Here is a 57,671-nt window from a genome sequence, read left to right on the forward strand (position 1 = left end):
GTCGACCTCGACGGGTATCAGCTCGCTGTCGACCGGCCTCAGCTCGACCGATAGCTCGGTCGCCTCGCTGTCGACGTCCACGTCGACCGGCCTCTCGTCGGCAACCAGCTCGATCAGCTCGCTGTCCACGTCGACCTCGACGGGTATCAGCTCGCTGTCGACCGGCCTCAGCTCGACCGATAGCTCGGTCGCCTCGCTGTCGACCTCCACGTCGACCGGCCTCTCGTCGGCAACCAGCTCGATCAGCTCGCTCTCGACCTCGACTTCGACGGGCATCAACTCGTTGTCCACGGGCCTGAGTTCGACCGATAGCACCGTGGCATCGCTGTCGACTTCGACATCGACCGGCCTCTCCTCGGCAACCAGCTCGATCAGCTCGCTGTCGACTTCGACCTCGACGGGCCTGTCGTCCGCGACCAGCTCGATCGGCTCGCTGTCCACCAGCCTCAGCTCGACCAACAGCTCGCTGACGTCGTTGTCCACGTCGACCGCAAGCAGCGTCACGTCGCTGTCGACGGGCCTGAGCTCGACCGACAGCTCGGTCGCCTCGCTGTCGACTTCGACGTCGACCGGCCTCTCGTCGGCGACCAGCTCGATCAGCTCGCTGTCGACCTCGACCTCGACCGGCCTGTCGTCGGCAACCAGCTCGATCAACTCGTTGTCCACGTCGACCTCGACCGGTCTCTCGACGGCCACCAGCACGATCCTGTCGCTGTCCACGTCGACCTCGACGGGTCTCTCGACGGCAACCAGCTCGATCACGTCGCTGTCCACCTCGACCTCGACCGCGATCGAAGCCGCGAAGACGCACTACTACAGCGTCAACGACAACGGCACGCAGCAAGGCAACTACGCCAACGACGGCGCGACGGGCGTCAACTCGCTGGCAGCCGGCGTGAACGCCAGCGCGGCAGGCGCCAGCAGCGTGGCAGTCGGCGACGGTTCGAACGCGCAGACGGCAGGCGCGGTCGCCATCGGCCAGAACGCTTCGGCCACCGGCGGCAAGGCGGTGTCGATCGGCTCCGGCAACACGGCGAGCGGCGACGGCGCGGTCGCGATCGGCGACCCGAGCATCGCGACGGGCACCGGCGCAGTCGCTCTGGGCGCGAACGACACGGCGACCGGCACCGGCGCAGTGGCACTCGGCAACGCGAACACGGCAACCGGCAACAGCGCGCTCGCCCTCGGCAGCGCAAACCAGGCCACCGCGGACAACACGATCGCGCTCGGCAATCAGGCGACGGCCAGCGCGATCGGCGCCCAGGCCTACGGCTCGAACGCGAAGGCCACGGCAACCGACGCCCTCGCCTTCGGCACGAACGCGCAGGCCAATGTCGCCAACTCGATCGCGATGGGCGCGAACTCGACCACGGGCAACGCTGTCGGCGTGTCGAGCGTCACGGTCGGCGGCATCACGTACCCGGTCTACGGCACCTCGCCAGTGGGCGTCTTCAGCGTCGGCGCACCCGGTGCGGAACGCCAGATCACGAACGTCGCGGCAGGCCAGGTATCGGCCACCAGCACGGACGCGATCAACGGCAGCCAGCTCAACGCGACGAATCAGGCGGTCAACAGCCTGTCCACGTCGACCGCGTCGAACATCGCGTCGCTGTCGACCGGCATCGGTTCGCTGTCGACGGGCCTCAGCTCGACGAACAGCAATCTCACGTCGCTGTCCACGTCGACCTCGACGGCGATCAACTCGCTGTCGACGGGCCTCAGCTCGACGAACAGCAACCTCACGTCGTTGTCGACGTCGACCTCGACCGGCATCGGCTCGCTGTCGACCGGCCTGAGCACGACGAACAGCACGGTGGCTTCGCTTTCGACCGGCGTGACGAACCTCGGCGATCAGGTGAACCAGTTGTCGACCACGATCAACAACAACACGACGCGTGCGACGAACAACACCGCCATCGCGGCCGACATGAACGGCACCGGCTCCGACCGGCCGACCGTCACCGCCGGCTCGAACTCGGTGGCGATCGGCGCGAATTCGAGCGACGGCGGTCGCTCGAACGTGGTGTCGGTCGGCAGCGACACGCAACAGCGCCAGATCACGAACGTCGCGCCGGGTACGCAAGGCACCGACGCGGTGAACGTGAACCAGCTGACGCAGGTGCAGACGACGCTGTCGACCGCGCTGTCCGGCCAGCAAGGGCAGATCAACGCGCTGGGTTCGCAACTGCAGCAGACCGACCAGATGGCGAAGCAGGGTATCGCGGCCGTCGGCGCGATGGCGTCGATCCCGCAGCTCGATCGCGACGCCAACTTCGGGATGGGTATCGGCACGTCGACCTTCCTCGGCCAGAAGGCGATGGCGGTCAACATGCAGGCGCGCATCACGGAGAACCTGAAGGCGTCGATCAACGGCGGCTTCAGCGGCGGTCAGAAGGTGATCGGCGCCGGCATGCTGTACCAGTGGAAGTAACCCGTCGCGCCGCCACGCCGCCGGCTCGCGAGCCGGCGGCGCCAGGGGGCCCCGACGGCAGGACGAGCCCGCCGCGCAACGCGCGGCGGGCTTCAGTCAACCCAAGTATTGAGGACGTAACCGTGAACAAACTCGCTCTTGCGCTCGCGCTTTCCGCGCTGGCCCTCGCCGCGTGCTCGACCGCATCCGGCCCGACCTTCAGCGCCTCCGAACTGCAGCCGCGCGACGGCGTGCGCACCTTCCAGGTGGACTGCCACGGCCTGCTGTCGGGTCCGCAGACCTGCATGAAGGCCGCCCGCAAGATCTGCGGCGACCAGCCGGTGCGCGTCGTCGATTCCGCCCGCGCGCTGCGCGACAAATCCGATCCCGCGACGCTGGTGTTCCAGTGCGGCGCCGCGCCGGCCCAAGCTGCGTCGGCGGCCGAGCCGGCCCCCGCGCCCGCCGCGGTCGAACACGTCAACCTCGCGGGCGACGCGCTGTTCGCGACGGGCCTGGCCACGCTCACGCCGGCCGCGCGCGCGTCGCTCGACAAGCTGCTGAACGAACGCGAAGACCGCACGTACACGCAGGTGACGGTCACCGGCCATACGGATTCGGTCGGCAACGACGCCGCCAATCTCGCGCTGTCGAAGCGCCGCGCGGAAACCGTCGCAAGCTACCTGAAGGCACACGGACTGAAAGCGCAGGCCGTGTCGGTCACGGGCCGCGGCAGTGCCGATCCGGTCGCGTCCAACGCGACGGCCGAAGGCCGCGCGAGCAACCGCCGCGTCGAGATCTCGCTGCAGCGCTGAGCAGCCGGCCGTCGCGGCCCCGGCGCACCCCGCGCCCGCACGCGACGGCCTTGACCGGCAACGCGCAGCCGCCCCGCCGGCCACCCCGCCCGACCGCACCGACCCCGCTTCGCCGGGGCCCCGGCTCCCGCGCGGGCGGCTATGTCAAAGTTCGTCAGGCCCCCTCCACAAAACGGCGCCTTCCGTGCCACAATCGCCGCAGACAGCTGCCGAGGCGTTCCGCCCGCGTCGCGCGCCGTGACCCGCCCGACGACACACCGGAATCCGGCGGCCGCCCCGCGATTCGCGCCGCTCGACTCATATTCCGGCGCGCGCCGGCGCGAACACAACCACGACAATCCACGGCGCGCCGTTTCGCGGCCACGGCCGAACGCACGACGCCGCAGAGGAAACCAACCGGTGACGGACATCAATCAAGCCGCCTCGGGCGGCACCCGCAAGCAACGGCCGGCCGTCGGCATCTCGCTGTTTGCGCGGGACGGCCAGGCGATCTGGGAAAACGGCATTCACCAGAACATCGCGTTCCTCGCGATGATGCTCAAGCGCTCCGATCGCGTCGGCCCCGTCTATTTCCTGAACGGCGGCGACGCCAACGCATTTCCGGCCGGGCTCGATCTCGACGGCCTCGACGTGCCGCTCGTGAAGCCTTCCGACGTCACGCACGACCTCGACGTCGTGATCGAGATGGGCGCGCAATTGCCGCTCGAATGGCGCAGGCACATGAAGGCGCTCGGCAAGAAACTCGTCGCCTTCTTCTGCGGACACGTCTACGCCGGCCTGGGTGAAACACCGATCTTCGGCAAGCCGTCGGGACACATCTTCAACGACACGCCGTTCGACGAAGTATGGCTGCTGCCGCAGTACGAGAAGACCGGCGCACCGATGCTGCAAACCCTGTTGCGCGCGCCGGTGCACCTGATGCCGCATATCTGGTCGCCGTACTTCCTCGATCGCCGCATCGCCGCGCTGGCGAGCGAAGGCCTGACGTTCGGCTATCGGCCCGGCCGTCGCCCGTGGAATCTCGCCACGCTCGAGCCGAACATCTCGGTCGTGAAGTCCTGCCACTACCCGATGCTCGCGTGCGACGAACTCTACCGCGCGCATCCGGACGCCGTGCAGCATCTGTTCGTCGTCAACTCGATGCACATGAAGGCCCATCCGACCTTCTTGCACTTCGCGAACAGCCTCGACCTCGTACGCCAGCACAAGGCGACGTTCGAGCCGCGCATCGACCTGCCGGGCTTCATGGCGCGCCATGCGGACGCCGTCGTGTCCCACCACTGGGAAAACGCGCAGAACTATCTGTACTACGACGTGCTGTACGGCGGCTATCCGCTGATCCACAACTCGACGCTGATCGGCGACGCAGGCTACTACTACCCGGACTTCGATTCCGCCGCGGGCGGCCGCGTGCTGCTCGATGCCTGGCTGCATCACGACGAGCAGCTCGACGACTACCGCGCGAAAGCCGACCGGCTGCTGCGGTCGGTCTCGATCGACAACCCCGCGAACCTCGACGCGTTCGTCTCGCGTCTGGTCGCCTGAACCGGAGAATACGCATGTCGGACTCCAATGCCCGTCAAGCGCCCGGCGAGGGCAAGCGTCTCGTCGTCGGCGTGTCGCTGTTCGTGCGCGGCGCCGGCCAGTCGCTGTGGGAAAACGGCATCTTCCAGAACTGCCTGCTGCTGATCCTGTTGCTGCGCCAGTCGCCGCTCGTCGCTGAAGCCGTGATGGTGAACGGCGGCGAACAGCTCGCGGATCCGCAGATGATGCTCGGCGAATGGGACGTGCCGCTGCTGTCGATGGACGAAGCGCTCGAGCGCTGCGACGTGCTGATCGAAATGAGCGCGCAGTTCGGCGCCGACTACCTGCGCGCGTTCCGCGACCGCGGCGGCAAGGTCGTCACGATGCGGGTCGGCAACGACTACGTGATCGACATCGAACGCGCGATGTTCGACAAGCCGTCGGGCTTCCTGTTCTCGGGCGCGCCGTACGACGCGGTCTGGACGATTCCGGAATTCGAGCGCTCGTGCCTGCACTATTACCAGACGGGCCTGCGTGCGCCGGTGACGATCGTCCCGCACATCTGGCATCCGATGCTGTTCGACAAGGCACGCGCGACGCTCGGCGCCGGTTTGTCGTTCGGCTATCAGCCCGGCAAGCCGCGCTGGCGCGTGACGATGTTCGAGCCGAACATCTGCATGGTGAAGACGAGCATCATCCCGATGCTGGTGACCGAGGAAGCGTATCGCGCGAAGCCCGATTTCGTCGAATTCGTGCGCGTGTGCAATACGCTGCACCTGAAGGAACATACGACGTTCGTTCATTTCGCGAAGAGTCTCGACATCGTGAACCACGGGATCACGACGTTCGAAAGCCGCTACGCGGTGTACGAGTTCATGGCCGCCTACGGCGACGCGGTGGTGTCGCACACGTGGGAAAACGCGCAGAACTACCTGTACTACGAACTGCTGTACGGCGACTATCCGCTGATCCACAACTCGCCGTTCCTCGGCAAGGCCGGGTATTTCTATCCGGACTTCGACTGCCAGGCCGGCGGCCGCGCGCTGCTGCGGGCATTTGCCGAACACGACGCGAATCTCGATGCATACCGCGAGCAATCGAAGCACGTGCTCGACTCGGTCAGCATCTACAACCCCGACAACGTCGCCGCGTATTCCGACGCGATCGCGTCGCTCTATCGCGACGCTTGACGCGCCACCTTCTCCGGACTCCGACATGAACGCACACCCGCCTCTCTCCCGCACGAAATGGCTGATCGGCTGCGCCGTCGCCTCGATCGCGATCGGCGCACACGCGCAATCCGGCGACGAATCGGCGGACGCGCTGCTGCGCGATGCAGATGCAGTCTTCAAACAGCTCGACGCCGGTCAGTACGGCGCGGTGTGGACCGGCTCCGCCGGGTTCGTGAAGGCGCGCATCAAGCAGGACCAGTTCGCGGCGGACATGCAGCGCGCGCGCCAGTCGGTCGGCATGGTCAGCCATCGCGGCTGGGCGCAGATCACGCGGATTCGCTACACGAATTCATCGTCGATGCCCGACGGCCTTTATGCGAATGTCGACTATGCGACGACGCTCACGACCGGGACGACCGTATACGAAAAGCTGAGCTTTCGCCTCGACGACGACGGCCTCTGGCACCTGACCGGCTACGTGCCGCGCCAGTCGCAGAACTACACGCCTTGAACCGCGCACCGTCCGCCCGGAGCCGCCGATGAAAATCAATGTCGCGATTACGATGAACGTGCAGCGCGACGCGACGCAGTCGATCTGGTACAACGGCGCGAACCAGCATTGCGTGTACCTGTACATGCTGCTGAAGCGCTCGCCGCTGATCGGCGAAGTGTGGCTCGCGCACGACGACGGCATCACCGACTACCCGCAGGCGCTGATGATGGACGCGTTCGGCGACGCGCTGCGGCCGTTGTCGGCGATCGTCCACCAGACCGACCTGCTGATCGAGATGAACGCGTTCGTCGACCCGTCGCACACGGACGCGGTGCGCCGGCGCGGCGGCAAGTGCGTGTCGTACCGTTTCGGCAACGACTACGTGATCGCGGTCGAGACGATCAACTTCGAGAAGAACAACTGGCGGCCGAACCCGAACCGCGTGCAGTTCGACGAGATCTGGACCAACCCGCAGCACATGCACACGTGCGCGGCCTACTTCCAGGCCGTATATCGCGCGCCGGTGATCGAGCTGCCGCACATCTGGTCGCCGTACTTCATCGAACGCAGCCTCGACGCCGACCCCGAGCTGAAGGCGCGCTTCGGCTACCGCAACCACGGTCCGGCCAAGCGCATCGCGTTCTTCGAGCCGAACCTGAACGTCGTGAAGAGTTCGATCGTGCCGATGCTGGCCGCGAACGCGTGCTATGTCGAGCATCCGGAGCTCGTCGAACACGTGTACATGACCAACACGTTCGACAAGAAGGAAAACGTCGCCTTCAAGCATCTCGCGCTCGGGCTCGAGATGGTGCGCGACGGCAAGGCGACGGCCGACGTGCGCGCGCCGTTCGTCGCGTGGGCCGCGCATCACACCGACATCGTCGTGTCGCACCATTGGGAAAACGGCCTGAACTACCTGCTGTACGACGCGCTGTACGGCAACTATCCGCTCGTGCACAACTCGCCGTTCCTGCGCGACGTCGGCTATTACTACCCGGACTTCGAGATCTTCGACGCCGCACGCGCGATCGCGACCGCCGCGCAGACGCACGACGCGCGGCTCGACGACTACGCGGCAGCGGCCCGCCGCTGCCTGCAGCAGGTCGACACGCTCGCCGACCACAACGTCCGCGCGTATTCCGGGCAGATCCAGCGCCTGTTCGCCGGGCGCGCGCTCGGCTGACCGCGCCCGTTCGCCCTCCGTTCATGAAGCACACCGTCCGCCACTTCGTCGTGATCGATTCGATCCACGGCCCGTTCGTCATCGACCGGCACAGCACGCGGCAGGCCGACGCGCTGCTCGAGACCGGCCGGCCGCACAACCAGGGCGAGCTCGACACGATCATGCAGGTGATCGACCAGTTGCCCGACGGCGCGCTCGCGGTGGACGGCGGGGCGAATGCGGGACTCGTCTGCGTGCCGATCGCGCAGCGCTTGCGCGATCGCGGCGGCCATGTCCATGCGTTCGAGCCGCGGCGCACGCTGTTCCATGCGCTCGGCGGCACCGTCGCGCTCAACCAGCTCGACAACCTTCATCTGCTGAACATGGGGCTCGCGAGCCGCAACGGCACGATGACGGTGCCCGACGCAGACGGCGGGCACCCCGCCGGCGCCGAACCGGCCGCACGCGTCGACGCGCACGCGGCCGACGGCACGCCCGCCCCGACCGTCAGGCTCGATTCGCTCGGCCTGCCGCGCCTCGATTTCCTGAAGCTCGACATCGACGGGATGGAGATCGACGCGCTGCACGGCGCGCGCCTGCTGATCGAAACGCATCTGCCGTGGTGCTGGATCGCCTGCCGGAACGCGGATGACGCACGCGTCATCGATACGTTCGCCGGCCTCGATTACACGTTCTACCGGTTCGACGGGCCGAATCTGTTGTGCGTGCCGAACCCGCGCTGGGACCGGCAACGCCTGTTCATCTCGGGCGAGCCCGTCGGCCGCGTATCCGCCCGGGCAGACGATGACGCGAATGCCGCCGTGTCAGCCGAGACCGACGACGCGCCCGAAACGCACTGGAACCGCGCGCTCGACCACGAATCCCGCTGCGAATGGGGCCACGCGATCGCCCGCTGGCTGTGCGCGCGCGGCCGGGGCCTCGACGACGATGCGATCGCGTTCCAGCTCGCGTCGTGCTACGGCTTCGCCGGCGCGCCCGATGCCGGGCTCGCGGCACTCGAACGCATCGGCGAACCGGCCGCGCTGCCCGACGCGCTGCGCGGGCGCGTCGAACTCGCGCGCTCGGCGCTGCTGCTGCGTGCCGGCCGACGCGACGAAGCCGCACGCGCGACCATCGCCAGCGAGAACGTGCTCACGGCCGCACGGTTCGGGCTGCCGACGGAACGGCTCTACGACGGCCAGCCGCTGCACGGCAAGCGGCTGCTCGTGATCAGCTACGGCGGGGTCGGCGACCAGCTCCAGTACGCGCGCTACCTGCATGCGCTCGACGCGCTCGACGGCGTGGCGGTGACGGTCATCGTCCCCGCCGCGCTGGCCGACCTGATGCGCCATACGTTCCCGCGCATCGAAGTCGTCGCCGCACACGGCGCGTGGGTCGACACGTCGCAGATCGCTCACGACTACTGGTGTTCGTTCCTGGTGCTGGCCGCGCAGTTCGGCTACGCGCCGGCACCGGCCGGTGCGCCGGCCGCCTACCTGTCGTGCCCGCCCGAACGGGCGGCGGCATGGCGCGAACGCGTCGCGCGCGATGGCAGCGCACCGGGCACGCGCCGCATCGGCCTCAACTGGCGCGGCCGCGACGAAAGCGATGCGCGCTTCCTGCGCGCGGCCAGCCTGCGCGACCTCGCGCCGCTCGCGCGGCTGCGCGGCCATGCCGCGTACTGCATCAACCGCGATATCGCCGCGCAGTCCGAGCCGTCGGATCTGCCAGTCACGTTCCCGCATCACGCGATCGGCGATTTCAGCGATCTGGCCGCACTGATGCTCGCGATGGACGCCGTGGTCACCACCTGCACCGCGCACATCCACCTGGCCGGCGCGCTGGGCGTGCCGGCCGTCCTGCTGCTGAGCCCGAAAGCCGATGCGCGCTGGGAAACCGGCTCGCGTACCGCGCTGTACCCGGGCATCCGGATCGTGCGCGCCGCGCATCCGGGCCGCTGGGACGATGCGGTCGACCGCGCGCTGGCGCTCGTGCTGGGTGGCTTCGGGAAGGATTGACGAGTGACCTTGCCGCGCGACGCAAGCGGTAGTACTCCTGAGGAGCGTGACGAGAACCTGACGAGGACGTGATGCACGAACCGGCGTCAAGCCGGCACGCGCTGCCCGCGTCGCTCGGCGAACGCACGGCCATGCCGCCGGCCGATGCGCGCAAGCCTCGCGAAACAACGTGCCGCCGCGGGGCCGACATCGCCGGCCTGTTGCGCCAGACTGCCCGATACGCCGCACGCGATCGCCGAATCGTCGCCGCAAGCACCCGCGAACACACCGGCGAAATAGTGTCGCGCCGCGCGCTCGCGACCGTCGGCATCGAGCGGTTTCATCCGGTGAATGTGTTGCGAGACGTCCTTCAGGCCGTCGAGAAACGGCATGACGTCGACCGGTGCAACGGTCGCGTCAATCGCGTCGGCGCCGAGTTGCTCCAGCATCTCGGCCAGTTCGGCGATCGCGACGAGCTCGCGCGCATCGGCCGCCTGCGTGCCCGTTCCGTGCCCGGCCTTCTTCGTCGCCGCCATGCCCACGCCCCTATTCAATTCTTCGTTGTATGATGCCGGCGCGCCGCGCCCGCGCCGCAGCGTCATGCGGCGGCCGGTGACCGCCATGTAAAGCGGATGCCCTGCGCCCATGAGACGCCGGAATCCAGGATGATCTGCCGGTCGATCTCGTTCTCCACGCCTTCGACGACGACGTGCCGCGCGCTTTCGTGCGCGAACGCGATCAGCCGGCGAAACTGGTAGCGCCCGATCGCGTTGCGCTTGATCAGCGACAGGACCGACCTGTCGAGCTTCACGATGTCGGGATTGCCGACCACCAGGTTGTTCAGCGCGCTGAAGCCGACGCCGAAATCGTCGATCGCGACGCGGCACCCGGCCTGGCGAAACCGGTTCACGAACGACCGGCCCGCGACGGGGTTCAGCGGCCCCGTCTCGGTGATTTCGACGACCAGCCGCGCCGCGACCGACGGCTCGCGCTCGAGCCGCCTGAACAGGGCGAGCCACGCGTCGTCCACGACCGCGCTCGTCGCCGTGACGTTGCAGCCGTACACGGCCTTCGGATCGGCGCGCAGCGCGTCGATCGTCCGGCCCACCACGAGCCGGTCGAACCAGCGCATCAGCCCGAGCGATTCGAGGCGCGGCAGGAACGCGAGCGGCGGCAAGACATCGCGCGCGCCCCAGCGCAGCCGCGCGAGGCATTCGTGATACAGCACGCCGCCCGACAAATCGGCGCGGCAAACCGGCTCTCGCGCGAATCCGAGCCGGCTTTCGACGAAACTGCGTACCGACGCAAGGTCGGGGTGATCGTCAGGCGCGCCGAATACGAGATCGATCTCGTCCCGATTCGCTACGCTGTTCGCCTCCAGGCGAGGTTCGACCGCATTCATCCGGCGCTCCGGCAATTGTCGGACCGCCGATGACGGCCCGCGCTCTCGATACATGTGGCGCGAGCCGACCACGACGCGCACCACCGCCTACCCGGCCCAACCTCTTTTTCGATCTTTTTCGGGAGCGTACTTTTTATTCCGGCGTGCCGTCAAATCAGATATTGTCAATGATATTCAAACACCGAAAATACACCACACGCGCACATCGACAAGAGTGCGACAGGTTACACAAAAACGTCGACGATACTCCGATCGATACTGGTTATTTGCCCCACCCGAACATCTTCGGGTGAATCAATTTATCGCAAGGCCCGTTTCAAAAATCGGATGTTTGAAATATCATATGACAAATGCGCGCCAGCGAAACGCTACCCGGACCCGACGGCCGGATTCCTCGCAACCGCTGGCAAACCGTGCAGCCATTGCGTTGCGACGACGCATTCGGTCTCCACAGAATTCAATTTTGCCGTTTCAAACGATATTGAAAATATTTGAATGATAATCCGGCTGACTTGAACGACAATAATTAAGTCGAATTATACGGCAGCCATCGATCGAAAGATATTTAACAATCTTTCCGACTAGTTAACCTATAAAATTATTTTTGACGGACTTCCCTCGGAGCCGTCAAATTCGTGCCTTCAAAAACCGTCGAATCTCCCCGGTTCGGCGGTTTCTTTTTTAACGGCTCATTTCTTCAGACATTAACCCGGGACAATCCGGTTGACGGCATGCGGCGGGATCAAGCCGACCGCATTCGATCGCGCAAATCGCGATCGAATGCGGCCGCGGGCCGCAGGCGGCGGCGCGTGCCGCGTCGTGCAGCCTTATGCCGCCGTCGCGCCGATCAGGTTCGCGAGCAGCGCGTCGTAGTCGGCGACGAGCGCGGGGTTCGCCGACGTATAGCGGCGCAGGATCTCGCGCTGCCGCCGCGCATACCCTTGCCAGTCGTCGTCGTGCGTATGCAGCACGTGCAGCAGCGCCTCGGTGCCCTTCTGCACGTCGTTGCCGGGATAGTAGTAGCCGAGGTCCGGCACGAGGCTCGCGTTGTGCACGAGCGGATAACCCTGCCAGCACACGTCGAAATAGAAATAGTTGAGCGGGTTCGCCCATTGATGCGACACGACGATGTCGGTCATGTCGGCCAGGAACAACGGCGTGTCGAAACGCCCGACGAAGCTCGCCTTGCCCGCGCGCACGATGTCCAGGTAGTTCATCAGCGTCACGAACTCGGGGCTGTTGTGCGCGAGGCGATCGGCGTTCGTCACGTGCGTGAAGCAGATCGCGTCGGGGTCGCGGCGATACGCCTCGTCGATGATCAGCATCGGATACATGCAGAACTTCACGACGTTGTGGTTCGGCTCCATCACCGTCAGCCGCTTGCCCGGTTCGCTGCGCGGCCGGTATTCGCCACGCTCCGGCAGCGATTGCGCACGCGCCTCCAGACACATCGGGTCCCACACGAACGGCACGACGCGCCCCGGGCAACGGCGCAGCGACTGCAGGAACGGCAGCGACGACTCCGCGATCTGCGGAATGGCCCACAACTCGTCGTAGCCGCGGTTGATGAACAGCGAATCCCACATGCGGCGGCCGAACAGTATCGATTCCATCGAGGTGATGTACTCGAAGCCGCAGCAGTAGCTGACGATCTTCGCGCCGCGCGCCTTCAGGTAGGCCGTCTGCTCGCCGTCGATCTGACCGCCCAGCTCGATCACCACGTCGAGCGCATCCTTCATGTCGGCGAACGCGCGCGTGTCGTATACGCGGCGATCCCAAGGCAGCGCGTCGGTAAGCGCCACGTCGGTCGTGTTGACCAGCGTCACGCGATACCCATGCGGCGACGCCATCAACAACTTCGCGAGAAACAACGCGTTCTGCTTGATGCCGTTGATCCACAGGCTTTCGTCGGGGGCGCGCAGGCCGATCGTGATACCGATGCGCAGGCCGTTCAGGGCAGGAGACTTCATCTCGTCGGCGGGGGGCGTGATTGAATGGATGCAGTGTAGCTCACGGCAATGGCCACGTGAGTAATCCGCCAGTCTAGCGGAGCGCCGGCCGCCAGACTGTCAGGCATGGTCATACGCGATGCGGCCGAGAGCCGTCGTCCGCACCGTGCGGGCCTGGCCATGCACGCCATCGCCGACGGCCGGATGCGAAATGCGACGAGGCCGGCGCCGCGCCGCGAGGCGCCACGCCGGCCCGTGCGCGGCACACGCCGCGATCAGCCTTCCGCCATCATCAGCAACTGCGCGCCATCCGCGACCTGGTCGCCGACGCCGTACAGCACTTCCGCGACGACGCCCGCGCCCGGCGCGCCGATCGTGTGCTCCATCTTCATCGCTTCCATCACGATCAGCGGCGTGCCGGCCTCGACCTTCTGGCCCGGCTCGACCAGCACCGCGATCACCTTGCCGGGCATCGGCGCAGTGAGGCGGCCGCCGCCATGCTCGGTATCGCCCGCGTGCGCGAGCACGTTGCGCCATTCGAAGGTCTCGGCGACACCCTGCGTGAACACGTGGAAACTGTCGCCGTCCGCATACACGCGGCCGCTGCTGCGCACGCCGTCGAGCGTCACGTCGAAGTCGAGCGGCGTCGCGCCGCGCGTCCATGCGAACGGTTGCGCGGCCGCGTCTCCGGTGGCGAGGCGCGTGCTGCCGCGGTCGTCCTCGTAGGTGACCGTCACGTCCGCGTCGCGATCGGGCGCATGCCATTCGAGCGTGCGGCGATAGCCGCCGTTCAGCCGCCAGTCCGGCAGTGCACCCCACGGCGACGCGCCTTCCCGTGCGGCCGCGCCGCGTTCGCGCGCGAGCAGTGCCGCGCAGGCCAGCGCGAGCGTCGCGCGCGGCGGCTGTTGCGGCGCGAACAGCGCATCGTGGTTGCGCTCGATCAGGCCCGTGTCGAGATCGGCGCTCGCAAACGGCCCGCAGTTGACGATCCGCTGCAGGAACGCGGCATTCGTGTGCAGGCCCACCACCTCGCAGGCCCGCAGCGCGCGCAGCATCCGGCCGAGCGCTTCCGCGCGGTCCGCGCCGTGCACGATCAGCTTCGCGATCATCGGATCGTAGAACGGCGTGATCGCGTCGCCCTCGCGCACGCCGCTGTCGACGCGCACCGGCGCGCCGATCGCGAACTCGACGCCTTCCGGCAGCCGCAGGTGCTTCAGCGTGCCGGTGGACGGCAGGAAGCCGCGCGCCGGATTCTCCGCGTAAAGACGCGCCTCGATCGCATGACCCTGCACGCGCAGTTCGTCCTGCTTCAGCGGCAGCGGCTCGCCCGCTGCGACGCGCAGCTGCCATTCGACGAGATCGAGCCCCGTGACCATCTCGGTGACCGGATGCTCGACCTGCAGGCGCGTGTTCATTTCCATGAAGTAGAACGCTTCGCCCGTCATGATGAACTCGACGGTGCCCGCACCGACGTAATTCACCGCGCGCGCGGCCGCGACGGCCGCCTCGCCCATCGCCTGGCGCACGTCTTCATGCAGCCCCGGCGCCGGCGCTTCCTCGAGCACCTTCTGGTGACGACGCTGCACCGAACAGTCGCGATCGAACAGGTAGACGGTGTTGCCGTGCGTGTCGCCGAACACCTGCACTTCGACGTGACGCGGGCGCGTCAGGTATTTCTCGATCAGCACGCGGTCGTTGCCGAAGCTGCTCGCGGCCTCGCGTTGGCACGACGCGAGCGCCGCCGGGAAGTCCTCGGAGCGCTCGACCACGCGCATGCCCTTGCCGCCGCCGCCCGCGCTCGCCTTCAGCAGCACCGGGTAGCCGATCTCGTCGGCTTCGAGATGCAGGTTCGCCGCGTCCTGGTCGTCGCCGTGATAGCCGGGCACGAGCGGTACCGCGGCCGCGTGCATCAGCGCCTTGGCGGCAGCCTTCGAGCCCATCGCCGCGATCGCGCCGACCGGCGGCCCGATGAACGCGATGCCGGCCGCCTCGCAGGCATGCGCGAAATCCTCGTTCTCCGACAGGAAGCCGTAGCCCGGGTGGATGGCCTGCGCACCGGTCGCGCGCGCGGCCTCGATGATGCGCTCGATGCGCAGGTAGCTGTCCGCGGCCGCCGCGCCGCCGATGTGCACGGCTTCGTCGCAGGCGGCGACGTGCTTCGCGTTCGCGTCCGCGTCGGAATAGACGGCGACGCTCGCGATCCCGAGACGTTTGCACGTCGCGGCGACGCGGCAGGCGATTTCACCGCGGTTGGCGATCAGAATCTTGTCGAACATGGCTTCGATGTCGTCCGGAAAGTTAGGGGCACGCCGTCATTCACGCCACGAAGGCGTGCGTTTCTCGAGGAAGGACGCGATCCCTTCGCGCGCTTCCGCGCCGGCGCGGGTGCGCGCGATCCAGTCGGCCGTCTGCTCGATCAGCGTCGCGTCGAGCGGCCGGCCGGCCACGTCGGCGACGAGCCGCTTGCACGCCTGCACGGCGTCGGGGCCGTTCGCGACGAGCGTCGCGGCCAGCTTCGCGACCGTTTCGTCGAGCGCATCGGCCGGCACCGCGTCGTGAATGAAGCCGAGCGACGCGGCGCGCGCACTGTCGAACACCTCGGCCGTCGTGAAGTAGCGGCGTGCCGCGCGCTCGCCCATCGCCCGCACGACGTACGGCGCGATCGTCGCGGGAATCAGCCCGAGCCGCGCTTCGGACAGGCAGAACTTCACGCCGTCGGCGGCGATCGCGATGTCGGCCGCCGCGACGAGACCCACGCCGCCCGCATACGCGTCGCCATGCACGCGCGCGATCACCGGCTTGCCGCAGCGGTGGATCGCCTCGAGCATGCGCGCGAGCTTGCGCGCGTCGGCGCGGTTCTCGTCGTCCGAGTAACCGGCCATCTTCTTCATCCAGTTCAGGTCCGCGCCCGCGCAGAACGCCGCGCCTTCCGCGGCGAGCACGATCGCACGCACGCCGGCGTGCGCGTCGAGCCACTCGAACGCGGTGGTCAGCTCGGCGATCGTCGTCTCGTTGAACGCGTTGCGCACGTCGGGCCGCGCGAGCGTGACGGTCGCCACACGGCCGGCTTCGCTTACCTTGATCGTTTCGTATCGCATCGGTCAGCCCTCCCGGCCGTTACATGCGGAACACGCCGAAGCGCGTGTCGTCGATCGGCGCGTTCATCGACGCGGCGAGGCCGAGGCCCAGCACGTCGCGCGTCTGCGCGGGGTCGATCACGCCGTCGTCCCACAAGCGCGCACTCGCGTAGTACGGATGCCCCTGGCGCTCGTACTGGTCGCGGATCGGCTGCTTGAATGCCTCTTCGTCCTCGGCCGACCACGCGCCGCCCTTTGCCTCGATGCCGTCGCGGCGCACGGTCGCGAGCACCGACGCCGCCTGCTCGCCGCCCATCACAGAGATCCGCGCGTTCGGCCACATCCACAGGAAACGCGGGCCGAACGCACGGCCGCACATCCCGTAGTTGCCGGCGCCGAACGAGCCGCCGATGATCACCGTAAACTTCGGCACCTTCGCATTCGACACGGCCGTCACCATCTTCGCGCCATGGCGCGCGATGCCTTCGTTCTCGTACTTGCGGCCGACCATGAAGCCCGTGATGTTCTGCAGGAACACGAGCGGAATCTTGCGCTGGCAGCACAGCTCGATGAAATGCGCGCCCTTCACGGCCGATTCGGAGAACAGGATGCCGTTGTTCGCGACGATCCCGACCGGATGGCCCCAGATGTGCGCGAAGCCCGTGACGAGCGTCGTGCCGAAGCGCGCCTTGAATTCATCGAACTCCGAATCATCGACGATGCGCGCGATCACCTCGCGCACGTCGAACGGCTTGCGCGTGTCGACCGGAATCACGCCGTACAGGCTCTTCGCGTCGTAGCGCGGCGGCTTCGGTTCGCGCAGCGCCACCGGCGACGCGATCTTCGGCGCGAGGTGACCGACGATGTTGCGCGCGATCGACAGCGCATGCGCGTCGTTCTGCGCGAGGTGGTCGGCCACGCCCGACAGGCGCGTGTGCACGTCGCCGCCGCCGAGATCCTCGGCGCTCACTTCCTCGCCGGTCGCGGCCTTCACGAGCGGCGGGCCGCCGAGGAAAATCGTGCCCTGGTTCTTCACGATGATCGACTCGTCGCTCATCGCCGGCACATACGCGCCGCCCGCCGTGCACGAGCCCATCACGACCGCGATCTGCGCGATCCCCGCGGCGGACATCGTCGCCTGGTTGAAGAAGATGCGGCCGAAGTGGTCGCGATCGGGAAACACGTCGTCCTGGTTCGGCAGGTTCGCGCCGCCCGAATCGACGAGATACACGCACGGCAGCCGGTTTTCCGCGGCGATTTCCTGCGCGCGCACGTGCTTCTTCACGGTCATCGGGTAGTAGGTGCCGCCCTTGACCGTCGCGTCGTTGCACACGATCACGCACTCGCGGCCCGCGATCCGGCCGATCCCGGTGATCACGCCCGCGCCCGGCGCGTCGTCGTTGTACATGCCGTTCGCGGCGAGCTGCGACAGCTCGAGGAACGGCGCACCCGGATCGAGCAGTTGCGCGATGCGGTCGCGCGGCAGCAGCTTGCCGCGCGACAGGTGCTTGTCGCGCGCGGCCGGGCCGCCGCCTTGCGCGAGCTGTTCGATCTTCGCGCGCAGGTCGGCGACGACCGCCTCCAGCGCCGCGGCGTTCGCGCGGAATTCTTCCGAACGCGGGTTCAGTTTCGATTCGATGATCGGCATCGACGGGGCTCCGTTCGCGTGACGTGGGGCGTTACATCGTTTCCGCGAACAGCTCGCGGCCGATCAGCATCCGGCGGATCTCGCTCGTGCCGGCGCCGATCTCGTAGAGCTTCGCGTCGCGCCACAGACGGCCGACCGGGTATTCGTTGATGTAGCCGTTGCCGCCGAGGATCTGGATCGCCTCGCCGGCCATCCACGTCGCCTTCTCTGCCGTGTAGAGGATCACGCCCGCGCAGTCCTTGCGCACCTGGCGGATGTGGTCGCTGCCCGCCGAGTCGAGATGGCGGCCGACCGCGTACAGGTACGCGCGGCACGCCTGGAACGTGGTGTACATGTCGGCGACCTTGCCCTGGATCAGCTGGAATTCGCCGATCGACTGGCCGAACTGCTTGCGGTCGTGGATATACGGCACCACCGCGTCGAGACACGCGGCCATGATGCCCGTCGGGCCGCCCGACAGCACCGCGCGTTCGTAGTCGAGGCCGCTCATCAGCACCTTCACGCCGCCGTTGAGCTGGCCGAGGATGTTCTCCTCCGGCACCTCGACGTCCTGGAACACGAGTTCGCCCGTGTGCGACCCGCGCATGCCGAGCTTGTCGAGCTTCTGTGCGACCGAGAAGCCCTTCATCCCCTTCTCGACGATGAATGCGGTGATGCCGCGCGGGCCGGCGTCGAGGTCCGTCTTCGCGTAGACGACGAGCGTGTCGCAGTCGGGGCCGTTGGTGATCCACATCTTCGTGCCGTTGAGCACGTAACGGTCGCCGCGCTTGTCCGCGCGCAGCTTCATGCTGACGACGTCGGAGCCCGCGTTCGGCTCGCTCATCGCGAGCGCGCCGATGTGTTCGCCCGACACGAGCTTCGGCAGGTACTTCTGCTTCTGCGCGTCGGTGCCGTTGCGGTGGATCTGGTTCACGCACAGGTTCGAGTGCGCGCCGTACGACAGGCCGATCGACGCCGATGCGCGCGAGATCTCCTCCATCGCGACCATGTGCGCGGTGTAGCCCATGTTCGCGCCGCCGTATTCCTCGGCGACCGTCATCCCGAGCACGCCGAGATCGCCGAACTTCTTCCACAGATCCATCGGAAACTGGTCGGTGCGGTCGACCTCCGCCGCGCGCGGCGTGATTTCCTTCGCCGCGAACGTCGCGACGGCGTCGCGCAGCATCTCGATGTCTTCACCGAGCATGAATTGCACACCGGGCAGGTTGATCATGTCTCCTCCGTCTCCAGAAAGTGGGTCGCACGCGCCGATTTCTGAGTTTCGCTCAAATCGGATCAATGCGTCGATTCATTAAGCCAATACAGTGGAAATTTTGCACAGTTTCGCGCCTCGTCCGGCTTGTCGTCAATAGTTTTTTGAGTGACACTCAGATATCATTGCGAGATGACAGCCGCTACCGCCGACACCATGACCGCCACCGCCAAAGCCGATCGCGCCGAGCCGTCGCGCGCCCCCGCCGGGCGCAAGTCCCAGCAGCGCGTGCAGGACATCCTGCGCGCCGGCCGCGAAGTGTTCGCCGAAAAGGGCTACGAGCATGCGACGGCCGCCGAGATCGCGCAGCGCGTCGGCGTGTCGGAGGCGACGGTGTTCAGCTACTTCCGCGGCAAGCGCGAGCTGTGCGCGCGTGTGATCGCCGACTGGTATGACGAAATCATTGCCGCGTTCGAACTCGGGATGCCGCAGGACGCGCCGGTGCAACAGCAGTTCGCGTTCATCGTGCGCACGCACCTGCGGCTGATGCTGGTGAACGGCACGGGGCTGTGCGCGCTGGTGCTGTCGGAGGGGCGTGCGAAGCAGCATGCGCTGAGCGACGAGCTCACCGCACTGCAGCGCCGCTACACGGCGCCGCTGATGGACGTGCTCGCGCGCGGCCAGGCGGCCGGGCAGGTGCGCCGCGACATGCCGCTGAGCCTGCTGCGCTCGATGGTGTTCGGGCCGATCGAGCACGTGCTGTGGGATGCAATCCTCGGGCACCGCAAGCTCGATACGGAAACGACGGCCACGCAGCTGATCGACATGCTGTGGGCGGCCGTGCAGCCGCCCGCGCCGGAGCAGGCGGCGCTGGTGCGCTTCAGGAACGAAGTCGCGGAAGCGGTGCGGCGGCTCGAAGGCGAAGCGTCACGCGCGTGACGCCGGCAGGCGGTGCGGCGCGCCTGGCGCCTTGCCGCATCACCTGCTCCATCGAGCCGAGTCCAACCGCTACGATTCCTCGCTCACCCGCAGCGGCGCGCGGCTCTGCTCGTTATTCAGATGGACGAACTTGCGCAACAAGCGCATCAGTTCCTGCGAATCGTCCTCGCCCATGCCGTCGAACAGGCCAGCGCGCAATTCCTTCACCGACGGAATCAGGTGCGTGAGCAGCTCGACGCCCGCCGGCGTCAGCAGCAGGCGCCGCTGACGCCGCGGCAGCACTTCGCGGACGATCAATCCTTTCGCCTCGAGCCGGACCGCGAGATCGGCAGTGGTCGACGTGTCGAGCGCCACCCGCTGCGCGAGCGTCACCTGATCGAGCCCCGGGCACTCGTAGAGCATCCGCAGGACCGCGTACTGCACCGGCGTCACGTCCCGGCCCAGCTTCTCGTAGAACATCGCGACTGCGATCTGGTGCGCGCGCCGGATCAGGTGCCCGGGCTCGTCGTACAGGTCGAGCGGGAAAACCGGCGCGTCGGCGGGATTCGTTTTTTCCATGAATGAGTCGATGACATAGGCGGCGCACGCCGTTGCGTGCGCCGACGGCATGGCGCTGCCTCACGCCATTTCCCGGGAAAACCAGTATACCGCTCGCCTTGCTCCAGCCAATCTCAATGAGTACACTGAATCACATTCAGTACACGGAATGACGAGTTGCCGCGTACCGGCGGCACCGCCCTGAAGGAGACGAACAACGTGTTTCTCAAGAACGCTTGGTATGTGGCCTGCACGCCCGACGAGATCAACGGCAAGCCGCTGGGACGCAAGATTTGCAACGAATCGATGGTGTTCTACCGCGCGGCGGACGGCCAGGTCGCCGCGCTCGAGGATTTCTGCCCGCACCGCGGTGCGCCGCTGTCGCTGGGTTTCGTGCGTGACGGCGTGCTCGTGTGCGGCTATCACGGGCTCGAAATGGGCTGCAACGGCAAGACGGCCGGCATGCCGGGCCAGCGCGTCGGCGGCTTCCCGCCGATCCGCAGCTTTCCGGTGGTCGAACGGTACGGATTCGTGTGGGTCTGGCCGGGCGACGCGTCCGAAGCCGATCCCGCGAGGCTGCCCGCGCTGCAATGGGCCGAAGATCCGGCCTGGGCGCACGGCGGCGGCCTGTATCACATCCGTTGCGACTACCGGCTGATGATCGACAACCTGATGGACCTCACGCACGAGACCTACGTGCATGCAACGAGCATCGGCCAGAAGGAAATCGACGAAGCCGCGCCGAAGACCACCAGCAATGGCGACGAAGTCGTCACCAGCCGCTTCATGGAGAACGTGATGCCGCCGCCGTTCTGGCGGATGGCGCTGCGCGGCAACGGGCTGGCCGACGACGTGCCGGTCGACCGCTGGCAGATCTGCCGCTTCACGCCGCCGAGCCACGTGATGATCGAAGTGGGCGTCGCGCATGCGGGCCACGGCGGCTACGACGCGCCGGCGGAGCTGAAGGCGTCGTCGATCGTGGTCGACTTCATCACACCGGAGACGGACACCTCGATCTGGTACTTCTGGGGGATGGCGCGCAACTTCCGGCCCGACGATCACGCGCTGACCGCCGAGATCCGCGAAGGCCAGGGCAAGATCTTCGCCGAGGATCTCGAGATGCTCGAGCGCCAGCAGCTCAACCTCGAGCAGTGGCCGGAGCGCAAGCTGCTCAAGCTCAACATCGACGCCGGCGGCGTGCTGTCGCGCAAGGTGATCGAGCGGCTGCTCGCCGAAGAAAGTGCGGCGAGCCCGCAGCGGCCCGTGATTCCGGTCGCGCAGATCAAGGAGGCGTCATGAGCGCCGCGACGCTGACGGTTCGCGTGGCCCGCAAGTGGCAGGAAGCGCGCGACATCTGCGGCTTCGAATTCGTCAGCGACGACGGTTCGCCCCTGCCGCGCTTCGACGCCGGCGCCCATATCGACGTGCATCTGCCGGGCGGGCTCGTGCGCCAGTACTCGCTGTGCAACCACCCGGAGCACGGCGATCGCTACCAGATCGCGGTGCTGCGCGATGCCGAGGGCCGCGGCGGGTCGCGCGCGATTCACGACGAAGTCCGGCAAGGCGATACCGTGCGGATCGGCATGCCGCGCAATCAATTCCCGCTCGCGCCCGACGCCCCACACCACCTGTTGCTCGCCGGCGGAATCGGCGTGACGCCGATCCTCAGCATGGCCGAACGGCTGTTCTCGTCCGGCCTGCCGTTCGACATGCACTACTGCGCGCGTTCGACCGATCGCATGGCCTTCGTCGAGCGGATCAACGCTGCCGGGTTCCATGATCGCGTCCGCTTCCACGTCGACGACGGCGACCCCGCGCAACGCTTCGACCTCGCCGCGGTGCTCGCCGCCGCGCCGGACGGCACGCACCTGTATGTATGCGGCCCGCGCGGCTTCATGGATGCAGTGCTGAACGCCGCGCGCGAGCGCAACTGGGCCGAAGCGCGGCTGCACTACGAGTTCTTCGGCGGTGCGGTTGCGTCGTCCGGCGCGGATCGCGCGTTTAAGGTCCGGATCGCGAGCAGCGGCAAGGTGATCGACGTGCCGGCCGAATGCACGGTCATCGCGGCGCTGGCGGCCAACGGCATCGACGTGCTGACGTCGTGCGAACAAGGCGTATGCGGCACCTGCATGACGCGCGTGCTCGAAGGCGAGCCCGATCATCGCGATTCGTATCTGACGGAAGCGGAACAAGCGGCCGGCGACCAGTTCATGCCGTGCTGCTCCCGATCGCGAAGCGACCTGCTGGTCCTCGATCTGTAGACGGACCGCCCGATACGCGGCGGCCAACCACAATACTGGAGACGATCAATGGAACGACCTGCCCAGGCACCCATCAGTACTGCTCAATTCCCGGTCGACCGATGGTGGGTCGCCGCGCTGTCATCCGAACTGACGGACCGCCCCGTCGCCCGCACGCTGCTCGGCCGCCCGGTCGTGCTGTTCCGGTTGCCGTCCGGGGAAGTCGGCGCGCTGGAGGATCGCTGCTGCCACAAGTCGCTGCCGCTGTCGTGCGGCTCGCTCGAAGCGCGCGGCCTGCGCTGCGGCTATCACGGGCTGCTGTTCGACCGCGGCGGCACCTGCGTGGAGATTCCCGGGCAGGAACGCATTCCGGCGAAGGCGTGCGTGGCGTCGTATCCGGTGCAGGAGCAGGACGCGATCGTATGGATCTGGATCGGCGCCGACGCGCACGCCCAACCGAGCTGCGCGCCGCCGCGCTATGCGTTCCACACGGATCCGCAATACCGGTTCGGCGGCGGCCACTACCATTACGACGCGCCGTATCAGCTGATTCACGACAACCTGATGGACCTGAGCCACCTCGGCTACGTTCATCTGAAAACGATCGGCGGTAACGCGCCGCTGCATATGGGCGCGGAAACCCGCGTCAGCAGCGACGGCGACACGGTGACACTGGTCCGCCGGATGCCGGCGTCCGACCCGCCGCCGACCTACACGGCCGCGTGGCCGTTCACGGGCCGCGTCGACCGCTGGCAGGAAATCGAATTCCACGTGTCGCATATCCGGATCTGGACCGGCGCGATGGACGCAGGCACCGGCGACCTTCACGACCCGGCGCGCGGCGGTTTTCACATGCGCGGCTTCCACGGCATCACGCCCGAGACGGAAACGACGACGCACTACTTCTGGACCGTCGCGACCAATCCGCAACACGACGTCGAACGCATCGCGCGAACGGTCATCGAGCAATCCGCGGCGACGTTCGATGAAGACAAGACCGTGATCGAAGCGCAATACCGCAATCAGTTGCGGTTTCCGGACGGCCGCCAGATCGACATTCACGTCGACGCGGGCCCCAATCGCGCGCGGCGCGTGATCGAGCGGCTGCTGCTGCAGCCCGACCCCGCGTAACCCTCGCGCCGGCGCGCGAACGACGCGAGCCGGCCGCGATGGGCGTTCCCCGGGTTGCCCGTCAACCCACGCATTCGCTTTCGTCCCATTCGCCGCTGTCGGCTTCGATTTCATCCCATTCGATTAGTCATACTATTTTTATCAAGGATCTTTGACGTGAGCGAAAATATCCGCAATACGATCGACGCGTCCCCGATGAGCGCGTTCCAGACGATGGCGGTCACGGCCTGCGTCGTGCTGAACATGCTCGACGGCTTCGACGTGCTGGCCATCGCGTTTGCCGCGCCGCACCTGGCGGCCGAGTGGAAACTGAGCGGCAAGGAAATCGGCCTGCTGCTGAGCGCCGGGCTGGCCGGCATGGGGATCGGCTCGGTGCTGATCGCCCCGCTGGCCGACCGCGTCGGCCGCCGCCGCATCATCCTGCTCTGCCTCGCGGTGATCTCGACCGGCATGCTGGCCTGTGCGGCCACGCACAGCACGTTGCAACTCGCCGTCGCGCGCGCCTATACCGGGCTCGGCATCGGCGGGATGCTCGCAAGCCTGACCGTCATCAGCGGCGAGTACGCATCGAACAAATGGCGCAGCGCCGCGATCGGCATGCAGTCGACCGGCTATGCGATCGGCGCTACCGCCGGCGGCGTTCTCGCCGGTTACCTGCTGTCGGTATGGGGATGGCGCAGCGTGTTCGCGTTCGGCGGCATCCTGACCTTGATGGCGATCCCGATGGTGCTCGCGCTGTTGCCGGAATCGCTCGACTTCCTGCTGGCGCGGCGTCCGGACGACGCGCTGCAGAAAATCAACCGCATCCTCGCCAGAATGAAGCGCGCGCCGATCGATGCGCTGCCGGCCGCGAGCGCATCCATCGACACGGCGAGCCCCGCCTCAAGTTGGACAGCCGTGCTGCGCGCGCCGCTCACGCGTCGCACGATCGCGCTTTGGATCGCATTCTTCCTCGTGATGGGCAGCTTCTATTTCGTCGTCAGCTGGACGCCGAAGCTGCTGGTCCAGGCCGGCCTGTCGGCCTCGCAGGGTGTGACCGGCGGCGTGCTGCTCAACCTCGGCGGCATCGCGGGCGCGTCGCTGTTCAGCCTGCTGTCGACCCGGTTCGGCCTGCGCAGCCTGCTGGGCGCGACGCTGTTGCTGGGCGGCGCACTGATGGTCGCGTTCGGCGCGAACACCGGCTCGCTCGGCACCGGGATGATCGTCGCGGTGTTCCTCGGCGCCGTGATCAACGCGTGCGTGGCCGGCATGTACGCGCTGTCGCCAACGCCGTATCCCGCCGAGATCCGCACGACCGGCATCGGTCTCGCGGTCGGCATCGGACGCCTCGGCGCGATCCTGTCGCCAATGACGGTCGGTGCGCTGCTGGACGACGGCTGGTCCGTGCCCCACCTCTATTTCGCGTTCCTCGTGCCGATGGCCGGCGCGGCGATCGCCGTCGCCGTGGCGGGCGCGCGTGTCGCGGCGCCGCACCGGCAACGCGATCCGGCGATCTCGTAACACGCGACACCCGCAGTCCTGCCGATACCCGTCGGCATCTCGGTCATGTCCGGGGCAATAAAAAAATCGATAAGTACATCTACATACTGTTTGGAGACAGCCATGAAAACGAAACTGGGCGTCGCACTCGCGACGGCGATGGCGCTGGCCGGACCGGCCTGTGCGCAAAGCAGCGTCACGCTGTACGGGATCATCGATACCGGCGTGTCCTATTACAACAACGCCGCGCGCGGCGGATCGTTCACCGGGATGCCGACGCTGACCGGCGAAGTGCCGTCACGCTGGGGCCTGAGAGGCACGGAGGATCTCGGCGGCGGCTACCAGGCCTTCTTCGTGCTCGAAAACGGCTTCCAGCCCGGCACCGGCGCGCTGAACTACGGCGGGCGCCTGTTCGGGCGGCAGGCGAACGTCGGCGTGAACAGCCCGTTCGGCGCGCTGACCCTCGGCCGCCAGATGAACATGTCGATGATCGTGCTGACCAATGCCGACGTGATCGGCCCGTCGATTCATTCGATGGCGGATTTCGACTCGTATCTGCCGAACGCGCGCAGCGACAATGCGATCGGCTACAAGGGCACGTTCCACGGCGTGACGCTCGGCGCGACCTACAGCTTCGGCCGCGACGCGGCCGGACCGGCGGGACCGTCGGCGACGGGCTGCGCCGGACAGGTGCCCGGTGACATCGTCGCGTGCCGCCAATACACGGCGATGCTCGCGTATGACGCGAGCAATTTCGGGCTGGCCGCGTCGCACGACGTGATGCGCGGCGGCGGCGGCGCGCTCGCGCCGCTGAACAATCCGGCCTACACCGACACGCGCGACATCGTCGCGGGCTACGTGAAGATCGGCCCCGCGAAACTCGGCGCCGGGTGGATCCGCCGCAACCTCGCGGCGGCCGAGCACCTGCAGGCCGACATCGTGTTCGCGGGCGGCACGTACTACGCGACGCCCTACCTCGCGCTCGACCTGCAGGGCGTGCGCTACCTGCAACGCCGCGAAAACAAGGAAGGCACGAACGCGACGCTGGTCGTCGGGCGCGCGAACTATTTCCTGTCGAAGCGGACGACCGTCTATACGTCGGTGGGCTACATGTTCAACAGCGCGCTGGCTGCGAACGCGGTCGCGGCCGGCGGGACGGTCGGCACCGGGATGAATCAGCTCGGCGTGATGGCCGGCATCCAGCAGAAGTTCTGAACGCCGGACACCGCACCTCGATCAATCGGCGAGCCGGCAATGCGACAGCTTCAGCCCGGGCAGCACCGGCGCGTCGATATAACCTTCGTTCACGCAGCTGAAGCGGAAATTCGCGGACGCCGTGAACGGCTTGATCTCGCCGCCCGGGAATTTCGGTTTCAACGCGGCCTGGTCGGCCGCGTCGAAATGCGTGTCGAACTGCTCGCCGTCGGCCGTCAACGCACCGAAGTACGTACCGCCCGGGTCGCTGCCCATGCGCATCACCGCGCCGACGAACGCGAGGCGCCTGCCGTCGTATTTCGTCTTCGCGGCGGCCATGTCCTGCGTGTAGGCCTCGATCACGGTGGCGTAGTGCGCATCGATCGCGGGCTCGGCGGCCGGCGCGGCGTAGCCGCTCTGGTGAACGCCCGCCAGCATCGCGCAGGCAGCCAGCGCGGCCGTCATGAACGGCGCGGAACTCTTTTTCATTGGGTGGTCTCCCGTCAAGCGTGGTGGTTGAAGTAATCGTTCGCGGCGCTTCGCGGCTGCCCGGCGAAACACCCGAGAATGATCGTGCGGCCGTTGCGTCAATCGTTCGAATCGCGGAACACGGCTGCGATCACTTCAGCACCCGCATGGTCGGCTGCGGTGCGCGACGTCGCGCGGCACGCGACGTGACAGGAAGATGACATGGTGCGGCCCCCGGCTCTCATTGAATTTCACTGCGTTTGATTTTGGGCGCTACGGTAGCAGACGGCCGGCGGCCCGGCAATCGCGATGCCCGGTCCGCATCGGCCTCTTTACAATTGCAAACGATTCTCATTACGTATATCATGCGCATCCTCCGCGCGACGCAGTAAAGGCGCCGCGGTCCGCATCATCGTCCTTAGCACTCCGTCCATTCATCGATTCATGCCATCCCGCCGAACGCCCCACCGCGCCCGGACGCTTCGTCCGTGGCGCGCGAGCCTGCCTGCCCTGATCACGCTTTGCGTCGCAAGCGGCGCGCATGCGGATGCCGAACCTGCCGCCACGGCTTCGGCGGCCACGTCCTCGCCCTCGTCGACACCCGCGCGCCCCGAACGCGAACTGCCGACGATCAGCGTCAGCGCATCGTCAGCCGTCGATCCGACCGTCGGCTACCAGCCGCGCACGAGCAGCGTCGCCGGCGGCGACGATCGCCCGCTCAAGGAGATTCCGCAATCGGTCGCCGTGGTCAGCAGCAGCGTGATGCAGGACCAGCAGGCGCGCTCGCTCGACGACGTGCTCGGCAACATCAGCGGCGTCACGCAGACCAACACGCTCGGCGGCACGCGCGACGCGTTCATCAAGCGCGGCTTCGGCTCGAACAACGACGGCTCCGTGCTCGTCGACGGCGTGCGCACGCCGGTGCTGCACAGCTACCTCGCGACGATCGACCGCGTCGAAGTGCTGAAGGGCCCGGCTTCGCTGCTGTACGGGATGCAGGACCCGGGCGGCGTGATCAACCTCGTCACGCGCAAGCCGGAGGACACGTTCGGCGGCTCGATTTCGGCCTCGCGCACGAGCCACGGCGGCAGCAGCGCGCAGTTCGATCTGACCGGCCCGCTCGGCAAGCCGGGCCAGGTCGCGGGCGGCACGCTCGCGTTCCGGCTCACCGGCGAATACGACACGAGCCGCTACTGGCGCAGCTTCGGCCGCGAGCGCAATGCGCTGATCGCGCCCGCGCTGTCGTGGCACGACGCGAACACGTCGATCGACGTCAACTACCAGTACGTCGACTACACGATGCCGTTCGATCGCGGAACGGTGCTCGTGAACGGCCGCCCCGACGATGCGCTGCGCTATCGCCGCTACGAGGAAGCGTGGGCACAAAGCGGCGGCATCCAGGAAACGCTGCGCGCGCGCGTCGAACACCGCTTCTCCGACGCATGGCGCGTGCGCGCGACCTACGGCTGGGGCCGCGACCGCTACGATCAATACATCGCCCGCGCGACCGCTTTCAACAGCACGACCGGCGCGCTGTCGCGCTCGTCCGACGCGAACCTCGGACGCAACGACTCCGACCAGATCGCGACGCTCGGCCTGCTCGGCAACCTGACGCTCGCGGGGATGAGCCACGCGCTCTATGTCGGCGGCGAATACGAGCGGCAGCGCAGCTTCCGCGGCGACACGATCCGCGGCACCGCGACGAAGGGCTTCGATCTCTACGATCCCGTCTACGGCCTGCTCGCGCCCGGCGGCACGGTGAGCACGAAGCAGAGCGATTCGCTCTCGAAGGTCCACACGTACTCGATGATCGTGCAGGACTCGGTGAAGATCACCGACCGGCTCACCGCGGTCGGCGGGCTGCGCTGGGAGGACTGGCAGCAGGAATCGGGAATGGGGCGGCCGTTCGTGTTCGCCGACCGCTCGCACGGCAACGTGTGGCTGCCGCAGTTCGGGCTCGCGTATGCGCTCACGCCGTCGCTGACCGCGTATGCGAACGTGAGCCGTTCGTTCAAGCCGAACGTCGCGTCGAACGTGGCCGCGCCGCTCGCGCCGGAATTCGGCCGCGTGCTGGAAGCCGGCCTGAAGTTCAGCCTGAAGCCGGGCATCACCGGCACGCTCGCGGCCTATCAGATCGACAAGCGCAACGTCGCGGTCACGGTCAACGACATCACGTCGACGATCGGCACCGCGCGCTCGCGCGGGATCGAACTCGACGTCGCGGGGCAGCTCACGCGGCACCTGAGCCTGATCGGCAGCTATGCGTACACGAACGCGAACGACCGCGACAGCAACACACCGCTCGTCAACGTCGCGCGCCACACCGGCAGCCTGTTCGCGGTGTACGACACGGCGATCGCGAACCTCCCGGGGCGCTGGCGCTTCGGCGGCGGCGCGCGGCTCGTCGGCGCACGGCCCGGCGACACCGCGAACAGCTTCACGCTGCCCGGCTACGTGACCGTCGATGCGTTCGCGGCCTACGAAACGACGATCGGCAAGTTCCCGACGCGCATCCAGCTCAACGTGAAGAACCTGCTCGACAAGACCTACTATCCGTCGAGCAACAGCAACCTGATCGTCGCGGTCGGCGAGCCGCGGCTCGTCACGCTGACGACGACGGTGTCGTTCTGACGCATCTTCGCGCCGGGTGGCCGGGGCCGGGGCCGGGGCCGTGCCACGCGCCCCGGCCGGCGACACGAGCCGATCTCAGCCGCCCGCGAAATCAAGCAGGATCTTGCAGCTTTTCTCGGGATTGCGCTCGGCCATCTCGAACGCCTGCGCGACGTCGCGAAAGCCCACCTTGTGCGTAACGATGTGCTCCGGCTGGATCAGCCCGCGAGCAATCCAGTCGATCACCTGCGGGAACATCGCGCAGTTCAGCCGCGATGCCGCGAGCGTCAACTCCTTCTTCGTCAGCTCCGCCTGCACGATCGCCGACGGTTCCGACGAAAACCCGAGCACGCCGATCCGGCCGGCCGGCGCGGCGATCCGCACGGCCTCCTCGAGAATCGACGGATGGCAGACCGCATCGAAGATCAGCGTCGGGCCGCCGTCGACGCCGCGCTTTTCCAGCGCGTCGGGCAACGACTCGACGCTCGTGTCGATGATTTCGTCCTCGGCCGCGCCGCACTTGCGCGCGAGCTGAAGCCGTGCATCGAGCCGGTCGGTAATGAATGCGCGAATGCCGTACACGCGCTTGAGCACCTGCAGGATCGTCAGCCCGACCGTGCCGGCGCCATAGATCAACGCGACGTCGCCCGGCAGCACGCCGGTGCGCGACGTCGCGTTCGCGGCCACCGCGAACGGTTCGACGATCGCCGCGCAGGGTTCGGCGATCGCGTCCGGAATCCGGTACGCATTGCCGGCCGGCACACACGTGTACTGGCTGAAGCCGCCGTCGCGATGCACGCCGAGCACGGTCAGGTGCCGGCAGACGTTGCGCCGGCCGATCGTGCACGCGTGGCAATGCCCGCAGCTGATCACCGGATCGACCGCGACGGTCTCGCCGAGCCGCGCGGCGTCGACGCCCGCGCCGACCGACTCGATCGTGCCGACGAACTCGTGGCCGATGATGCGCGGATACGACACGAACGGATTCTTGCCGTGAAAGATGTGCAGGTCCGACCCGCAGATGCCCGCATAGCGCACCTTCACGCGCACTTCTCCGGCGGCGGGCACGGGCAGCGGCACTTCGCGCACGCCCATGCTGTTCGGACGATCGACAACGACGCTCAACATTTCGGTTCTCTCCTTCTGGTCTTCGGCGCTCACCAGTTCCACATCGATCCGTCGCGCAGCCGGGCGACCGGCAGGTACGCGCGCTCGTACGGATATTTCGCGGCCAGCGTCTCGTCGATGTCGACGCCGAGCCCCGGCACGTCGTCCATCACGAGATAGCCGTCCTCGAAGCGGTAGCTGTGCGGAAACACTTCGTCGGTCAGCGCGCTGTGCGGCATCAGTTCCTGGATGCCGAAGTTCGGTGCCCACAGCCCGAAGTTCACGGCCGCCGCCATGCAGACGGGCGACAGGTCGGTCGCGCCGTGGAAACCGGTGCGCACCTGGTACATCGCCGCGTAGTCGGCGATGCGCCGTACGTGCGTGATGCCGCCCGCGTGCACGATGGTCGCGCGGATGTAGTCGATCAGCTGGTCGCGGATCAGGTCCTTGCAATCCCAGATCGAGTTGAATACCTCGCCGACCGCGAGCGGCGTCGTCGTGTGCTGGCGGATCAGGCGGAACGCGTCCTGGTTCTCCGCGGGTGTCGCGTCCTCGAGCCAGAACAGGCGATACGGCTCGAGATCGCGGCCGAGCCGCGCGGCTTCGATCGGCGTGAGCCGGTGATGTGCGTCGTGGAGCAGGTGCGGCGCATCGCCGACCGCGTCGCGCACCTTGCGGAACAGTTCCGGCGTGTGGCGCAGGTAGAGCGCGGTGTCCCACGGCTCCTCGGGCGGCAGCCCCTTCTCGGCGGGCTCGTACGCGCCGGCCGTCTTGCCGACACCGTACACCTTGTCGAGCCCCGGCACGCCCGACTGTACGCGGATCGCGCGATAGCCGGCCTCGATGTGCGCGCGCACCGCGTCGACCGCTTCCTCGTGATCGCGCCCGTTCGCGTGGCCGTATACCATCAGGCCGTCGCGGCTCTTGCCGCCGAGCAGCTGATAGACGGGCATGCCCGCGAGCTTGCCCAGGATGTCCCACAGCGCCATGTCGATCGCGGCGATCGCCGTCATCGTCACGGGCCCGCGCCGCCAGTACGCGCCGCGATACAGGTATTGCCAGATGTCCTCGATGTTGCGCGGGTCGCGTCCGACGAGGCACGGAAACACGTGGTCTTCCAGGTACGCGCGCACCGCGAGCTCACGCCCGTTGAGCGTCGCGTCGCCGAGGCCGTAGACGCCTTCGTCGGTCACGATCTTCACCGTCACGAAATTCCGGCCCGGACACGTGACGATGGTCTGCAAGCGTTCGATTTTCACTGCGCTCCTCCAGCGGGCGTTTCAGTCGACAAAGTAATGGGGCGCGCGGCTGCGCACTTCCGGCAGATGCGAGCCGATCCGGTCGACGTGCGCCGCGACCGATGCGCCGAGCAGCGCCATGTTGCGCGACGCGATGTGCGCGAGAATCTGTTCGTGTTCCTGCAGCGCGCGGCGCGCGTGATCCTCGACGCGGTCGAGCAGCAGCCAGCGCACACGATCGAACTGGCGCTTCATCGGCTGCAGCATTTCCCACACGTGCGGCCGGCCCGCGAACGCGAACATCCGGCCGTGCATTGCCTCGTCGAGATCGAAGAACGCTTCGACGTCGCCCGCGGCCACCGCCTCGCGCTGTGCGTCGATGATCCGCGACAGCTCCGCGAGCTGCGCCGGCGTGATCTTCTGCGCGAGCTCGACATGGTTCGCGCATTCGAGCGTGCTGCGCGCGAAGCGCCCTTCCTCGAGGATCGACACCGGAATCGGCGCGACCAGCGTGCCGACCTTCCGGATGATCTGCACGAGCCGCTCGTCGGCGAGCTGCGCGAACGCCTCGCGCACCGGGGTGCGGCTGACCTTGATCGTCGTGGAGATCACCGCCTCCGACAGCGCAGTGCGCGGCGGCAGCGCGCCGCGCACGATCGCGTGGCGCAGCAGCGCATGCACCTGCTCCGTATACGACCGGCTCTCGTCCAGCGAGAACCCCTGCAATGCCGTGACCACGACGTCCGCTTCTTCCAGTGCTGCCGTTTCGCTCATGGTTGCGATGGATCCGACTTGATATCGATGTCTACCATGGTACATAAGCAGTCGATTTCAGGCGATATAGCGTTTACACCGATAACTTCGCGGTAAAACTCGAAATAACCTGCAGGCACTGCTGCATCTACCATGGTACAAACCGTTACCGACCGTCATGTTATCTACCCCCGATTTTCTGCGCACCGCGCCGCCCGGCACGGGCCGTCCCGGTTATGACCGGCAAGCGGTTCGCACGGGTATCGTCCATCTCGGCCTCGGCGCGTTCCATCGCGCGCACCAGGCACTGCATACGGAAACGGTGCTCGAACAGGGCGACCTGCGCTGGGGCATCGTCGGAGTCGAACTGCGGCGGCGCCATACCGTCGACCTGCTCGCCGCGCAGGATCACCTGTACACGGTGATCGAACGCGATGGCCAAGGCGCGCGCGCACGCATCGTCGGTGCGGTGCACGACGCGCTGTTCGCGCCCGAATCGCTGCCCGCGCTACTGGCGCTGATCGCCGATCCGGCCGTGTCGATCGTCAGCCTGACCGTCACCGAGAAAGGCTATTGCCGCCGCCCCGGCGGCGGTCTCGATGCCGACGATCCCGCGATCCGGCAGGATCTCGCGACGCCCGACACGCCGCGCACCGCGCTCGGCGTGATCGCGGCCGGCCTGCGCCTGCGGCCGGCCCATGCGCCGCTGACCGTCGTCTGCTGCGACAACATGACGTCGAACGGCGACACGCTGCGCGCGCTGCTGATCGACTACGCGGAACGCATCGACGGCGCGCTCGCGCGGCGCATCCGCGACGACGTCGCGTTCCCGAACAGCATGGTCGACCGGATCGTGCCGGCCGCGACGCCCGAATCGCTCGATTGGGCGCACGCCCATCTCGGCGCGCGCGATGCGGCCGCGATCGTCTGCGAGCCGTTCTCGCAATGGGTGATCGAGGATCGCTTCGCCGGCCCGCGCCCGCGCTGGGAAGACGCCGGCGCGCGCCTCGTCGGCGACGTACGGCCCTACGAAACGATGAAGCTGCGGCTGCTGAACGGCTCGCATTCGGCGATCGCGTATGCGGGGCAGTTGCGCGGCCGCGCGACTGTGTCCGACGCGATGGCCGATCCGGCGATCGCGGCGCTCGTCGACGGCGTGATGACGCGCGACCTGCTCGCGACCGTCGACGTGCCGTCCGGCTATGACGCGCACGGCTATTGCGCGACGCTCGTGCAGCGCTTCCGCAATCCGACGCTCGCGCATCGCACCGAACAGATCGCGATGGACGGCACACAGAAGGTGCCGCTGCGCTGGCTGCCGGCGCTCGGCGAAAGCGCGGCGACCGGTATCGAGCGGCCGTATCTGGAACGCGCGCTCGCGCTCTGGCTGCACTACCTCGCCACCGCGCGCGACGAAGCGGGCCGCGCGCTCACGGTCAGCGATCCGGGCGGGGCCGCACTCGGCGCGACGCTGTCGGCAGCCGGCGATGCCACCCGCGCGGTTCGGGCCGCCCTCGGCAGCCGCGCGCTCGCCGGTTCGGCGGCATGGCCCGATGCAGTGATCACGCGCATCGGTGCCCATCTCGCGACGCTTCGCGCGAGCGGCACCGATGGGCTGCTCGCACCGTTGTACGCGCGCTGAACGACCACTTACCCCGGTTCGCAGGATTCCTGAGCGAACCGCGCAGTGCCCCTGCCCGCTGACGCACATGCCGACGCGGCAAACGATCGACAAGACAACCATGACGGCCGGCCCACCGGCACGAAGGAGACGGACATGAAGCAGAAGTCGCAGGCGTGGTTCACGGTATTCCTGCTGTTCCTGGTGTATGGCATCAACTATCTCGACCGCGTCGCGCTGTCGATCGTCGCGCCGATCGTGCAGACCGATCTCGGCATCGACGCAGCGCAGATGGGCCTCGTCTTCAGCACGTTCTTCATCGGCTACGCGCTGTTCAATTTCATCGGCGGGCTCGCGTCGGACCGGCTCGGGCCGAAGCTCGTATACGTGCTGTCGGTCGGGCTGTGGTCGGTGTTCTGCGGAATGACCGCGCTCACCGTCGGCTTCGTGAGCCTGCTGATCGTGCGGCTGCTGTTCGGCATGGCCGAAGGGCCGCTGTGCTCGGCCGCGAACAAGATGGTCAACAACTGGCTGCCGCGCGACGCCGCCGCGACCGCGATGGGCCTGCTCAGCGCCGGGTCGCCGCTCGGCGGCGCGATCGCCGGGCCGATCGTCGGCCTGCTGGCCGCGCACTTCGGCTGGCGACCGGCGTTCTGGATCGTATGTGCGATCGGGCTCGTGTGGGTCGTCGTGTGGATGATGTCGACCTCGGACCGTCCGGCCACGCCGGTCGGCGACGCAGCGGGTGCGCCCGCAGCGACACCCGCCGCTGCGCCCGCCCACGCAGGTGCCGCCGCCGGCCCCGCAACGCCCGCACACACGCTGTCGCACTACGTGCGCCAGCCGCGCATCCTCGCGACGGCCGCCGCGTTCTTCAGCTACAACTACGTGCTGTTCTTCTTCCTGAGCTGGTTCCCGAGCTACCTCGTGCGTGCGCACCATCTGAACATCAAGGAGATGAGCGTCGCCACCGTCGTGCCCTGGCTCGTCGGCACGGTCGGCCTCGCGTGCGGCGGCGCGATCTCGGATGCGCTGTACCGGCTCACCGGCAACCTGCTGCTGTCGCGCCGGATCGTGCTCGTCACCTGCCTGCTCGGCGCCGGCGCGTGCGTGGCCGTCGCGGGCGCCGTGCAGTCGACGCAAGGCGCGGTCGCGCTGATGTCGGTGTCGCTGTTCTTCCTGTACGTGACGGGTGCGATCTATTGGGCGATCGTGCAGGACGTCGTGCATCCGGCGCGCGTCGGCGGCGTCAGCGGCTTCCTGCATTGCATGGGCAGCCTGTCGGGCGTGATCGGGCCGGCGGTGACCGGCTTCATCGTCGAGCGCAGCGGCTCGTTCGCGTCCGCGTTCGTGCTGGCCGGCGCGATCGCACTCGCGGGCGCGGTGCTGGCCGGCGTGTTCGTGCGCCACGCACGGCCGTCGGAAGTGCTGCGCGAACGCACCGCACACTGACCTTTCAAGGCTGACGAAGGCCGCGCGGCGCCGCATGAGTCGGCACCGCGCGGCCTTGTCGTTTCATCCAATCATCGCACCCTCGAATATCTCCCATCCAATATCGCGATTTCCGCTGTCGATCGCGCGCCTCTAGACTGGCTACGCGATGGCGACGCTGCGCAGCGGCACGGCGCAGCGGCACGCCCCCACAAAAACGATATGGGAGAGTTCGATGTCCGACCGGGACGCGCGCCGCGGCGCGCTCAAGACACTCGGCCTCGCGGCCGGCACGGCGCTGCTCGGCGCCGCGCGCACCGCGCACGCGGCGACACCCGAATCCGGCACGCTGCTGGCCGGCGGCGCAACGCGCCTCGCCGACCTCACCCGCCGTCTCGCGGCCGTACCGAGACGGCGCGACTTCAAGACGGTGCCGATGATCGTCGAGCGCCCCGATCATTGGGATCACGCGGCGCTCATGGAAGTGATCGGCTATCGCGGCGGCCCAAAGCAGGTGTGGGACAACACCGAACTCGGCGGCCCGTGGCTGAACCTGATGCGCAATGCGCTGAACGCGCAGGTCTGGGGGTTCGGTCATCCGGACTTCCTCGTCGTGTCGGCCACGCACGGCGCCGCGCATCTTGCGCTGTTCGATCCGGCCGCGTGGGACAAATACGGCCTCGCGACATTCGCCGGCACCGCGTTCGCGACCAACACGCTGCTCGCCGCGAAACCCGCGCAGTCGAAAGACGCGAAGGATCACGAACTACCTGATGGCGCGTTCTCGTCGCACGACAACAGCATCGCCGCGCTGCAGCAGCGCGGCGTCGTGTTCCTGGCATGCCACAACGCGATCTGGGAGCTCGCGGAACGGCTCGACCGCGCGAATGCGAATCCGGACAATCTCCCGCTCGACGCGCTCGCCGCCGACCTGACCAACCACGTGATTCCGTCGGCGATCGTCACGCCGGGCGTGGTCGGTACGCTGCCCGAGCTGCAGCACGCCGGTTTCACTTACGCGAAGTGAGGCGCCCGATGACATCGATCCGCACGCGCGCACCGTTGCGACGCCGCTGGTGCACGGCGCTGCCCGCCACGCTGGCCGCGCTCTGCTGCACGTCGGCGCTGTCGCTCGCCGCCCCGGCCAATGCTTCAAACATCGTCTTTCCGCCATGGCAGGACGGCCGCAACAACGACGCGACGAACCGCGGCCTCGAATTCACGGTGCCGCAGGTCGACGTGCTCGCAGATTTTCACGGCGACCTCACCGCGCCGAAGCTCGTGCTGTACGTTGGCGGCAACTACTTCTTCGCGATGGCGCCGCTCGTCGCGCAGTTCGAGACCGACCATCCGGAATACCGCGGCCGCATCTACTGGGAAACGATCCCGCCCGGCCTGCTCGTGAAGCAGATTCACGCCAGCGGCACGATCACCGTCGGCAACATGACGTGGACGGTCGAGCCCGACGCGTATTTCGCCGGGCTCGGCAAGATCGACGAACTGATCGCGGACGGCACGCTCGACGGTCCGGCCGTGCCCTACGTGACCAACCAGTTGACGATCATGGTGCGCGCGGGCAATCCGAAGCACATCGCGTCGCTGAGCGATCTCGCGCGGCCCGACGTGAAGCTCGCGATGCCGAACCCGGCGTTCGAAGGCGTCGCGCGGCAGATCCGCGCATCGCTCGTGAAAGCCGGCGGCGATACGCTCGCTCGCACCGTCTACGACGACAAGGTGCGCGCCGGCACGGCCGAGCTCACGCACATCCATCATCGGGAAACCGCGCTGTTCCTGATGCAGGGACGCGCCGACGCCGGCGTGCTGTGGCAATCGGAAGCGGCGTTCCAGGAACAGGTCGGGCATCCGCTGATGCACATCGACATTCCGCCCGCGCACAATACGACGGCGATCTATGCAGGCGCGATGGTGAAGCACGCGCCGCATCCGGAAGCCGCACGCGCGTGGCTCGCGTACATCCAGTCGCCCGAGGCGTTCGGGATTTTCGCGCGCTACGGCTTCGGGCAATACGACGCGACGGCACCGACACCGCAGCTTGCGCCACGGCAGGACCGGCCCGACGCGGGTTGATCGCGCAATTGCGCACGCCACAAGACAGACAATGAGGAGGGGACCCGTGAACGATTCGGTCGACACACCGCGACGCCGGTTCGCGCCGCTGCTGCTCGCCGCGGCAGCGCTCCTGGCCGGCAATGCGCGCGCGGACGACGTCGCGCTCGGCAAGACCATCGCCACCCGGGGCACGACGACGGGCGTGGCTGCATGCATCGGCTGCCACGGCGCCCAGGGCGAAGGCAACGCGGCCGCAGGCTTTCCGCGGCTCGCCGGCACACATGCCGCCTATCTTTCGGCTCAACTCGCCGCGTTCGCCGACGGCAGCCGCCAGAATCCGGTCATGCAGCCGCTCGCGAAACTGCTGTCGCCGCGCGATCGCGACGCGGTCTCGGCGTACTTCGCGAGCCTGCCCGCGGCGCCCGCCATTGCCGCTTCCGACGCCGCGTCGATCGACCCGGCGAACACCGGCGCATGGCTCGCGACGCGCGGACGCTGGTCGCAGGGCCTGCCCGCCTGTGCGCAATGCCACGGCGCGGGCGGCCTCGGCGTAGGCACCGCGTTTCCGCCGCTCGCCGGCCAGCCGGCCGCGTACATCGCGGGCCAGCTGAACGGCTGGAAGCGCGGCACGCGCGCGCCCGGCCCGATGGCGCTGATGCCGATGATTGCCGGCAAGCTGTCCGACGCGGATATCGACGCGGTGGCCGCCTACTATGCGCGCGGCGGCGCCGCGAACGGAGAACAACGATGATCGACCGCTCGATGGTGGTCCGCGGCGCGCGTGCCGCGCTGCTCGGTACGGCCTGGCTGCCCGCGCTCGCGTGCGCGGCCGCGCCGCAGGACGCCCCGGCCGCCGCTTCCGCCTCCGCCGCGGCCACCGTTCCCGCGACGACGACGACGACGACGGCGAAGCCGTTCACGCCGCCCCCCGAATCCGCGATACCCGCCGACGACTTCGGCAAGACCGTGAAGCTCGGCGAGCAGATCTTCCTGCACACGCCCGAGCTCGCGGGCAAGTACGTCGGCAACAAGCTGACCTGCGCGAGCTGCCACCTCGACGCGGGCCGCCGGCCCGATTCGAGCCCGATGTGGGCCGCCTACCTGCTGTACCCGGCCTACCGCATCAAGAACGGCCACGTGAACACGTTCGCCGAACGCTTGCAGGGTTGCTTCAGATACAGCATGAACGGCAAGGCGCCGCCGGCCGGCGATCCGATTCTCGTTGCGCTCGAAACCTATTCGTACTGGCTCGCGCAGGGCGCGCCGGTCGGCGCGAAACTGCCCGGCCAGGGTTTCCCGAAACTGCCGCCGCCCGCGCAAAAAGCCGACTACGCGCGCGGCGCCGCCGTCTACACGCAGCACTGCGCGCTGTGTCACGGCGCGGACGGCCAGGGACAATCGAGCGGCGGCAAGCCGGTCTTTCCGGCGCTCTGGGGCGCACGCTCGTTCAACTGGGGCGCGGGGATGGGCGACATCCGCAACGCGGCCGGCTTCGTGAAGGCCAACATGCCGCTCGGGCTCGGCGGCACGCTGACCGATCAGGAAGCATGGGACGTCGCGACCTTCATGGACAGCCACGAACGCCCGCAGGACCCGCGCTTCACCGGCTCGGTGCAGGACACCCGCGCGAAATTCCACGACACGCCCGACTCGATGTACGGACGCGAGGTGAACGGCCGCGTGCTCGGCGCGCCATGAGACCTGGCCGGCGCGGGCGGCGCGGCTTGCACCATCACGGACGCCAGCGATACACGACGAGGCTCGACCCGTTGTAGTTGTCCTTCGTGATCACGTATTCGCCGGTCGAGCGCAGGTACGCACGGATGCCGTACATCGAGTCGACGTCGTTACCGACGTCCATCGCCGACGTGTTCGAGTTCGTCAACGTGGTGACGAGGCTGCCGGTGTTCAGGTCGAACACGTCGACGTTCGGTACCGTGTGCACGTAGCCGACGAACAGATAGTGGCCGGCCGCCGCCATCGATTTCGGATTCGCGCTCGTCAGGTTGATCGCCACGTTCGGCGTGCTCGTGTTGCCGGCCATCCAGCCGCGATAGACCTCGATGTGCCCGTTCATCGCGGTCCAGTCCCAGCTGCCCGAGATGCCCTGCGCGAGGATCATCGTGTCGCTGTCGGCCTGGTAGATGATCCGCGTGAGCGGCAGCACGGTGCGCGGAATCGGAATCTGCACCGGCTTGCCCCATGTCGGCTTCCCGGCCGCGTCGAAACCTGCCATCGGATAGTGCGAGATGTTGTTGGTGCGATCGAGCCCGGCCCACACGTCGCCGTTGTCGTCGAGCGAGAAACCGGCCGTTACCTGCAGCGTCGTGTTGAACGGCTTGCCGGGAATCGAGCCGTCCGGAATCGCGATGTAGCCGCTCGCGCCGTTGAAGTGATAGAGGTTGTAGTTGCCCGGGTTCTGGCCGGTCGCGACGAGCATCCGGGTGCCCTTTACCAGCGCGAGCTGGCCAAAATGCTGGCCACGCTGGTAGTCGTTCATGTCGAGGCGCGGGTCCTTCGGATAGCTGAACGGATCGATCGTGTTCGCGACGAACGTGCCGCCCGCGGTGCCGGTGTACACGTTGTTGCCGCTGTAGAAGAACGCACCGTCGGTCGCCGGATCGGGCGCGGCGGCGCCCTCGAAGTTCAGCGCCTGCAGCTTCCATTGCAGCGCGCCCGTCGGGTTGTACGAATGCAGGTCGGTGCTGCCGTTGCGCCCGAGATCCCAGCCGCCGCCCCACGCGTTGTTCAGCACGTACAGGTTGCCGGCCGCGTCCTTGCCGATGCCTGCGACGCGCGTGAAGCGCTTGTCGCCGACCTGCCCCTTGATGCCCGACGTCGTGTCGAGATAGCCGCCCTGCACGCCGAACGTGCCGAGCTGCACGGGCTGGCCCGCGAGCGTGTAGATCTTGATGTTCATGTCGGGGCCTTCGTCGCCCACCAGCAACTGCCCGCGCGGCGCATCGAAATACAGCGATGCCGGCCGCGCACGGGCCGCCATCTGGATCGTGCTCATCGCCGTGCCCGTCGGGCTGAACTGCGCGACGACGCCCGCGCTCTTGCGCGCGACCCACAGGTTGCCGGCCGCGTCGAGCGCCAGCGCGCCGGGCCCCGATACGCCGATGTCGCGCTGCCACACGCCGTCCGTCGTGTAGACGCGCACGCGGTTGCCGTAGAAGTCGCTCGCGTACAGCAGGTTGCCCGCCGTCGCGAGGCCCGTGATCACGTCCGCGTACTGGATGCCCGTCCACGTGCTGACCGGAATGCGCAGGTCGCGCTGGTTCGTGCTGCGGTTGTAGCGGCCGACCGAGCCGCTGCCGAACGTGCGGTTGTAGCCGAGCGCGACGAACAGCGCGTTCGCGTTGCCGGTGATCGCGCCGCCCTGGAATTCGTCATGGATGCCGATCGTGCCGAGCGTCTGCCCGTTCTGGTAGATCGCGACGCCGCCCGCGTTCTCGTCCCAGCGCGACGCCGTATAGATCACGCCCTCGGGGGCGACCCACAGCGAGCGCGCGCCGTTGCCGACGTGCGCGGCGAGCGTGCCGAACGTGTTCGCGAGCCAGTCCGTCGTGTATTGCGCTTGTGCGTGACTGACCGGCGCCAGCATTGCCATGCACAATCCAAGCAATGCCGCGCGAATTTGTTTCGATAACATGAATGATGCTCCCGGACGATCGTTTTTCGACACTCTAATTCGCCGCGTATGAAATATCGGTGATTTTTTAAAAAACCGGTTCAATTGCATGTCGAATTTTTCATTGCGTTCCTTTACCGCGCGACGCCGGCTGACTGAAGATGGACCGATCCGGAAGTCGCACCGCGGATCCCCGCCAGGCAGCGCTCTCGCGATCCGCGGTCTTCGGCACTTTATTCCGAATCGCCCAATACAAATACGTCATTTTTTCTGATTCACGCGCATTGAATTCCCATTGCCGGCAAGTCGATTCAATGATTACAAATCGAAATTAAAATGAAAGAAAAAATATTGTTCGGCGCATGCGACATCACGTTACCGGACGCGCGGGCCGCATACCGTATTGCCGGGAAATCGTGAAGAAGTGAAATAAGACGATGCGCAACGGAATGCCGTTGCCGATGCAGGCAGCCCGGAGGAGGTGCCGAGAATTCGGCGGAAGGAGACACGGCCGCAGGTCAACCGGGAAGGCCGCACGCCGGCCGAACGTGAAGGCGATGCGCTCCGGTGCGGGCCGTCCGGCATCGCGCCGTCCGAGCCGCCCGGATACGACAGGATTGGGTACACGTCGCGCAGCCGGTGGCCCGCATCGAATGCGGGCCACCGGCTGCGCATGCCATCAGAACTTCTGACGCAGCCCGAGGCTGACGATCGCCTGCGATCGCGAGTCGGACGAGTGGCCGTTCGCCTTGTCCGACACCGATGCGGTCGCCGCCACCGGCCGGCCGAGCGCGTCGAGCGTCGTGCCCGACGCATGCTGGTACGCGCCGAGCAGGTACACGCTGGTGCGCTTCGACAGGTCGTAGACCGCACCGAGCGTGACGTTGTGATACTGCGCGCGGTTGTCGATGCCGTCGACGTCGCTGCCGCGCGTGTAGCTGTAGCCCGCGAACAGTTGCGTCTGCGGCTGCACGTTCCAGCGCGTGAACACGCCCGCGACGTTGAACGTCGCATGACCGCTGAACAGCGACTGGGCACCGCTGCGGTACTGCACGTTGCTGTAGTTCACCCCGACCACGGCCGGGCCGAAGTCGTACGTCGCGCCGGTCGCGATGATCTGCTGCGACTGCGCGCTCGCATAGCCTTCGTTGATCGACGAGTTGAACAGGCCGTCGTCGGTGCTCCGCCACTTGCCGGCGGTCGGGTCGGTCGCGCCCGTCTTGCTGTTGTCCGAACGCTCGTAGCCGACGCCCACGCGCAGCGGCCCCGCCGCGTACGCCGCGCCGACGCTCCACGTGTTGCGCTGCTTCATGCTGCCCGGCTGGCTGCCGAAGCCGTACAGCGCGCCGAACGTGAAGCCCGCGTAGTTCGCGCTCGTGTACTTGATCGAGCTGTCGACGCGCGCGGTCTGGTCGAGGTCGTCGATGTCGCCCGGATGCGCGCCGAAGCCGCCGATGAACGACGACGGGCCGACCGGGCTCACGAAGTCGTCGAGCGACGTGTACTGGCGACCGAGCGTGACCGTGCCGTAGCGGTCGCTGCCGACGCCGACGAACGCCTGCCGGCCGAACTGGCGGCCGCCCTGGCCCGACGTGCCGTTGGTGATGTCGAAGCCGTTCTCGAGCACGAACAGCGCGCGCATCCCGCCGCCGAGATCCTCGGCGCCCTTGATGCCCCAGCGGCTACCGGACAGGTTGCCGGTGGTCAGGGCGACGTCCGAGTGCCCCGTATAGGCGCCCGGCGAGCCGACCCGTTCGTTGCTGCGATAGGTCACGCCCGCATCGACGATGCCGTACAGCGTGACGGAGCTTTGCGCGGAGGCGATGCCCGCGAGCGAGAGCAGCAGCGGTGCTGCGATCAGTTGCTTGTTCATGATTTTTTAGCGTCTCCGGGCGGTGAACCCGTTGTTCTATGCGAGTAGCGCGTGCGGTCGGCGAGATCCGCCGGCATGGCGAGGCCGGCGGCGTCCGCACACGGGAACGCGCGCATGCGAAACGCGCGCGCGACGTCGCGGCCAGCATGCCCGCCGCGGCCGCCATGGTAGTTGGAACCGGTTCCGGTCGATAGCGCAATAATGAAAACAGCTTCTTGCCAAAATCGAGATAATCAGCCGCGCGGCGGACGTCCCTGTACAGCGCGAGGCCGCGCGCCCGATAATCGGGCACCCGCCTTCCACCGGGAGTCTTCGGCATGCATCAATCGACCCTGCTGATCTTCGCCGCCGTCGCGTTCGTCGGGATCGCGACGCCCGGCCCGACCGTGCTGCTCGCACTGACCAACGGCTCGCGCTACGGCGTGCGCCGCGCGGCCTACGGCTTCGCCGGCGCGATGCTGTCCGACTTCGTGCTGATCGTCGCGGTCGCGCTCGGCCTCGGCGCGCTGCTGATGGCCTCGGCGTTCTGGTTCTCGGTGGTGAAATGGCTCGGCGCCGCCTATCTCGCGTACGTCGGCATCCGGCTGCTCACGTCGAAGGGCTCGCTCGACGTCGCCGTCGCGCATGGCGGCGCGGCGTACGAACGCAACGCGTCGATCTTCGCGAAGAGCTTCCTGACCGCGGTGACGAATCCGAAGGGCTATCTGTTCTTCTCCGCGTTCCTGCCGCAGTTCCTCGATCCGGCCGCCCCGCTCGCGCCGCAATACGTTGCGCTCGCGGTCACGTTCGCGCTGCTCGACGGCGCGGTGATGTTCGGCTACGCGCTGCTCGGCGCGCGCGCCGTGCGGCTGCTGAAGCGCTCGGGCGCGCTGTGGCTCGAACGCACGTGCGGTGCGATGCTGCTCGCGCTGGCGGGATCGCTCGCGCTGTATCGTCGGCATGCTGCGTAGGGGCATCGGCATGCGCGGTGCTTCGGGTGCTTCGGGTGCTTCGGGCGCTTCGGGTGCTTCGAGCGCTTCAGGCGCGCCGTTCGCGCGGGTCGCATTGCCCGCAACGGTCTCAACAGGCTCGCGATGAGAATCGACGTCCCGCCCCGCTCCGGTTTCCCCGGCCTGTCGCTGCGCCAGCTCGACCGCGCGAATCTCGACACGTGGTACGCATACCTGTCGAATCCCGACGTCGTCCGCCACACGAGCTGGAACCTGCATGCGCGCGACGATCTGCTGCCGCTGTTCGACGGCATCGAATCGGCTCATCCGGATTCGATCCGCCGCCTCGCGATCGTCGACGACGCGTCGAGCGTGCTCGCCGGGACCATCGGGCTGCATACGGTATCCACCGCGCACCGCTCGGCCGAGATCGCGTACGATCTCGCGCCGTCGCACTGGGGGCGCGGCATCGCGAGCGCGCTGTGCGCGAGCGTCACTGCGTGGGCGTTCGCCGAAGGCGGCTTCATGCGGATCCAGGGCGTCGTGCTGACCAGCAATGCCGGCTCCGCGCGCGGGCTGCAGAAATGCGGCTACCGGTACGAAGGATTGCTGCGTGCATACCGGATGGTGCGCGGCGCACCGGGCGATTTCGCGCTGTACGCGCGCCTCGCGACCGACTGACGGGCCGACGCGACGCGCGACCCGCCGATCCGCACGCCGTCGACGCGAATGGACGACCCGCGGCGAATTCGCGACAATCGCCGTTCCCCGCTTCGACTCCTTCGCCATGAAAATCGCCGCGCTGTCCGACATCCACGGCAACCTCGCCGCGCTCGACGCGGTGCTCGACGACGTGCGCCGCCGCGGCGCCGACGTGATCGTCAACCTCGGCGACATCGTGTCGGGCGCGCTCCATCCGGCCGCAACGGCCGACCGCCTGATCGCGCTCGACCTGCCGACCATCAAGGGCAATCACGAACGGCAACTGCTGACCGGCGATCGCGACACGATGCGGCTGTCCGACCGCTGGGCGCACGACACGCTGCGCGACGACCAGCGCGCATGGATCGCCGCGCTGCCCGAGCGCCTGACGCTCGGCGACGATGTGCTGATGGTGCATGGCACGCCTGCCAGCGACCTCGTCTACTTCCTCGAAACGGTCACGCCTGACGGCTGCCGTGCGGCGACGCCCGATGAAATCGCGCAGCGCGCGGGCGACGAGACGGCCTCGCTGATTCTGTGCGGCCATACGCACGTGCCGCGCCTCGCGAAACTCGACGACGGCCGGCTGATCGTCAACCCCGGCAGTGTCGGGCTACAGGCGTACTCGGACGATCTACCGCACCCGCACCGGATCGAAACGGGTTCGCCGCATGCGCGCTACGCGATGGTGTCGCGCACGCCGGCCGGCTGGCACACCGAATTCCATGCGGTCGAATACGACTGGCATACGGCCGCCGCCACCGCGGCATCGCGCGGCCGCGACGACTGGAGCGTCGCGCTGCGCACCGGCCGGTGCTGACGCATCGCCGCCTTCCATTCACCCGCTTCGTTCACCAGAACACCAATCCGTCATGCCCGTTCCGTCACAACTGCTGTTCCTGCCCGGCGCATCGGGCAGCACCGCCTTCTGGCAACCGCTCGCGAGCCGCCTCGCGCATCCGGCCGAGCGTCGGATCGTCGGCTATCCGGGCTTCGGCGACACGCCGCGCGATCCGGCCGTCGACGACTTCGACGGTCTCGTGCGTCATGTGCTGATCGCGATCGACCGGCCGACCGCCGTGATCGCGCAATCGATGGGCGGCGTGATCGCGATGCGCGCGGCACTCGAACGTGCGCCGCTCGTCACGCACCTGGTGCTGACGGTCACGTCGGGCGGCCTCGACATGCAGGGGCTCGGCGCGCAGGACTGGCGCGCCGGCTTCGCGCAAGCGAACCCGCAATTGCCCGACTGGTTCCTGACGTTGCGCGCCGACCTGTCGCAGGGCATCGGCCGCATCGCGCAGCCGACGCTGCTGCTGTGGGGCGACGACGATCCGATCAGCCCGGTCGCGGCAGGCAAACGCCTGCTCGAACGGCTGCCCGATGCACGGCTGCACGTGGTGCCGGGCGGCCGGCACGATCTCGCGGCCGTGCATGCCGAAACGCTCGCGCCGCTCGTCGACGCGCATCTGCAGCGCGTGTGACGCAGCCCGCTTCGACTCCGAAGCCCGCGACGCGCTTGGCACCGCATTACACGGCGTCGCGTCAGGTCGCGTTCACCAGCGTCAACCGCGCTTCGAGTCCGCCGCCGTCCGGCCGGTTGCGCAACGTGAGCGTGCCGCCCATCGCGAGCGCAAGCTGCCGCGCGATCGCGAGGCCGAGCCCCGTGCCGCCCGTCTCGCGATTGCGCGACGTCTCCACGCGCCGGAACGGTTCGAACACCGCGTCGAGCTGGTCGTCCGGAATGCCCGGCCCGCGATCGAGCACCGCGACGACCGCGCCGCCGCCCGGCGCCGCCTGCACGTCGATCTCGGCCGCGCCCGCGAACTTCAGCGCGTTGTCGACGAGGTTGCCGACGATCCGGCGCAGCGCCTTCGGCCGCGTGACGAGCGCGAGCGGGGCGCCGCCATGCAGCGCGACGTCCTTCCCCGCATCCGTGTAGTCGCACACGATGCTGTCGAGCAGCGCATCGAGATCGATGCGGCGCGCGGCCTCTTCCGTGCCGTGCAGCGTGCGCGCATACGCGACGCCTTCCTTCACCAGATGCTCCATCTCGAGCAGGTCCTGGCGCAGCTTCGCGCCCTGCGCGTCGTCGTCCATCACGTCGACGCGCAGCCGCATCCGCGTGATCGGCGTCTGCAGGTCGTGCGAGATCGACGCGAGGATCTGCATGCGCTCAGCCATGTACTGCGCGATGCGGTCCTGCATCGCGTTGAACGCCCGCGCGGCACGCGCGACTTCGGACGGCCCGTCCTCGTTCAGGCGTTCGCCTTTCAGGTCGGGGCCGAGCGCGTCGGCCGCCTGCGCGAGCTGCTTCAGCGGCCGCGTCGCGAGCCGCACCGCGAGCCAGCAGCACCCGGCCAGCACCGCGAGCTGCAGCGCGAGCACGACCGGCAGCCAGCCCGACAGCGGCACCGTGGACATCGGGTGGATGTCGATCGTCAGCGGCGAGCCGTCGGTCAGGCGCAGATGCACCTGCAGATGCTCGCGATCGCCGGGGATCGCGTTCGCCGTCAGCGGATAGTCGCCGCCGATGCCGTCCGAGATCGAGCGCTCGACGCGCGCCGAGAGCCGCGCCTCCGGCGGCGTGCCCGTCTCGCCGGGCCCGAGGATGAACGCGTAGCTGCGCCGTGCGAGACGCGGCAACCACGCGGCACGCTGGTCGGGCGGCAGGTGATCGAGCAGCGCGACCGAACTCGCGACCTCGCGTTCGATGTAGCCCATCATCAGGTTGGTGGTCGCCTGGTCGCGCTCGGTGACCGTGAGCCAGAACGACAGCGTCTGCGCGAGCGCGAGGCCCACGCACAGGATCAGCGCGAGCCGCGCGAACAGCGAGCGCGGCCAGTGCCACGGGGTGCGCGCGCTCATGCGTCGCCTTCGACCGCGGTCACCGCCGACGAGAACACGTAGCCCTCGTTGCGCAGCGTCTTGATGTAGCGCGGCTCGCGCGCGCCGTCGCGCAGGCGCTGGCGCAGCCGGCTCACGAGCAGGTCGATCGACCGGTCGAACGGATCGGACTGCCGGCCCTGCGTGAGGTTGAGCAACTGGTCGCGCGTCAGCACGCGCTGCGGATTGTCGAGGAACACGCGCAACAGCCGGTATTCGGCGCCGCTCAACGCGACCAGCGTGCCTTCGGCGTCGAGCAGGTGACGCCCCGTCGTGTCGAGCCGCCATTCGCCGAACGCGAGCATCGCGGCCGACTCCGTCACCTGCATGCCGGGCGGCAGCATGCGCGCGCGGCGCAGCACCGAGCGGATCCGCGCGAGCAGCTCGCGCACCGCGAACGGCTTTGCGAGATAGTCGTCGGCGCCCATCTCCAGACCGATGATGCGGTCGGTTTCCTCGCCGCGCGCGGTCAGCATCAGCACCGGCACCGTCCGGAACTTGCCCGCGCGCAGATCGCGGCACAGCGTGAGGCCGTCCTCGCCGGGCATCATCAGGTCGAGCACGATCAGGTCGGGCGCGCCGTCGTCGAGCACGTTGCGCATCTCGCGGCCGTTCGCGGCGAGCGACACGCGCATGCCGTTCTTCTCCAGGTAGTCCGCGATCAGTTCGCGGATCGCGCGATCGTCGTCGACGATCAGTACGTGGTCGATCTTGTCCATGGGCGGTGTCGTTGGCGTGATGTTCCGGCTGGCGATGTCCGCTTTTATACCCCACCGCGGGCACCCGTTTGTATCCCAATGTATCGCGCCGCCGTGACGACACACAACATTGCACACGCACGGCCGGCCGGACACATCACAGATACGTCGGCGCGGCCCAATGACGGCTGTCGAAACCTGTCCGGCCGCCGCCCCCGCGCGGCGGCCGGCCGAACCGGAGAACCGCCATGCCGACCAGACTCAAGACCGCCGCCCTCGTGATCGCCCTCGCCGCCACGGCCGGGCTCGCCGCGTTCGCCGGCACCCGCGACGACGCGGGCATGCCCGCCTCGCTGGCCGGCACGCCGGCGCCCGACTTCACCGGCATCGAGCGCTGGCACAACAGCGCGCCGCTCAAGCTCGACCAGCTGCGCGGCAAGGTCGTGCTGGTCGATTTCTGGACGTACTCGTGCATCAACTGCATTCATACGATTCCGTACGTGAACGACTGGTACCGGAAGTATCGCGACCAGGGGCTCGTCGTGGTCGGCGTGCATACGCCGGAGTATCCGTTCGAACGCGATGCGAAGAACGTCGCCGATGCGGTCAGGCGCTTCGGCATCCAGTATCCGGTCGCGCAGGACAACCGCTACGACACGTGGCGCGCGTACGGCAACCAGTACTGGCCCGCGCTGTACCTGATCGACGCGAACGGCAAGGTCGTCTATACGCGGTATGGCGAGGGCGGGTATGACAAGACGGAAGCGGCGATTCGCGGGGCGCTGGCGCAGGCGGCAGAAGGAACGATGGGGACGAAGGGCGCGACGCGTACGCAGTAGCGTGCGCCGGCGCGGGCGCCACATGCGCCCCCGTGCGATTCATCGTGACTCACCCGCGCTTCGCGTCGGCTTCCGCCAGCATCGCCTCCCCGATCGCGAGATTCCCGTCCGCGATCAGCGCGTCGCCCGCGCCGCGAATATCGTCGACCGCCTTGTTCTGCCCGAGCTTGCGCTTGCCGACGAGCCGCGTGATCTCGATCTGCAGCCCGACGATCGACTGCAGCATCGTGTCGAGATAGTCCTTCGGCGCGTCGGCCATCTTCCACGGCGCCGGCTGCGACGCCTCGTGCGTGCGCGTCAGCCGCGCGACCACGCCGCGCACGAACTTCTCGTCGTCGCGCACGGTGACGCGGCCGTGCGCATGCACGACCACGTAGTTCCACGTCGGCACCTGCCGATGCGCGACGTGCTTGCTCGGGTACCAGTTCGGCGAGATGTACGCGTCGCCGGCGCGGAAGATCACGAGCACCTCGTCGCCGTCCGCGACGTCCTGCCAGACCGGATTCGCGCGCGCGACGTGCGCATGCAGTTCGCCGAGGCCGCCGTCGTCCGGCAGCAGTTCGAACGGAAGGTGGTTCGCGTCGAGCCCGCTGTTCCCGCGCGTGACCAGGGTGCCGAACGGATGCTGGACGATCAGTTCGCGCAGCACGTCGGGACGGGATTCGGCGAAATCGGCGGGGACATACATGGCGGCTCCACGGTCGGACAGGGTTGGGAGGGAACGGGTCGGAACCGGCCCGTCATGCCCCGATTGTGATCGCTAACTGGTTTATGCTATAGAGCCGGTTTAGAACATTTTCAGCAGACCAGAATCATGGCCAGGACCGCCCGGATCGTCGAAATCCCGTCGCTCGGCGCGCTCGACCGCGCGGCCGGCGACCTGAGCCGCCAGCTCGCGCAGGCGTTGCGGGACGCGGTGCGCCGCGGCGACGTGCGGCCCGGCGACACGCTGCCGTCCACGCGGCTGCTCGCGGCGTCGCTGCAGGTCTCGCGCGGCACCGTCGTCGACGCGTATGCGCAACTCGTCGCCGAAGGCTTCCTGGAGTCGCGCGGCGGCGCCGGCACGCGGGTCGCGAACGCGCTGGCCGAGCCGTCGCCGCCGGCTGGCGGACCGCCCGCCGCCCGCCAGCGCGCCGCCCATGCCGGCCTGCCCGAACCGGCCGCGACGTTCGCGCGGATCGCCCGCGAATTCCGTCCGCTGCCGGCCGCGCCGTTCGCGATCTCGGTGCCGGTCGGGCTCACCGCGCCCGACGACATCTGGCGCCGGCTCGGCAACCGCCTGCGCGCCCGCGGCGCCGGCGCGCCGTCCGGTTATGCGGATCCGCAAGGCGCGCTGCCGCTGCGCGAAGCGATCGCCGATTACGTGCGCCGCTCGCGCTCGGTGCGCTGCAGCGCCGAGCAGGTCGTCATCACGAGCGGCACGCAACAGGGCCTGCACCTCGCGAGCCAGGTCCTGCTCGGCCCGAACGATCGCGCGTGGGTCGAGAATCCCGCCTATCGCGGCATCACCGCGCTGCTCGAGAGCACCGGGCGGCGCGACGCGATGGTCCGCGTGCCGGTCGACGCGGACGGCATCGACGTCGAGGCCGGCATCCATCTCGCGCCGGACGCGCGCGCGGCGTTCGTCACGCCATCGCACCAGTATCCGCTCGGGATGCCGATGAGCATGGCGCGCCGCAACGCGCTGCTCGGCTGGGCGCGCGCGCATCGCGCATGGGTGGTCGAGGACGACTACGACAGCGAGCTGCGCTACGAAGGCTATCCGTTCCCGTCGCTGCAAGGCCTGGATCCGGAACACGTGATCTATCTCGGCACGTTCAGCAAGATCCTGTTCCCGTCGCTGCGGCTCGGCTACGTGATCGCGCCCGCCGAGCTCGTGCCCGCGTTCTGCGGCGCGCGCGCGCTGATGGATCGCCACGCGCCGACCGCCGATCAGCACGTACTCGCCGCCTTCATCGCGGAAGGCCATCTCGACCGCCACATCCGCCGCGTGCGCGGCGTCTACGCGGAACAGCGCGCGCTGCTGATCGACACGCTCGGCAAGCGGCTGCCGCGCGAGCGCGCCTGGGTGCAGCCGGGCGATCAGGGGATGCACGTCGTGCTGTGGCTCGCGGAAGGGATCGACGATCTCGACGTGGTGGCGCGCGCCGCGCAGGCGGGCGTGGCGGTGCGCGCGGTGTCGCCGATGTTCGCGCCGGGCACCGCGCGTCCGGGCCTCGTGCTCGGCTTCGGCGGGTTCGATCGCGCACGGATGGAAGCGGCCGCGCAGCGGCTCGCGGATGTAGTCGGCGAAGCCGCCGGCGTCGATTCGTCGGAGGAATCGCGGCGGCGCACGCGACCAAAGGTTGTCCGCGGGCAACAAACGTAATCGTCTGTAACGCCTGCAGGAAAACCGGCGTTTTGGCCACAAGTGACGCTGCTCGGTTTGCTAGGATCGCGCCTTTTCCGCTCGCGCTCCTGCCGCCGTGAATCGCTTCGTGCCGTATCTTCGAGATCTGTGGCTTCGCTGCCGTACCGGCGCCCGCGCGCTCGGCGCCGGTGCATTGCATCGCCTGCGCCATCCGACGCGCCGCGGCGTCGCGCTGACGCTCGCCGCGATCCCCGTGCTCGGCCTGCTGGTCCTGCTCGTGTTCGTGCCGTTCACGCCGAGCATCGGCGACATCCGCAAGGCGCGCATCGACCGTCCGGCGCGCGTGCTGTCGGCCGACGGCCAGCTGATCGCCGAATTCCGGCCCGTGAATCGCGAATGGGTGCCGCTCAAGCAGATCTCGCCGCACATGGTCGACGCGCTGATCGCGACCGAGGACCACCGCTTCTACGCGCATCACGGCATCGACTGGCGCCGCACGCTCGCGGCCGGGCTGCATACGTTCTCGGGCAGCCGCCAGGGCGGCTCGACGATCACGCAGCAGCTTGCCCGCAACCTGTATCCGGACGAAGTCGGCCGCGCGCCGACGCTCACGCGCAAGGTGAAGGAGCTGATCACCGCGTTCAAGATCGAGGCGGTGTACAGCAAGGACGAGGTTCTCGAAACTTACCTGAACACCGTGCCGTTCCTGTACAACGCGTACGGCGTCGAAATGGCTGCGCGCACCTATTTCGGCAAATCGGCGGACCAGCTCGACATCGTCGAAAGCGCGACGCTCGTCGGGATGCTGAAGGGCAACAGCTACTACAACCCGGTGCTGAATCCGGAGCGCGCGGTCCAGCGCCGCAACATCGTGCTCGCGCGGATGGCCGCGATGGGCATGCTGTCGCCGCGGCAGCTCGCGCAACTGCAGCGCCGCCCGCTGCGCGTCGACTTCGAGCCGCAGACTGCGCAGCCGGGCCCCGCCCCGCACTTCGCGGTGCAACTGCGCAAGTGGCTGATCGCCTGGGCCGACCGCAACAACTACGACCTCTACGCGGACGGCCTCGTCGTGCGCACGACGCTCGATGCGCAGCTGCAGGACATCGCGACGCAAGCGCTGACGCAGCAAACCGATCGCCTGCAGGCGATCGCCGATGACGCGTGGCACAACCCGTCCGGCTGCGGGCTGCGCAACGACCTGTTCCGCGGCTTCATCCGGCAGACGCCCGACTATCGTGACGCGCGCGCCGCGGGGCTCGCCGACGCGGCCGCGCTGAAGCAACTCGGCGCGAATCGCGCGTTCGTGCGCGCGTTGTGCGAGCGCAAGACGCAGGTACAGGCCGGCTTCGTCGCGCTCGATCCGCGCAACGGCGCGATTCGCGCGTGGGTCGGCAGCCCCGATTTCGGCAGCGAGCCGTTCGATCACGTCGTGCAGGCGCGGCGCCAGCCGGGCTCGACGTTCAAGCCGTTCGTCTATGGCGCCGCGTTCGCGGACGGCATGCGGCCGGACGATACGTTCGTCGATCGTCCGGTGGCGATCCCGATCGGCGCGCACGCGGTGTGGCGTCCGACCGATGCCGAACCGCCGACGGACGCGCCGATGACCCTGCGCGACGCGCTCGCCCTGTCGCGCAATCGCATCACCGCGCAGGTGATGCAGCGCGAAGGCGCGCCCAGGGTCGCACAGCTCGCACGTGCGATGGGCGTGCGCGAAAGCCCGCTCGACGCGGTGCCGTCGCTCGCGCTCGGTACGAGCCCCGTCACGCTGAAGGAAATGGTGTCCGCGTACGGGACGATCGCGAACCGCGGCGTGTACGTCGCGCCGCAGATGATCACGCGCATCGAGGATCGCGACGGCAAGGTGCTCGCCGCGTTCGGCAGCGCGCCGCCCGAACGCGCGATGCCGGTGGCCGCGGCACAGACGCTGGTCGACGTGATGCGCGGCGTCGTCGATTACGGGACCGGTGCCGACATCCGTTCGCGCTACGGGATTCGCATCGACGTCGCGGGCAAGACCGGCACGACGCAGGACAACACGGACGGCTGGTTCATCCTGATGCATCCGCAACTGGTGGCCGGCGCGTGGGTCGGCTTCGACGACGGCAACGTGACGCTGCGCAGCGACTATTGGGGCGCGGGCGCGCACAGCGCGCTGCCGATCGTCGGCTCGTTCTACGATGCGGCGCTGCGTGCGCGTGCGATCGACCCACATGTGCAGTTTTCGCCCGACTTCCGGCCGCGCAGCGCGCCGGCGCCGGCGCCGAGGCGGCGTCCGCATCCGGGCCTGTTCGACTGGCTGAAGATTTTCCGCTGAGCGTGGCACGACTAAGACGCTTCGTCCACCCGGACGAAGCGATCCCGGCCCGCACCGCGCATCATCGACGCAACCCGTCCATCGATGCCGGAGGCCGCATGACCCACAGCGCTGTCCAAATCGCGAACCTGCTGTACCGCTACGCGGAGCTGCTCGACGCCGGCGACCTGCCGGGGATGGCGGCGCTGTTCCGGCATGCGCGGATCAAGGTCGAGGAAGCGGCGCCGACGATCGGCGCCGATGAATTGCTCGCGCTGTTCGACGCGCGCGTGAAGCGCTACGCGTGCGGCACGCCGCGCACGAAGCATGTAATCACGAATCCGCTCATCGAGATCGACGAAGCCGCGCATCGCGCGACGGCTCGCTCGTACTACACGGTGCTGCAGGCCGTCGACGGCCTCGCGCTGCAGCCGATCGCGGCGGGCCGCTATCACGACGCGTTCGAGCGCGTCGACGGCGCATGGCGTTTCGCGTTCCGCGACTACACGCTGTTCGATTTCGCGGGCGACCTGCGTCGCCACCTGAACGATGCGCCGGCCGCTTGACGCGCCGGCCGGCGAACGCGGCCGGCAATGCGCTCAGGCCGCCGCGAGCGTCGCGGCCAGTGCGTCGAACTCCGGCGCCCACGCCGCGCAACCTTCGTCGCGCCGGCGGACCGGCTGTCGTCAGTCCGCCGTGTCGCCGCTCTTCGGCAGCTTCGACCATGCGTTGCGTCCCGGCGCCGGCGACCATGCCGGACGCGTCTTGCGCGCGCTGTCGATCACGACCAGGTAGCGCCCGGCGATCGGCGTGACGTCGCGATCGCGGCGCAGCACCCACAACGACTTGCCGTCCTCGACGCGCGCCTCGTAGTCGTCGTCGAGGATGCCGTGCTGGTCCAGGAACGCGTTCAGCGAAGCAGGAATCCGCACGCAGCCTTTCGAGTGCCGGATGCCTAGCAGCGGCTCGAGGCGATCGGGATCGGTCGCGTGCATCTGGAAGCGCATCGGCGACTTGCCGCCCTTGCCCCAGCCGCGCTCGCCGTCCACCCAGCCGAAGTCGTAGATGCGCATGTCGCGCTTGCCGTAGCCGCGAATACCGTTGTCGTTCGTCGTGCCTTCCGCGCGGAAATCCATGTTGTCGGGCGAGTGGTGGAACACGCCGAGCGGCGTCAGGAAGTGATCGTATTTGCCGGGCCAGCCGGTGCCGACCGGCGACGCGCCGATCATCAGCCACGCATTGGTCGGCGTCGCGCGGAAGTAGATGAACAGCGCCTGCACGTTCGGCGCGCGGTCGACGATCGCGACGTATTCGCCGGCCAGGTCGCCGAGGTCTGCATCGGCGAGCGCCTGCTGAAGACGGACGCCATACGCGCGCTGCTCGCTCGCGGGCACGTTCAGGCGTCGCGTGACTTCCTGCGTGAAGCGCTTGCGCATGTCGATCGCACGCGCGGTTGCGCTCTTCGCTTCGTCGGCCGACAGCGGCGGATGCCGGCGCGGCGGCGTCGGTGCGGGTGCTTCGGCTTCGCTTGCCGGCGTGCCGGATGCTGCCGATGCAGGCGATGCCTCCGATGCTGCCGATGCAGCGGAAGCCGGGGATGCCCCGCTGGCAGGCGACGCATGATGCGCGGCGGATGCCGCGGATGACGGAGCGACTCCGGACGACACATGCGCCGGCGAAGCCGGATGCGCGGCCGAAGCAGTGGATGACGACGCAACGCCCGACGACACACGCGCCGGCGAAGCCGAACGCGTGGCCGAAGCCGCGGATGACGACGCGACTCCCGACGACACATGCGCCGACGACGTCGAACGCGCGGCCGAAGCCGTTGATGAGGATGACGTAGCAGTTGCCGACGGCACGTCGGACGCGGCAAAGGCGGGCCGCGCGACGAGCACGGAGATCGGGAGAACGGCCGCGAGCCACACATGCGTGGCGACCGCGAGGGTACGGCAACGCGGCTTGTACAACCGCCGCGTCAGGTCGGAGAGCATCATGCGATCGAAGCCATCGGCCGAACCGGCCGCCGCACGTTGCGAACGGCGCATCTCCCGCGCGAGCCATCGACACGCCGGCCGCACGCATGTGCCCGGCGCCGACGTCTCTTCGCGGTGGAGTCGTTCGCAGTACAACGCGTTCGGTCCAATGGCGGCTAATGAGTCGTCAGATCTTTCATTCTACCCGCGCGGACACGAATCGGCAGGGCCGCCTCCCCGGTTTCGCCGCGGTTTTGCGTTTCGTCACGCTTTGTTTCAACTCATTGCTGCTTGATGCGCCGCTGCATGGCAGGTTGCTTCGCCGGGCGTGTCCGGCAATACAAAACCGAAACGCCCGGAAATTCACTCGCATGCTGCATACGACACGCGAGCGCGCAACCCCCGTCTACTTCGAAATGGTTTCGAGCGCGATGCCTTTGGTGCGCGGCCCCATGAACCCGATCGCGGCCATCACGATCACCATCGCGCCGGCGATGAACGCGAACACGCCGAACGTGCCGAAACCCTTCAGCACGGCCGCGATCACGAACGACGAGAAGATCGCCGAGAAGCGGCTCCACGAGTAGACGAAGCCCACCGCGCGCGCGCGGATCGACGTCGGGAACAGCTCGGCCTGATACGCGTGGAAGCTGTACGACATGATGTTGCTCGCGAGCGTGAGGCCGATGCCGAGCACGATCAGGAACGCGCCCACCGTCGTCTGGCTGAACAACAGCCCGCAGACGACGATCGCCGCCGCCATCGCGACGATCACCGACTTGCGCTCGAAGCGGTCGGCGATCACGAGGCCGATCAGCGGGCCGAGCGGCGCCGCGAGCGCGATCACGCTCGAATACATGAGACTCGACGTGATCGTGATGCCCTGCTTGATCAGCAGCGTCGGCACCCAGTTCGCGAAGCCGTAGAAGCCGACCGTCTGGAACACGTTGAAGATCGTCATCATGATCGTGCGGCTGCGATACGGCGGCACCCACATGTCGCGGAAGCTGCCGCGCGGCGGCACCGGCTCGGCCGGCGCGGGCGGCGGCAGCGGCCGGCCGTATTCGGCTTCGACCTTCGCCTCGAGCGCGCGCATGATGCGGTCGGCTTCGTCGACGCGGCCCTGCTGCGCGAGCCAGCGCGGGCTTTCCGGCAATTCGCGGCGAATCCACCACACGAACAGCGCGCCGTGCGCGCCGATCAGCACGACCCAACGCCAGCCGTCGAGGCCGAACGGTGCATGCGGCACGAGCAGGTACGCGAGGAACGCGACCACCGGCACCGCGACGAACCCGACCGCCTGCTCGCACGCGAACGCGCGGCCGCGGATCTGCTTCGGCACGAGTTCGGAGATGTACGTGCCGATCGTCACCATCTCGACGCCGAGCCCGAGACCGACGACGAAGCGCCAGAAGTTCAGCCCGCCTGCCGTGTCCTGGAACGCCATCACGACGTTGGCGGCCGTGTACCACAGCAGCGACCACGTGAAGATCGCGCGGCGGCCGAAGCGGTCCGCGAGGAAGCCGCATGCGATCGTGCCGATGAAGAGGCCGGAGAACAGCGCGGCGATGAAGCTCGCGACGCCCGTGGTGCCGAACAGGCCGTGCGTCGTCGCGGACAGGATCCCGCTTTTCACGAGGCCCGGCGCAACGTAGCCGCTGTACAGCAGATCGTAGAGTTCGAAGAAGAAGCCGAGGCTCAGCAGCACGACGAGCTTCCAGACGCTGCGGGTCGGCGGCAGGCGGTCGAGGCGGGCTGAAATCGAGCCGGCGTCGATGGAAGAGGACGAGGTGGCTGCCTGGGGAAAGCTGTCCGTTGAGACCATCTGGGTCGTG

Annotated in this window: 47 protein-coding genes; 28 read left to right on the forward strand and 19 right to left on the reverse strand. The window is 68.0% G+C overall.

All coding sequences use genetic code 11. The features are described from left to right. The 7 genes from U4Z64_RS30555 to U4Z64_RS30585 form a co-directional block, all read left to right on the forward strand. Positions 1-2,431: YadA family autotransporter adhesin (locus U4Z64_RS30555; protein ID WP_321821917.1), on the forward strand; the 2,431-nt coding region annotated here is incomplete at its 5' end. Between the two features lie 122 nt (positions 2,432-2,553). Continuing rightward, positions 2,554-3,222 (forward strand): OmpA family protein, encoded by a 669-nt coding sequence (locus U4Z64_RS30560; protein WP_321821918.1) that lies wholly within the window; start codon positions 2,554-2,556, stop codon positions 3,220-3,222. 399 nt (positions 3,223-3,621) lie between these two features. After that, complete coding sequence (locus U4Z64_RS30565) at positions 3,622-4,767, forward strand: DUF2827 domain-containing protein (RefSeq protein WP_044847399.1); 1,146 nt, start codon at positions 3,622-3,624, stop codon at positions 4,765-4,767. 14 nt (positions 4,768-4,781) lie between these two features. Continuing rightward, positions 4,782-5,936 carry a DUF2827 domain-containing protein gene (locus U4Z64_RS30570; protein WP_124529996.1) on the forward strand — a complete coding sequence of 385 codons (1,155 nt, stop codon included), beginning with the start codon at positions 4,782-4,784 and terminating at the stop codon, positions 5,934-5,936. A 25-nt stretch (positions 5,937-5,961) separates the two neighbouring features. Continuing rightward, on the forward strand, positions 5,962-6,429 hold the full coding sequence (locus tag U4Z64_RS30575; RefSeq protein WP_044847401.1) for a DUF4019 domain-containing protein: 468 nt from the start codon (positions 5,962-5,964) through the stop codon (positions 6,427-6,429). A 28-nt stretch (positions 6,430-6,457) separates the two neighbouring features. Then, a complete protein-coding gene (locus tag U4Z64_RS30580) occupies positions 6,458-7,594 on the forward strand; it encodes a DUF2827 family protein (protein WP_044847402.1) in 1,137 nt (378 codons plus the stop codon). Between the two features lie 23 nt (positions 7,595-7,617). Next, the gene (locus U4Z64_RS30585) at positions 7,618-9,591 is read left to right on the forward strand and encodes an FkbM family methyltransferase (RefSeq protein WP_321821919.1); all 1,974 of its coding nucleotides are present in this window, start codon (positions 7,618-7,620) and stop codon (positions 9,589-9,591) included. Between the two features lie 86 nt (positions 9,592-9,677). Here U4Z64_RS30585 and U4Z64_RS30590 read toward each other — a convergent pair whose 3' ends face one another. The 7 genes from U4Z64_RS30590 to U4Z64_RS30620 form a co-directional block, all read right to left on the reverse strand. Beyond that, the gene (locus U4Z64_RS30590; protein ID WP_321821953.1) at positions 9,678-10,106 is read right to left on the reverse strand and encodes a hypothetical protein; all 429 of its coding nucleotides are present in this window, start codon (positions 10,104-10,106) and stop codon (positions 9,678-9,680) included. A gap of 62 nt (positions 10,107-10,168) precedes the next feature. After that, positions 10,169-10,972 carry an EAL domain-containing protein gene (locus U4Z64_RS30595; protein ID WP_044847404.1) on the reverse strand — a complete coding sequence of 268 codons (804 nt, stop codon included), beginning with the start codon at positions 10,970-10,972 and terminating at the stop codon, positions 10,169-10,171. 827 nt (positions 10,973-11,799) lie between these two features. Then, a complete protein-coding gene (locus U4Z64_RS30600; protein WP_124488642.1) occupies positions 11,800-12,942 on the reverse strand; it encodes a DUF2827 domain-containing protein in 1,143 nt (380 codons plus the stop codon). Positions 12,943-13,196: 254 nt separating this feature from the next. Next, positions 13,197-15,197 (reverse strand): acetyl/propionyl/methylcrotonyl-CoA carboxylase subunit alpha, encoded by a 2,001-nt coding sequence (locus U4Z64_RS30605; protein ID WP_321821920.1) that lies wholly within the window; start codon positions 15,195-15,197, stop codon positions 13,197-13,199. A gap of 36 nt (positions 15,198-15,233) precedes the next feature. Then, a complete protein-coding gene (locus U4Z64_RS30610; protein WP_014898432.1) occupies positions 15,234-16,019 on the reverse strand; it encodes an enoyl-CoA hydratase/isomerase family protein in 786 nt (261 codons plus the stop codon). A 19-nt stretch (positions 16,020-16,038) separates the two neighbouring features. Beyond that, positions 16,039-17,646, reverse strand: coding sequence for a carboxyl transferase domain-containing protein (locus tag U4Z64_RS30615; RefSeq protein ID WP_124488648.1), 1,608 nt, complete (start codon positions 17,644-17,646; stop codon positions 16,039-16,041). A 31-nt stretch (positions 17,647-17,677) separates the two neighbouring features. After that, the gene (locus U4Z64_RS30620; protein WP_044847409.1) at positions 17,678-18,859 is read right to left on the reverse strand and encodes an isovaleryl-CoA dehydrogenase; all 1,182 of its coding nucleotides are present in this window, start codon (positions 18,857-18,859) and stop codon (positions 17,678-17,680) included. 171 nt (positions 18,860-19,030) lie between these two features. On the opposite strand from U4Z64_RS30620, the gene U4Z64_RS30625 reads away from it, so the two are divergent. Beyond that, the gene (locus U4Z64_RS30625) at positions 19,031-19,777 is read left to right on the forward strand and encodes a TetR/AcrR family transcriptional regulator (protein ID WP_124488649.1); all 747 of its coding nucleotides are present in this window, start codon (positions 19,031-19,033) and stop codon (positions 19,775-19,777) included. Between the two features lie 69 nt (positions 19,778-19,846). Here the strand turns inward: U4Z64_RS30625 and U4Z64_RS30630 are convergent, their stop codons facing one another. Beyond that, the gene (locus U4Z64_RS30630; RefSeq protein WP_321811797.1) at positions 19,847-20,335 is read right to left on the reverse strand and encodes a MarR family winged helix-turn-helix transcriptional regulator; all 489 of its coding nucleotides are present in this window, start codon (positions 20,333-20,335) and stop codon (positions 19,847-19,849) included. Between the two features lie 198 nt (positions 20,336-20,533). Between U4Z64_RS30630 and U4Z64_RS30635 the strand changes: the two genes are divergently transcribed. From U4Z64_RS30635 to U4Z64_RS30655, 5 genes are all read left to right on the forward strand, one after another. Next, complete coding sequence (locus U4Z64_RS30635; protein WP_321821921.1) at positions 20,534-21,613, forward strand: aromatic ring-hydroxylating dioxygenase subunit alpha; 1,080 nt, start codon at positions 20,534-20,536, stop codon at positions 21,611-21,613. Continuing rightward, positions 21,610-22,575 carry a PDR/VanB family oxidoreductase gene (locus tag U4Z64_RS30640; RefSeq protein WP_321821922.1) on the forward strand — a complete coding sequence of 322 codons (966 nt, stop codon included), beginning with the start codon at positions 21,610-21,612 and terminating at the stop codon, positions 22,573-22,575. Before U4Z64_RS30635 ends, U4Z64_RS30640 begins: the two co-directional genes overlap by 4 nt. 48 nt (positions 22,576-22,623) lie before the next feature. Then, complete coding sequence (locus U4Z64_RS30645; protein ID WP_321821923.1) at positions 22,624-23,685, forward strand: aromatic ring-hydroxylating dioxygenase subunit alpha; 1,062 nt, start codon at positions 22,624-22,626, stop codon at positions 23,683-23,685. A 156-nt stretch (positions 23,686-23,841) separates the two neighbouring features. Beyond that, on the forward strand, positions 23,842-25,185 hold the full coding sequence (locus U4Z64_RS30650) for an MFS transporter (protein WP_124488653.1): 1,344 nt from the start codon (positions 23,842-23,844) through the stop codon (positions 25,183-25,185). 102 nt (positions 25,186-25,287) lie between these two features. Continuing rightward, on the forward strand, positions 25,288-26,379 hold the full coding sequence (locus U4Z64_RS30655) for a porin (protein ID WP_059834828.1): 1,092 nt from the start codon (positions 25,288-25,290) through the stop codon (positions 26,377-26,379). Between the two features lie 21 nt (positions 26,380-26,400). Here U4Z64_RS30655 and U4Z64_RS30660 read toward each other — a convergent pair whose 3' ends face one another. Continuing rightward, entirely contained in the window at positions 26,401-26,847 is a 447-nt protein-coding gene (locus U4Z64_RS30660) for a hypothetical protein (RefSeq protein WP_044847414.1), read from the reverse strand. A gap of 423 nt (positions 26,848-27,270) precedes the next feature. Between U4Z64_RS30660 and U4Z64_RS30665 the strand changes: the two genes are divergently transcribed. Beyond that, a complete protein-coding gene (locus U4Z64_RS30665) occupies positions 27,271-29,457 on the forward strand; it encodes a TonB-dependent siderophore receptor (RefSeq protein WP_321821924.1) in 2,187 nt (728 codons plus the stop codon). A gap of 75 nt (positions 29,458-29,532) precedes the next feature. On the opposite strand, the gene U4Z64_RS30670 is transcribed toward U4Z64_RS30665, so the two are convergent. From U4Z64_RS30670 to U4Z64_RS30680, 3 genes are read right to left on the reverse strand one after another with little or no spacing between them, the layout of a single operon-like run. Next, the gene (locus U4Z64_RS30670) at positions 29,533-30,564 is read right to left on the reverse strand and encodes a Zn-dependent oxidoreductase (RefSeq protein WP_124921762.1); all 1,032 of its coding nucleotides are present in this window, start codon (positions 30,562-30,564) and stop codon (positions 29,533-29,535) included. 29 nt (positions 30,565-30,593) lie between these two features. Beyond that, positions 30,594-31,802 (reverse strand): D-mannonate dehydratase ManD, encoded by a 1,209-nt coding sequence (gene manD, locus U4Z64_RS30675; protein WP_321821925.1) that lies wholly within the window; start codon positions 31,800-31,802, stop codon positions 30,594-30,596. A 21-nt stretch (positions 31,803-31,823) separates the two neighbouring features. Then, a complete protein-coding gene (locus U4Z64_RS30680; RefSeq protein ID WP_257775278.1) occupies positions 31,824-32,555 on the reverse strand; it encodes a GntR family transcriptional regulator in 732 nt (243 codons plus the stop codon). A 157-nt stretch (positions 32,556-32,712) separates the two neighbouring features. Here U4Z64_RS30680 and U4Z64_RS30685 point away from each other — a divergent pair, with 157 nt between their 5' ends. From U4Z64_RS30685 to U4Z64_RS30710, 6 genes are all read left to right on the forward strand, one after another. Further along, positions 32,713-34,176, forward strand: coding sequence for a mannitol dehydrogenase family protein (locus tag U4Z64_RS30685; protein ID WP_321821926.1), 1,464 nt, complete (start codon positions 32,713-32,715; stop codon positions 34,174-34,176). A gap of 135 nt (positions 34,177-34,311) precedes the next feature. After that, positions 34,312-35,607 (forward strand): MFS transporter, encoded by a 1,296-nt coding sequence (locus tag U4Z64_RS30690; RefSeq protein ID WP_321821927.1) that lies wholly within the window; start codon positions 34,312-34,314, stop codon positions 35,605-35,607. Between the two features lie 214 nt (positions 35,608-35,821). Then, on the forward strand, positions 35,822-36,613 hold the full coding sequence (locus U4Z64_RS30695) for a transcriptional initiation protein Tat (protein WP_321821928.1): 792 nt from the start codon (positions 35,822-35,824) through the stop codon (positions 36,611-36,613). 8 nt (positions 36,614-36,621) lie between these two features. Then, positions 36,622-37,674 (forward strand): substrate-binding domain-containing protein, encoded by a 1,053-nt coding sequence (locus U4Z64_RS30700; RefSeq protein WP_321821929.1) that lies wholly within the window; start codon positions 36,622-36,624, stop codon positions 37,672-37,674. A gap of 46 nt (positions 37,675-37,720) precedes the next feature. After that, positions 37,721-38,407, forward strand: a complete 687-nt coding sequence (locus tag U4Z64_RS30705; protein WP_321803323.1) for a c-type cytochrome — start codon at positions 37,721-37,723, stop codon at positions 38,405-38,407. Then, the gene (locus U4Z64_RS30710) at positions 38,404-39,354 is read left to right on the forward strand and encodes a c-type cytochrome (RefSeq protein WP_321821930.1); all 951 of its coding nucleotides are present in this window, start codon (positions 38,404-38,406) and stop codon (positions 39,352-39,354) included. The genes U4Z64_RS30705 and U4Z64_RS30710 overlap by 4 nt, the downstream gene beginning before the upstream one ends. A gap of 34 nt (positions 39,355-39,388) precedes the next feature. Here U4Z64_RS30710 and U4Z64_RS30715 read toward each other — a convergent pair whose 3' ends face one another. After that, positions 39,389-41,311, reverse strand: coding sequence for an SMP-30/gluconolactonase/LRE family protein (locus U4Z64_RS30715; RefSeq protein ID WP_321821931.1), 1,923 nt, complete (start codon positions 41,309-41,311; stop codon positions 39,389-39,391). 658 nt (positions 41,312-41,969) lie between these two features. Further along, positions 41,970-43,163 carry a porin gene (locus U4Z64_RS30720; RefSeq protein WP_044847424.1) on the reverse strand — a complete coding sequence of 398 codons (1,194 nt, stop codon included), beginning with the start codon at positions 43,161-43,163 and terminating at the stop codon, positions 41,970-41,972. A gap of 317 nt (positions 43,164-43,480) precedes the next feature. Here U4Z64_RS30720 and U4Z64_RS30725 point away from each other — a divergent pair, with 317 nt between their 5' ends. The 4 genes from U4Z64_RS30725 to U4Z64_RS30740 all read left to right on the forward strand — a co-directional run bounded on the left by U4Z64_RS30725 (position 43,481) and on the right by U4Z64_RS30740 (position 46,278). Beyond that, positions 43,481-44,113 carry a LysE family translocator gene (locus U4Z64_RS30725; protein WP_321821932.1) on the forward strand — a complete coding sequence of 211 codons (633 nt, stop codon included), beginning with the start codon at positions 43,481-43,483 and terminating at the stop codon, positions 44,111-44,113. A 123-nt stretch (positions 44,114-44,236) separates the two neighbouring features. Then, positions 44,237-44,773: a GNAT family protein gene (locus tag U4Z64_RS30730; RefSeq protein ID WP_321821933.1), complete on the forward strand. Its 537-nt coding sequence runs from the start codon at positions 44,237-44,239 to the stop codon at positions 44,771-44,773. Between the two features lie 106 nt (positions 44,774-44,879). Beyond that, on the forward strand, positions 44,880-45,614 hold the full coding sequence (locus U4Z64_RS30735) for a metallophosphoesterase family protein (protein WP_321821934.1): 735 nt from the start codon (positions 44,880-44,882) through the stop codon (positions 45,612-45,614). A gap of 52 nt (positions 45,615-45,666) precedes the next feature. Beyond that, positions 45,667-46,278: an alpha/beta fold hydrolase gene (locus U4Z64_RS30740; protein ID WP_321821935.1), complete on the forward strand. Its 612-nt coding sequence runs from the start codon at positions 45,667-45,669 to the stop codon at positions 46,276-46,278. Positions 46,279-46,339: 61 nt separating this feature from the next. Here U4Z64_RS30740 and U4Z64_RS30745 read toward each other — a convergent pair whose 3' ends face one another. Then, on the reverse strand, positions 46,340-47,662 hold the full coding sequence (locus tag U4Z64_RS30745; protein WP_321821936.1) for an ATP-binding protein: 1,323 nt from the start codon (positions 47,660-47,662) through the stop codon (positions 46,340-46,342). Then, positions 47,659-48,399, reverse strand: a complete 741-nt coding sequence (locus tag U4Z64_RS30750; RefSeq protein ID WP_321821937.1) for a response regulator — start codon at positions 48,397-48,399, stop codon at positions 47,659-47,661. The genes U4Z64_RS30745 and U4Z64_RS30750 overlap by 4 nt, the downstream gene beginning before the upstream one ends. Positions 48,400-48,626: 227 nt before the next feature. On the opposite strand from U4Z64_RS30750, the gene U4Z64_RS30755 reads away from it, so the two are divergent. Then, on the forward strand, positions 48,627-49,217 hold the full coding sequence (locus tag U4Z64_RS30755; RefSeq protein ID WP_321803338.1) for a thioredoxin family protein: 591 nt from the start codon (positions 48,627-48,629) through the stop codon (positions 49,215-49,217). A 49-nt stretch (positions 49,218-49,266) separates the two neighbouring features. On the opposite strand, the gene U4Z64_RS30760 is transcribed toward U4Z64_RS30755, so the two are convergent. Beyond that, the gene (locus U4Z64_RS30760) at positions 49,267-49,905 is read right to left on the reverse strand and encodes an FMN-binding negative transcriptional regulator (RefSeq protein WP_321821938.1); all 639 of its coding nucleotides are present in this window, start codon (positions 49,903-49,905) and stop codon (positions 49,267-49,269) included. 126 nt (positions 49,906-50,031) lie between these two features. Here U4Z64_RS30760 and U4Z64_RS30765 point away from each other — a divergent pair, with 126 nt between their 5' ends. The 3 genes from U4Z64_RS30765 (at position 50,032) to U4Z64_RS30775 (ending at position 54,426) form a co-directional block, all read left to right on the forward strand. Next, positions 50,032-51,585, forward strand: coding sequence for a PLP-dependent aminotransferase family protein (locus U4Z64_RS30765; RefSeq protein ID WP_321821939.1), 1,554 nt, complete (start codon positions 50,032-50,034; stop codon positions 51,583-51,585). 97 nt (positions 51,586-51,682) lie between these two features. Then, positions 51,683-53,881: a penicillin-binding protein 1A gene (locus U4Z64_RS30770; protein ID WP_321821940.1), complete on the forward strand. Its 2,199-nt coding sequence runs from the start codon at positions 51,683-51,685 to the stop codon at positions 53,879-53,881. Positions 53,882-53,979: 98 nt separating this feature from the next. Continuing rightward, positions 53,980-54,426 (forward strand): nuclear transport factor 2 family protein, encoded by a 447-nt coding sequence (locus U4Z64_RS30775; protein ID WP_321803345.1) that lies wholly within the window; start codon positions 53,980-53,982, stop codon positions 54,424-54,426. A gap of 120 nt (positions 54,427-54,546) precedes the next feature. Here the strand turns inward: U4Z64_RS30775 and U4Z64_RS30780 are convergent, their stop codons facing one another. After that, positions 54,547-55,908 carry a hypothetical protein gene (locus tag U4Z64_RS30780; protein WP_321821941.1) on the reverse strand — a complete coding sequence of 454 codons (1,362 nt, stop codon included), beginning with the start codon at positions 55,906-55,908 and terminating at the stop codon, positions 54,547-54,549. Between the two features lie 334 nt (positions 55,909-56,242). Beyond that, a complete protein-coding gene (locus tag U4Z64_RS30785) occupies positions 56,243-57,661 on the reverse strand; it encodes an MFS transporter (RefSeq protein WP_321821942.1) in 1,419 nt (472 codons plus the stop codon). Between the last annotated feature and the right edge of the window lie 10 nt (positions 57,662-57,671).

The sequence above is a fragment of the Burkholderia sp. BCC1996 genome (assembly GCF_905339955.1).
Taxonomy (GTDB): domain Bacteria; phylum Pseudomonadota; class Gammaproteobacteria; order Burkholderiales; family Burkholderiaceae; genus Burkholderia.

Excerpts from the sequence above, each read along its gene's own strand:
- U4Z64_RS30655 (WP_059834828.1), top strand. The coding sequence starts at position 25,288 with ATGAAAACGAAACTGGGCGTCGCACTCGCGACGGCGATGGCGCTGGCC.
- U4Z64_RS30660 (WP_044847414.1), bottom strand. The coding sequence starts at position 26,847 with ATGAAAAAGAGTTCCGCGCCGTTCATGACGGCCGCGCTGGCTGCCTGC.
- U4Z64_RS30580 (WP_044847402.1), top strand. The coding sequence starts at position 6,458 with ATGAAAATCAATGTCGCGATTACGATGAACGTGCAGCGCGACGCGACG.
- U4Z64_RS30605 (WP_321821920.1), bottom strand. The coding sequence starts at position 15,197 with ATGTTCGACAAGATTCTGATCGCCAACCGCGGTGAAATCGCCTGCCGC.
- U4Z64_RS30595 (WP_044847404.1), bottom strand. The coding sequence starts at position 10,972 with ATGAATGCGGTCGAACCTCGCCTGGAGGCGAACAGCGTAGCGAATCGG.
- U4Z64_RS30615 (WP_124488648.1), bottom strand. The coding sequence starts at position 17,646 with ATGCCGATCATCGAATCGAAACTGAACCCGCGTTCGGAAGAATTCCGC.
- U4Z64_RS30630 (WP_321811797.1), bottom strand. The coding sequence starts at position 20,335 with ATGGAAAAAACGAATCCCGCCGACGCGCCGGTTTTCCCGCTCGACCTG.
- U4Z64_RS30665 (WP_321821924.1), top strand. The coding sequence starts at position 27,271 with ATGCCATCCCGCCGAACGCCCCACCGCGCCCGGACGCTTCGTCCGTGG.
- U4Z64_RS30725 (WP_321821932.1), top strand. The coding sequence starts at position 43,481 with ATGCATCAATCGACCCTGCTGATCTTCGCCGCCGTCGCGTTCGTCGGG.
- U4Z64_RS30775 (WP_321803345.1), top strand. The coding sequence starts at position 53,980 with ATGACCCACAGCGCTGTCCAAATCGCGAACCTGCTGTACCGCTACGCG.
- U4Z64_RS30640 (WP_321821922.1), top strand. The coding sequence starts at position 21,610 with ATGAGCGCCGCGACGCTGACGGTTCGCGTGGCCCGCAAGTGGCAGGAA.
- U4Z64_RS30750 (WP_321821937.1), bottom strand. The coding sequence starts at position 48,399 with ATGGACAAGATCGACCACGTACTGATCGTCGACGACGATCGCGCGATC.
- U4Z64_RS30765 (WP_321821939.1), top strand. The coding sequence starts at position 50,032 with ATGGCCAGGACCGCCCGGATCGTCGAAATCCCGTCGCTCGGCGCGCTC.
- U4Z64_RS30730 (WP_321821933.1), top strand. The coding sequence starts at position 44,237 with ATGAGAATCGACGTCCCGCCCCGCTCCGGTTTCCCCGGCCTGTCGCTG.
- U4Z64_RS30710 (WP_321821930.1), top strand. The coding sequence starts at position 38,404 with ATGATCGACCGCTCGATGGTGGTCCGCGGCGCGCGTGCCGCGCTGCTC.
- U4Z64_RS30575 (WP_044847401.1), top strand. The coding sequence starts at position 5,962 with ATGAACGCACACCCGCCTCTCTCCCGCACGAAATGGCTGATCGGCTGC.
- U4Z64_RS30600 (WP_124488642.1), bottom strand. The coding sequence starts at position 12,942 with ATGAAGTCTCCTGCCCTGAACGGCCTGCGCATCGGTATCACGATCGGC.
- U4Z64_RS30785 (WP_321821942.1), bottom strand. The coding sequence starts at position 57,661 with ATGGTCTCAACGGACAGCTTTCCCCAGGCAGCCACCTCGTCCTCTTCC.
- U4Z64_RS30735 (WP_321821934.1), top strand. The coding sequence starts at position 44,880 with ATGAAAATCGCCGCGCTGTCCGACATCCACGGCAACCTCGCCGCGCTC.
- U4Z64_RS30685 (WP_321821926.1), top strand. The coding sequence starts at position 32,713 with ATGTTATCTACCCCCGATTTTCTGCGCACCGCGCCGCCCGGCACGGGC.
- U4Z64_RS30700 (WP_321821929.1), top strand. The coding sequence starts at position 36,622 with ATGACATCGATCCGCACGCGCGCACCGTTGCGACGCCGCTGGTGCACG.
- U4Z64_RS30690 (WP_321821927.1), top strand. The coding sequence starts at position 34,312 with ATGAAGCAGAAGTCGCAGGCGTGGTTCACGGTATTCCTGCTGTTCCTG.
- U4Z64_RS30720 (WP_044847424.1), bottom strand. The coding sequence starts at position 43,163 with ATGAACAAGCAACTGATCGCAGCACCGCTGCTGCTCTCGCTCGCGGGC.
- U4Z64_RS30715 (WP_321821931.1), bottom strand. The coding sequence starts at position 41,311 with ATGTTATCGAAACAAATTCGCGCGGCATTGCTTGGATTGTGCATGGCA.
- U4Z64_RS30670 (WP_124921762.1), bottom strand. The coding sequence starts at position 30,564 with ATGTTGAGCGTCGTTGTCGATCGTCCGAACAGCATGGGCGTGCGCGAA.
- U4Z64_RS30620 (WP_044847409.1), bottom strand. The coding sequence starts at position 18,859 with ATGATCAACCTGCCCGGTGTGCAATTCATGCTCGGTGAAGACATCGAG.
- U4Z64_RS30645 (WP_321821923.1), top strand. The coding sequence starts at position 22,624 with ATGGAACGACCTGCCCAGGCACCCATCAGTACTGCTCAATTCCCGGTC.
- U4Z64_RS30760 (WP_321821938.1), bottom strand. The coding sequence starts at position 49,905 with ATGTATGTCCCCGCCGATTTCGCCGAATCCCGTCCCGACGTGCTGCGC.
- U4Z64_RS30740 (WP_321821935.1), top strand. The coding sequence starts at position 45,667 with ATGCCCGTTCCGTCACAACTGCTGTTCCTGCCCGGCGCATCGGGCAGC.
- U4Z64_RS30695 (WP_321821928.1), top strand. The coding sequence starts at position 35,822 with ATGTCCGACCGGGACGCGCGCCGCGGCGCGCTCAAGACACTCGGCCTC.
- U4Z64_RS30590 (WP_321821953.1), bottom strand. The coding sequence starts at position 10,106 with ATGGCGGCGACGAAGAAGGCCGGGCACGGAACGGGCACGCAGGCGGCC.
- U4Z64_RS30570 (WP_124529996.1), top strand. The coding sequence starts at position 4,782 with ATGTCGGACTCCAATGCCCGTCAAGCGCCCGGCGAGGGCAAGCGTCTC.
- U4Z64_RS30745 (WP_321821936.1), bottom strand. The coding sequence starts at position 47,662 with ATGAGCGCGCGCACCCCGTGGCACTGGCCGCGCTCGCTGTTCGCGCGG.
- U4Z64_RS30625 (WP_124488649.1), top strand. The coding sequence starts at position 19,031 with ATGACAGCCGCTACCGCCGACACCATGACCGCCACCGCCAAAGCCGAT.
- U4Z64_RS30780 (WP_321821941.1), bottom strand. The coding sequence starts at position 55,908 with ATGCGCCGTTCGCAACGTGCGGCGGCCGGTTCGGCCGATGGCTTCGAT.
- U4Z64_RS30680 (WP_257775278.1), bottom strand. The coding sequence starts at position 32,555 with ATGAGCGAAACGGCAGCACTGGAAGAAGCGGACGTCGTGGTCACGGCA.
- U4Z64_RS30755 (WP_321803338.1), top strand. The coding sequence starts at position 48,627 with ATGCCGACCAGACTCAAGACCGCCGCCCTCGTGATCGCCCTCGCCGCC.
- U4Z64_RS30585 (WP_321821919.1), top strand. The coding sequence starts at position 7,618 with ATGAAGCACACCGTCCGCCACTTCGTCGTGATCGATTCGATCCACGGC.
- U4Z64_RS30610 (WP_014898432.1), bottom strand. The coding sequence starts at position 16,019 with ATGCGATACGAAACGATCAAGGTAAGCGAAGCCGGCCGTGTGGCGACC.